The sequence below is a fragment of the uncultured Zhongshania sp. genome (genome assembly GCF_963975605.1).
GTDB lineage: Bacteria > Pseudomonadota > Gammaproteobacteria > Pseudomonadales > Spongiibacteraceae > Spongiibacter > Spongiibacter aquimaris.
On the sequence record NZ_CAXBHN010000025.1, the window covers coordinates 1 to 43896 of the forward strand.

34 protein-coding genes are annotated in these 43896 nt (G+C 49.2%); 18 read left to right on the forward strand and 16 right to left on the reverse strand.

Translation table 11 applies throughout. The annotated features are described in order from the left end of the window. Nucleotides 1-108: 108 nt before the first annotated feature. The 5 genes from AAC007_RS15270 to AAC007_RS15290 are packed head-to-tail and all read right to left on the reverse strand — an operon-like array spanning nucleotide 109 to nucleotide 7621. Nucleotides 109-771: a hypothetical protein gene (locus AAC007_RS15270; protein WP_339677929.1), complete on the reverse strand. Its 663-nt coding sequence runs from the start codon at nucleotides 769-771 to the stop codon at nucleotides 109-111. Nucleotides 772-799: 28 nt separating this feature from the next. Then, complete coding sequence (locus AAC007_RS15275; protein ID WP_339677931.1) at nucleotides 800-1519, reverse strand: SprT family zinc-dependent metalloprotease; 720 nt, start codon at nucleotides 1517-1519, stop codon at nucleotides 800-802. Next, nucleotides 1516-4617 (reverse strand): type I restriction endonuclease subunit R, encoded by a 3102-nt coding sequence (locus tag AAC007_RS15280; protein WP_339677933.1) that lies wholly within the window; start codon nucleotides 4615-4617, stop codon nucleotides 1516-1518. The genes AAC007_RS15275 and AAC007_RS15280 overlap by 4 nt, the downstream gene beginning before the upstream one ends. Nucleotides 4618-4635: 18 nt before the next feature. Next, complete coding sequence (locus AAC007_RS15285) at nucleotides 4636-5910, reverse strand: restriction endonuclease subunit S (RefSeq protein WP_339677935.1); 1275 nt, start codon at nucleotides 5908-5910, stop codon at nucleotides 4636-4638. After that, nucleotides 5903-7621, reverse strand: a complete 1719-nt coding sequence (locus AAC007_RS15290) for a type I restriction-modification system subunit M (RefSeq protein WP_339677936.1) — start codon at nucleotides 7619-7621, stop codon at nucleotides 5903-5905. The genes AAC007_RS15285 and AAC007_RS15290 overlap by 8 nt, the downstream gene beginning before the upstream one ends. Before the next feature lie 231 nt (nucleotides 7622-7852). On the opposite strand from AAC007_RS15290, the gene AAC007_RS15295 reads away from it, so the two are divergent. The 4 genes from AAC007_RS15295 to AAC007_RS15310 are packed head-to-tail and all read left to right on the forward strand — an operon-like array spanning nucleotide 7853 to nucleotide 10802. Next, entirely contained in the window at nucleotides 7853-8458 is a 606-nt protein-coding gene (locus tag AAC007_RS15295; RefSeq protein WP_339677938.1) for a hypothetical protein, read from the forward strand. Beyond that, the gene (locus AAC007_RS15300) at nucleotides 8455-9807 is read left to right on the forward strand and encodes an N-6 DNA methylase (protein ID WP_339677939.1); all 1353 of its coding nucleotides are present in this window, start codon (nucleotides 8455-8457) and stop codon (nucleotides 9805-9807) included. Before AAC007_RS15295 ends, AAC007_RS15300 begins: the two co-directional genes overlap by 4 nt. Before the next feature lie 15 nt (nucleotides 9808-9822). After that, on the forward strand, nucleotides 9823-10233 hold the full coding sequence (locus AAC007_RS15305; protein WP_339677940.1) for a gamma-glutamylcyclotransferase family protein: 411 nt from the start codon (nucleotides 9823-9825) through the stop codon (nucleotides 10231-10233). A 26-nt stretch (nucleotides 10234-10259) separates the two neighbouring features. Then, complete coding sequence (locus AAC007_RS15310; RefSeq protein ID WP_339677941.1) at nucleotides 10260-10802, forward strand: hypothetical protein; 543 nt, start codon at nucleotides 10260-10262, stop codon at nucleotides 10800-10802. A gap of 31 nt (nucleotides 10803-10833) precedes the next feature. On the opposite strand, the gene AAC007_RS15315 is transcribed toward AAC007_RS15310, so the two are convergent. From AAC007_RS15315 to AAC007_RS15335, 5 genes are all read right to left on the reverse strand, one after another. Then, nucleotides 10834-11307 (reverse strand): hypothetical protein, encoded by a 474-nt coding sequence (locus AAC007_RS15315; RefSeq protein ID WP_339677942.1) that lies wholly within the window; start codon nucleotides 11305-11307, stop codon nucleotides 10834-10836. Nucleotides 11308-12029: 722 nt separating this feature from the next. Next, nucleotides 12030-12275, reverse strand: a complete 246-nt coding sequence (locus AAC007_RS15320) for a hypothetical protein (RefSeq protein WP_339677943.1) — start codon at nucleotides 12273-12275, stop codon at nucleotides 12030-12032. Then, nucleotides 12272-12523: an AlpA family transcriptional regulator gene (locus AAC007_RS15325; RefSeq protein WP_339677944.1), complete on the reverse strand. Its 252-nt coding sequence runs from the start codon at nucleotides 12521-12523 to the stop codon at nucleotides 12272-12274. Before AAC007_RS15325 ends, AAC007_RS15320 begins: the two co-directional genes overlap by 4 nt. Nucleotides 12524-12676: 153 nt before the next feature. After that, nucleotides 12677-13462 carry a hypothetical protein gene (locus AAC007_RS15330; protein WP_339677945.1) on the reverse strand — a complete coding sequence of 262 codons (786 nt, stop codon included), beginning with the start codon at nucleotides 13460-13462 and terminating at the stop codon, nucleotides 12677-12679. A gap of 241 nt (nucleotides 13463-13703) precedes the next feature. After that, nucleotides 13704-14678 carry a zinc-dependent alcohol dehydrogenase family protein gene (locus tag AAC007_RS15335; RefSeq protein WP_339677946.1) on the reverse strand — a complete coding sequence of 325 codons (975 nt, stop codon included), beginning with the start codon at nucleotides 14676-14678 and terminating at the stop codon, nucleotides 13704-13706. A 168-nt stretch (nucleotides 14679-14846) separates the two neighbouring features. Between AAC007_RS15335 and AAC007_RS15340 the strand changes: the two genes are divergently transcribed. The 6 genes from AAC007_RS15340 (at nucleotide 14847) to AAC007_RS15365 (ending at nucleotide 21974) form a co-directional block, all read left to right on the forward strand. Beyond that, on the forward strand, nucleotides 14847-15305 hold the full coding sequence (locus tag AAC007_RS15340; RefSeq protein ID WP_339677947.1) for a MarR family transcriptional regulator: 459 nt from the start codon (nucleotides 14847-14849) through the stop codon (nucleotides 15303-15305). Nucleotides 15306-15507: 202 nt separating this feature from the next. Continuing rightward, nucleotides 15508-16173, forward strand: coding sequence for a superoxide dismutase family protein (locus AAC007_RS15345; protein ID WP_339677948.1), 666 nt, complete (start codon nucleotides 15508-15510; stop codon nucleotides 16171-16173). Nucleotides 16174-16391: 218 nt separating this feature from the next. Then, the gene (locus AAC007_RS15350) at nucleotides 16392-17447 is read left to right on the forward strand and encodes a transporter substrate-binding domain-containing protein (RefSeq protein WP_339677949.1); all 1056 of its coding nucleotides are present in this window, start codon (nucleotides 16392-16394) and stop codon (nucleotides 17445-17447) included. A 496-nt stretch (nucleotides 17448-17943) separates the two neighbouring features. After that, the gene (locus AAC007_RS15355) at nucleotides 17944-20163 is read left to right on the forward strand and encodes a peptidase M19 (RefSeq protein WP_339677950.1); all 2220 of its coding nucleotides are present in this window, start codon (nucleotides 17944-17946) and stop codon (nucleotides 20161-20163) included. Between the two features lie 3 nt (nucleotides 20164-20166). Beyond that, nucleotides 20167-20529: a hypothetical protein gene (locus AAC007_RS15360; RefSeq protein ID WP_339677951.1), complete on the forward strand. Its 363-nt coding sequence runs from the start codon at nucleotides 20167-20169 to the stop codon at nucleotides 20527-20529. After that, the gene (locus AAC007_RS15365; RefSeq protein ID WP_339677952.1) at nucleotides 20529-21974 is read left to right on the forward strand and encodes a hypothetical protein; all 1446 of its coding nucleotides are present in this window, start codon (nucleotides 20529-20531) and stop codon (nucleotides 21972-21974) included. Before AAC007_RS15360 ends, AAC007_RS15365 begins: the two co-directional genes overlap by 1 nt. A gap of 46 nt (nucleotides 21975-22020) precedes the next feature. On the opposite strand, the gene AAC007_RS15370 is transcribed toward AAC007_RS15365, so the two are convergent. The 6 genes from AAC007_RS15370 to AAC007_RS15395 form a co-directional block, all read right to left on the reverse strand. Further along, on the reverse strand, nucleotides 22021-22605 hold the full coding sequence (locus AAC007_RS15370; RefSeq protein ID WP_339677953.1) for a nitroreductase family protein: 585 nt from the start codon (nucleotides 22603-22605) through the stop codon (nucleotides 22021-22023). Between the two features lie 162 nt (nucleotides 22606-22767). Further along, nucleotides 22768-23238, reverse strand: a complete 471-nt coding sequence (locus AAC007_RS15375) for a hotdog fold domain-containing protein (protein WP_295875229.1) — start codon at nucleotides 23236-23238, stop codon at nucleotides 22768-22770. Between the two features lie 149 nt (nucleotides 23239-23387). Further along, entirely contained in the window at nucleotides 23388-25571 is a 2184-nt protein-coding gene (locus AAC007_RS15380; RefSeq protein ID WP_339677954.1) for a TonB-dependent receptor, read from the reverse strand. Nucleotides 25572-25765: 194 nt separating this feature from the next. Continuing rightward, nucleotides 25766-26092: a Grx4 family monothiol glutaredoxin gene (gene grxD, locus AAC007_RS15385; RefSeq protein WP_295875224.1), complete on the reverse strand. Its 327-nt coding sequence runs from the start codon at nucleotides 26090-26092 to the stop codon at nucleotides 25766-25768. A gap of 294 nt (nucleotides 26093-26386) precedes the next feature. Next, nucleotides 26387-27955 carry a hydantoinase B/oxoprolinase family protein gene (locus AAC007_RS15390; protein ID WP_339677955.1) on the reverse strand — a complete coding sequence of 523 codons (1569 nt, stop codon included), beginning with the start codon at nucleotides 27953-27955 and terminating at the stop codon, nucleotides 26387-26389. Between the two features lie 112 nt (nucleotides 27956-28067). Continuing rightward, entirely contained in the window at nucleotides 28068-30473 is a 2406-nt protein-coding gene (locus AAC007_RS15395; protein WP_339677956.1) for a TonB-dependent receptor, read from the reverse strand. A gap of 228 nt (nucleotides 30474-30701) precedes the next feature. On the opposite strand from AAC007_RS15395, the gene AAC007_RS15400 reads away from it, so the two are divergent. From AAC007_RS15400 to AAC007_RS15435, 8 genes are all read left to right on the forward strand, one after another. After that, nucleotides 30702-31862 (forward strand): iron-containing alcohol dehydrogenase, encoded by a 1161-nt coding sequence (locus AAC007_RS15400; RefSeq protein WP_339677957.1) that lies wholly within the window; start codon nucleotides 30702-30704, stop codon nucleotides 31860-31862. A gap of 260 nt (nucleotides 31863-32122) precedes the next feature. Next, nucleotides 32123-33313 carry an acetylornithine transaminase gene (locus AAC007_RS15405; RefSeq protein ID WP_339677958.1) on the forward strand — a complete coding sequence of 397 codons (1191 nt, stop codon included), beginning with the start codon at nucleotides 32123-32125 and terminating at the stop codon, nucleotides 33311-33313. A gap of 27 nt (nucleotides 33314-33340) precedes the next feature. Then, nucleotides 33341-34255: an ornithine carbamoyltransferase gene (gene argF / locus AAC007_RS15410; RefSeq protein ID WP_296434862.1), complete on the forward strand. Its 915-nt coding sequence runs from the start codon at nucleotides 33341-33343 to the stop codon at nucleotides 34253-34255. A gap of 269 nt (nucleotides 34256-34524) precedes the next feature. Continuing rightward, a complete protein-coding gene (locus tag AAC007_RS15415) occupies nucleotides 34525-35586 on the forward strand; it encodes an ABC transporter ATP-binding protein (protein ID WP_339677960.1) in 1062 nt (353 codons plus the stop codon). A gap of 408 nt (nucleotides 35587-35994) precedes the next feature. Continuing rightward, complete coding sequence (locus AAC007_RS15420) at nucleotides 35995-38889, forward strand: ribonucleoside-diphosphate reductase subunit alpha (RefSeq protein ID WP_339677961.1); 2895 nt, start codon at nucleotides 35995-35997, stop codon at nucleotides 38887-38889. A 95-nt stretch (nucleotides 38890-38984) separates the two neighbouring features. Next, the gene (locus tag AAC007_RS15425; RefSeq protein ID WP_339677963.1) at nucleotides 38985-40223 is read left to right on the forward strand and encodes a ribonucleotide-diphosphate reductase subunit beta; all 1239 of its coding nucleotides are present in this window, start codon (nucleotides 38985-38987) and stop codon (nucleotides 40221-40223) included. Nucleotides 40224-40566: 343 nt separating this feature from the next. Then, nucleotides 40567-43614 (forward strand): DEAD/DEAH box helicase family protein, encoded by a 3048-nt coding sequence (locus AAC007_RS15430; protein WP_339677965.1) that lies wholly within the window; start codon nucleotides 40567-40569, stop codon nucleotides 43612-43614. A gap of 1 nt (nucleotide 43615) precedes the next feature. Beyond that, nucleotides 43616-43855 (forward strand): hypothetical protein, encoded by a 240-nt coding sequence (locus tag AAC007_RS15435; protein WP_339677966.1) that lies wholly within the window; start codon nucleotides 43616-43618, stop codon nucleotides 43853-43855. The last annotated feature ends 41 nt before the right edge of the window (nucleotides 43856-43896 follow it).

Below are 43896 nucleotides of genomic sequence, written 5' to 3' on the forward strand. Positions count from 1 at the left end.
AGGGAATAAATTAAACAACCTGAAAGTCGTCATTTCCTAAATGCACCACGGGTATCCATAATAGTTTTTCACACCGCCCCCTAGCCTACTAGCAGGTAAAAATTTGCATTAAAAAACCGCCGAAAAGCAACGAAAACTAATGCGAAACACATCAACAGGAAGCAACATTCCACCCAAGCGCTCGACTTTGCTCCATAAATTCGACACGTTCCCATACTCTTCGCTATCTTCGTTCCATTTAACTGTCAAATGAAATCCAAAATACGCCCCAAAAAAACTCAGAGGGACAATAATAAACATAAGCTTAAACCCGAGTAACCACGTCAAAGCAAGAAAACAAAATGCCATGGAAGCGAAATAATACTTTGCAGCCATTTTATAAAATAATTTTTTGTCTCGGCTACTAACCGATGATATTATTTTCTCGCGCTCCTCCAGCCATATCTTTCCCTGCTCTTCCCCCCTTTGACTATCCTCCCTTTCGACACGCTCAAGCCAAGCTTCATTTTTATCTCTTATCCTTGCCCTCGACTCACACAACTCCTCTAAATATCGAGCACGAAGGCTAACATATAAAGCTTTCGCCTTCTTCGTATCACCTTCCGACTCCGCGTAAGCTCGCGCCCAGATATCACCATCCATCTCATTATTTTTCACTTCACTTAATGCGGCTTCGTGAAAATTACCTGTCACCCTTGGGGCAGCTCCATATGCAGCACCTGCAATGCTAGCTTGTAATTTTACAAATTCCTTTTGCTCTTCAGGACTCATTTCCTACACCTCAAAATAAAAATTACTTTTAAAAAAGCAGGCTGAAGCTATTCTCCTTTAGCCATACTTTCTGAATATTATAACTCCCGGCATAACGCCCAAGATATTTCCAAAAATCAGCAGAATGATCGTGATGCACTAAATGGCAAAGCTCATGGATAACCACGTAATCACAAACAGAATTCGGCGCCATGACTACTCGCCAATTAAACTGGATATCACCTTTCGCAGAACAGCTACCCCAGCGAGACTTAAAACTTCTAACGCTTACAGATTTCGGTTTAACACCTATCACCGGCGCTAGCCTTGCTGCCTTTTCTAGCAACTTCCGCTCCGCTTGAGCTTTGTACCAGCGAATTAATGCATTTCTCACCATTTGCGGTGATTTAGCCCCACTCGGCACACTTACATGCAGGTAACCACGCAGGAGCTTTACCGGCTGAAATGGGCCATCGTGAACCTTCAATCGGTAATTACGTCCCAAGTAAGGAAAGGACTCACCGGAAACAAATTGTTTTTCGCTAACCGGCTGCGCTTCTTGCTGAAGCGATAGCTTTTCGCGTATCCACGTTCGCTTATCTTTAAGCAGCTCATCGACCCTACTAAGGGCTAAGTTAGCTGGCACCACCACCGACACTGCGCCCTCTTCAACGCGTATATCAGCCGTTTTACGGCGTTCAGTGCGGATGATTTCAACAATAAAGCCTTTTGCTTCGCGATATTCTGGTGCTTTCACTGCTGCCATCATTTTCCTGACTTACCAAAGCGGCTTTGCGCCAAGTCCATGAAGCGTGATTGAACCACTTTCACAATAGCGGACTCACCATAGGAACAATCCAATATTGCACGCTTAATCTCTTTCTTCATCCGCTTCACTTCATCATTCTTTTGGAAGAAATCAACAATCTGGGTGGCTTCATCAAACATTTCCACCAATGACTGACTGGTGGCTTTTATTTCTTCATGTTCTTCATCGCCCACCACACCATCATTGCTGTGTGCGCTTACTTCAGCCATCAAGATGTTATAGAAGGCATATTCTGTTTCGGTAAGCCCTAGGTCATCCGCTGCCTGCTTATGCTCGGTTTCAATGTTAGAAACTAAATCCAGCAGTAATTCCAATTGCTGATCCCACTTACCCTTAGTTTTCTCGATGATGTCCCGTAGCCGTAGACTCAGGGATTTATAGTATTCAGGGTCTTCATCCAAGTTGACCGTAATATGGTGTTTGATCGCGCTTTCAATTTCAGAAGCTCGCGATTCAGGTGATTTAACCTTCTCTACCGATTCTTTAAAGTTTGCCGCCATGAGATCAACGGGGGGAATCTTAGGGTCTACACCCGTGCTGATGATGTGATCTTCAACCAGCTTGCGTACCTTTTCACCGGCATCTTTGATGTTAAGTCCAGGATCACGGTAACGATTGCGGGCGGCATTCTGTACTTTGCCCCATAGCTTCAAATCTGGCACAAAGGGCTTTGCTGCCACATCAGGCAAGATCACATCCATCTGTTTGGCGAAACGTTTGAATGCCAGCTCAAACTGCTGGCGGATGTCTTCGTCTTTCAGGAATAGAACGTAATCATCAATATCATCCCCCTTCACCGAGGCAAAGACGTGTGCAACGCGGGTATGAGTCGCTTTAAGCTTGGGTATTTCGTCCTTCAGTGAATGATAGGTGCCAGCCACATCATCACTGCTGAACATGTCTAAGGCTTCAGTCAGGTGAGTGGATAGACCATGATAATCGACGATGAAACCAGCCTGCTTACCTTTGTAAGTTCGGTTCACCCGTGCAATGGCTTGCATCAAGGTGTGATCTTTCAGGCTGCGATCTATGTACATGACTTGCGCTATTGGCGCATCAAACCCCGTCAGCAGCATGTCCTTCACGATAAGGAAGGCAGTCGGGTCTTCTTTCTCTTTATCAGTCCCTAGCGGCTTAGTGAAGTTCTTGATGACCTGTTTATGGTGCGCACCATTAGTATAAGGTGCGTACATCGGTTCATCGTTGTGTTTACCGGAAATAATGACTTCCGAGGGTGGCGCACCGAGATCATCCAGCGTTTTCTTGAATAGCGTTGCGGCATACCGACTACCCACAACAATCATGCCCTTGAAGCCATTCGGCTGGATGTGTTCGCGATAATGCTTCAGCAGGTCAATACAGACCCAACGAATACGGGCAGGAGCTTCACGTACTGCACGTTCAACACCATGCTTCTTTTTGATCTCACGCTTTTCATCATCGCTGTAGCTTTTGAAGTATTCTTCAAAAAGGGCATCTAGCGATTCACCCACTACATCACTTTGTACTTCCCGACCTTCGTAGATAATACGAACCGTCGCCCCATCCTCTACCGCCTCATTGATCTTGTACTGATCGATATAGCCACCAAAGGCTTGATCCATCTTTTGGTTTTTTAACAGCGGTGTGCCCGTAAAACCGACTTTAGGGGCATTGGGCAAAGCGGCATTGATCGTCGCAGCCAAATTACCAAACTGGGTACGGTGAGCTTCATCCGCCAGCACGATGATCTTGTCACTGGGGTTTAGGTCTTTAAAATCGCCATCAGCTTCTGCGTCCTGAAACTTTTGCACCATGGCGGTGACAATATCGGATGATTCACGACTTAACAGGGCTTTGAGTTCCGATACTGAACCGGCGTTATAAACCGTTTCATTCTGGGCATCACGGAAGGTATTCGATAACTGCGCATCAAGTTGCGTGCGGTCAGTGACGAACACCAACTTGTATTTCTGTAATTCAGGATCACGGCGCATTTTCACCGCCAGCATAACCATCGTCAGCGATTTACCAGACCCTTGGGTATGCCACACTACCCCTGATTTCTCTTTGCGGTCTTTGCCGACTTTAAGGCGCTCTATGACCTTATTCACCGCACGATATTGCTGGTAGCGGGCAACCTTTTTGATCAAGCGACTGTCAACCGCTTCATAAATGGTGAAATTCTGAATGAGGTCTAAGAAGTTGTATGGGCTGAACATCCCTGCAATCAGTCGCTGCTGAGGAGTGACTGTACTGATCTTATCTAATTCACCGGCATAGCAAACCGGCGAAGCCATTTCCCTAACTTCATTCTCACCAGAAAACAAAGGTGAATCACTGATATCCGCATCGGTGAAGGGATACGCGTCTTTCCAGTCACCATAGTGCTGGGCACTGGAGCTGATGGTGCCGACCTTAGCTTGATCCCGACAGGTACTGACCATTAATTGGTTATACCAGAATAGCTTTTGCGCACCCTCATCTGTTTCGGGGTAGCGTAGATTGGCATAGCGTCGGAGCTGCTTTATACCTTCACTAATTGCATCCGACACATAGGGGGATTTGCATTCAATAACAGCCAAGGGCAAGCCATTCACGAAACACAGAATGTCAGGAATGATGTTTTGGTTAACACCTTCTATCTTGAATTGGCTGGTACACAGAAAGTCATTATTGGCGGGGCTATCAAAATCAATAATCTTGACAGTCTGTCCTTTGCGACCTTTTCCAAGGTCTTGCTCTACCGACAGGTAATTAACCAACATCTGATAGAGGGAATGATTGTATTCCATCAATCCAACATGCTGTGGGTGAGTGATCTCACGCATAACCTTGCGCAAGTTCTCTTCACTAATCCATGGATTCAGATTACGCATGGCAACTTCAAGGCGGCTAACCAGCACCACCTCATTAATGCGCGCACGTTCAGTTGAAGAGCCATCAGCCAACAAAAAGCCGGGCGACAGCTCAGCACCGGACACATACGTCCAGCCCAACTTAACTAACTGATCGATGGCGGGTTGTTCTACTTTATCGAGTTCATCCTTAAACATCATGGTTGCAGCGCCCGATGATCAGGCTACTGCTGACTCCTTATCATCAATTTTAACGCGGACTTTACCGGTTAGCAGGTCTTGCATTAGGGCTTTTTTCAATTTTATCGCCACTTCAGATTTTTCCCTAAGAATTGTAAGTTTTGCATCAATAGAACCCAATGCCTCACCAATTTTAGTTTGCTCTGACTCATTAGGCAGAACCATATGCAGCATTAGGAAATGTGGAACTCTTAAACTAGGCTGCACCGCATTCATCAATATTGCTTCTATTTGACGGACTGTAAATTGGCTTGACAGAACATAATAGGCAAATCTAGTGTCAACACCCTTCCTCAACCGCAACGCGATTATATTCTGAGCGATACATCCTCGATCTTGGCAAACCAAACTACATGATCCGATAGTACCAACAGTAGGAATCAAAATATCACCGGATTTCGGATGTCCAGCCCTAAACCACTGGCGGTAAGTTTCTTCATCAATAAACTTGGATACCTTTTCGTAATCTGGATGAACGTCATCTTTTTTAATTGAATTTATTTCTAGCAGTTCATAACCACTGTGTGATATCGGCGGCGTCTTACCACGGTTATCGATAACCTTTTCCACTATTGCGCTAATAGGAACAACATTCCACCCCACAGGTATCCGCCCCACCGGCGAATCCTTGAATTCAGTGTGCGGAACGCCGCCCGGCCCAATCCCTTTGGTCAACAACTCTTGCATCATGCCGGTTTTAAGGTCTTTCAGCTTGTCGATCTGTGCGCATGTTTTTTCGATTACGTCATCGACGGTGGATAGGATGGCAGCTATTTTTTGTTGTTCGGGGAGTGGTGGTGCTAGCAGTTCCAAGTTTTTGACATTCAAAGAACTAATTGCTGGGTAATTTGAACCAGCGACCAACCCAGCTATTTGTCTGGTTACATCATCAGCCAGTATCGATTGATAAATAAACTTCCCGTTACTTGAGGGTTTTGCTGTGATTACCGCGAAGCCGGTTGATGCAATATAGTCATCTCCATCCTTATCGAAATATGCAAACGATTTCAGGTTAGGACGAACAGTCGACATCAATACGTCACCTTTACAGACCCGTTTCCGCGCACGACTGGGTGAATCAGAAAAAACCATGGGCTCTGCTGGAACACTTACCGCACCAGTCTTCACCGAAGCAATATCGATATACCAGAATTTGTAATCCGGTTGCGTGCTATTTTTTAAGGACTCCCGATCTACACTAGCAAGCTCAACCAATGGCTTAATTGCCCATCCATCAGGAACTAAACTACTCATACCCCAGCTCCACCAAAAACCCCTTCATAACCTCTTCAGCTTCCGCCACCTGAGCATCCAGTTCGTTCAGCGACACCCGATACTTATCCCACCAGCGTTCCAGCTGTGTGATCACCTTCGCATCAACATCACCCACCACATCCCTTATGGCTTCCTTAGATTCAATATCAGGCTTGAATTCGTAATACTCGGCATCGCGTTTTACAAAGACTGCGCTAACATCAAAGCCTTCCAATATCTCTTCACTAATGTATTCGCTTTCCACTTCACGTACCGGAATACCACCGTGTAAAATGGCGCGAACATCATAGATTTCTGGCGGTGGACTGGTATCGGCATAGCGACGGATGTTCAGGTTGTAATCGTTCTCGGCAATGTCTGCCAAAGGTACTACTTTTGAGTAACGCTTGATCTCTTCGTAGCCTTCAAAGGTCTGCACGATTTTTTCAATATCTTGTTCACGTAGTTTGTTCTGGTTTTTGCCTTCTTCAAATTCCAGTTCGCTGTTGATAAACAGTACTTTGCCTTTGCGCTCCGCAGCTTTGTTTTTATTGATGATCAACAGGCTGGCAGGGATTCCGGTGCCGTAGAACAAGCCTGACGGTAGCCCTATGACCGCTTCCAGCAGATCATCAGTCAATATACCCTTGCGTATTTCCTTCTCACTGGAACCTCTAAAAAGTACACCATGGGGCATGACCACGCCCATCATGCCTTCCGCGTTGAGACTGGCGATCATGTGCTGAACGAAAGCTAGATCACCAGAGTCCTTTGGTGGTGTACCGTAAGGGAAGCGACCATAGGAATCTGAATCCGCTTCTTCCTTGCCCCATTTTTTAAGACTAAAAGGTGGATTGGCAATAACGCGGTCAAAGGTCATCAGCTCACCGGCTTGGGTATGCTGAGGGTCACGCAAGGTATCGCCCTTGCGAATGTCAGCGCTGTAGACTCCGTGCAAGAACATATTCATCTTGCAGATAGCCCACGTATTCAAGTTCATTTCTTGACCATACAAAGACAGGTTAGACGCGTTCTCACCGTTCTTAGCAAGATGGTTACGTGTTTGAACCAACATTCCGCCAGACCCCGCTGTAGGGTCATATATCCGCATTCCCGCATGGGGTTTAAGCAAAGACACCAACAACTGAACCACTTCTGAAGGAGTATAGAATTCACCACCCTTCTTACCAGCTGAGTCGGCAAACATCTTGATAAGATATTCGTAGGCGGTGCCCAACAGGTCTGAACGCTCAAAATCGGTATTTCGTAAGCGGTGGGTACTAAAGTGACTGAGTAAATCACGGAGCTTTTTATCTGAAAGCTTGTTCTTAATATTGAAATCGATAGAGACCAATACGCCTTCGAGTGAAGCATTAAACTCTTCGATGGCTTCAGTGGCTTTGTTCAGTTCAGCACCAATGTCGTGCTTCAGGTCTTTAATGGCATCCCAACGAGCGACAGGTGGAATGTAAAAGGTTTTGTCGTATTCGTCTTCATCGTCAGCCAAGGCTTCAGCCTCAGCTTGGCTTTTACCTTTATCTAGATAATAAGCGATGACCGCCTCACGGCTCTCATCAAAGGCATCAGATAAGCGTTTAAGGAACATCATGCCAAAGATGTAATCTTTATACTCTGAGGCGTCCATATTGCCGCGAAGGATGTCAGCGGCTTCCCATAGGAAGGATTCTAGTTGCTGGAGAGTTAGTGCCATTCCGTTGATTTTCCTTGTATTTCCCCGCCACCCAGCATTGGGCGAGCTTCGAGTTTCTTCGATAGATAAAGCATTGTAAAGCTAATTTAAATCCACCCTCGCCGGTAGTTTTTGCACCTCACTCTAGCAAGCACTGCAATTTCGTATTCTGTCTACGATTGACATTTTAACACCCAGCCCCTAATATCTCAATCGTAAATTGATTACGATTTTTTAAATAGGCGGGATTAAATGGCTGACTCTCAACATTCTGAGCTAATTCTAGGCGATATCGCTGATATTTTTATGGGCGCTACAGTCAGCGTTTATTCGAAATCACCGATTCACGGAGAGCCGATTGTGCATTTAATTACCGGCTCTACACTCGATAATTGTGGAAATATCGACAAAAACAGCCTTGTGCCAGTGTGGAAACACAAACACAACACAAACCATTTTATAGCCCAATCTAAGGATATATTGGTGCTAGCACGAGGCAATATAAGAGCGACTGTCATTGATCAAGATTTATCCAAAGAAAAGATTCTGGCCTCGGCTAATTTCGCGATTATTCGACCTACATCCCCAGCCTGCAACAGCACCTATATTGCGGAGTTATTTAACTCGCCCAAATCGCGGGAGCGCTTAGGGCTGGTATTCGGTTCACGCGTACCGAGCTTACGGGCCGCTGACCTGCGACGCTTGAAAATACCCACTCTTAATCTAGACCAACATAATGCGATAAATGAGCTGTCTAGTGCACGGCACGAAGCGTATAACGCCACCCTCGCCCTTGCTGAACAGCAGTTCCGCGTTGCTAGCAATGTATTAGACCAAATTATATGGGGTGCGAAATGAGAAATAATTCAGCACTCGCTCTAATCTTGGAAATGCAGAAACTTTGCAAAGGCTATTTAAAGGCTGATGATTACCTAGAAGCATTAAGTTTGTTTCTGGCCGTTGGTACTGTCTCACCCAACACACTTAGAGAAACAGGCAAGCTCATCGATGACCCAAAGACCTGCCAAGAGTATTTTTTCAGTGAACTTGAGCGCCTAAGACTAACAACCCCCAACAAACCTTGGGAAACTGGCCGTATCGCTGGTGTTCCAGGGCCGGTGCTCGCGATGCTTGCTCGCGTCGTCAGTGGTAGCTCAGCCTCGATTCCCGAACTCGCCGAAGCGACACGCCGCTACTATGTGAAAAATTATCTGCGGCGCTCTGAGCCAGACCTCACACTACAAAAATACCTGCAAGCGCTGATTGGTAACCTTGAAGGTAAATCTCTTCTGGATAGCCACTGCGGTCTAGCGCTAAAGACTGAACTCTTTAGCCCCGCTTTGCTGGTCTTAAATGAGCCAGACCCAACCCTAAGCCGGATCAGCCACCGCTTACTGATAGCTCAAGATATTGATGTCATTTTTTGTAAACAAGACTATTTGCTGGCTGCATGTTTAACTGAGGGCAAATCGACAAACCGAGATCGCTCGACTCTCGAAACCCACGCCCTGCAATTAAAAGGGCTATTTGATATCGTGATTGCTGAGCCACCTACTCGACCATTGCTACAACAAGATCAGCTAGAAATACTGGCTGCTAAGTTTCCCTTTCTAACAAGCCTACCCTCGGAATTACCTAGTACGGCTAGTACCTCTTTGTGGATACAACAAACATTAAGGCAATTAAACGATAGCGGTACGGCTTACATCATTGTCAGTAATGGCTGGCTCAGCCGTGGCGGCTATGATGCCACCGTTAGAACCGCGCTTATCAATCATGCCTATGTCGATTCGATTATTGCACTTGAGGATGACGCTAACAGCAAGGAAAACCGGTCGATACTGGTACTTAAAAAGCAGGCAAAAGATTCCAATGAAATCGTATTTTTAAACGAAGCCAGCGCCCTTAATCGCGCATTAGAGAACGTCGTTATTAATGAGGAAACCGGCGATCTATTCGAGAATATTGAACCTAAACCTGCTGACCCTTACTGCGTAACGATTAGCGCAGAGAATATTTTATCGAACCAAGACCTCAATGACAGAAGCGCCAATTTACTAGCACAGCACTACTTGCCCTCAATAGAGCAAACAGCCACTTACAGCGACGATCAGCGAGACGAGACCGCCATACTGGCTCAGGCAGAGAAACGCGCTCAGAAAGCTCAATTAGCGCTGAAAACCCTCATTGAGAAATACCAGCCTTAACTGGGAGGACATTCTATGGCTATTCAATTTAATCAATTACGCGATAACGGCACACTCGTAGGGGTTTACGGAACCCTTAAGGACGGGCAGCCAAACCACCACTTGCTGGGCGACTCTATGCTAGTAGAAGAGGGTTGGCTAGCTGGGCTAGCGCTGCATGACCTAGGCCCATTCCCCGGCGCTGTAATTGAAGCCAACGAGCAACCCATATTCGTAGAAGTATATTCGGTGAGTGATGCCGTGCTGGCTAAATTAGACAAGCTGGAAAGCTATGATCCGAACAATATCAATGACTCACTTTTTATCCGCAAATATTTCTCAAATAGCGACGGTCTCGACTGCTGGATTTATCTGTTCAACGAAGACACAAACAACTACCCACTCATTAATACTGGAATTTGGGTTGGCGAAGGAATTAATTTCTAACACTTTCATATTCAAGGATGGAATATATGGCTACTTATTCAGCTCAAGTACTTATCGGCACCGGTCATCCAAATGATGGCGGTATTAGCCACGGCTATAGCAGCCTAAAACTCGCAGAGAGCGACAGCATCGCATGGATAGCAACCAAAGATGGCCATCGCCATGTATGGCTCCCTCGCAATGTAAATACCGTTCTGGAAGATGGCCTGCTTATGGCGGCGGCCCTATATATGGACAGCAGTGATGCTGGACAGACGCTTCTAAAACTCATTATGGAGAACAAAGATATATCTGAATTTAATAGGGTCAGTTTATCTGAACATCCAGATATTAATTTTACTGAAATATTCAATAAACTAAGCGACGAATTTAATAGCGATGTGAAAGCGCATCAAAAACGCTTAAAGATGATATTCACCATATTTAATGGCTCAGTACTTAATCGACAAATAGACCTAATAAGCTCACTAGGATGTGATGTAGAAATACTCACCACGTCATACATCAAGGAATATTCTCCATGGAGCGAAGAACAGATGTACGTAGACACGGCAATTAATCCGGCTTAATAAACCTATCGATACATTTTATTGCTGGCCATTATAAATGTTCACGGACGAACAGCTCCACATTCAGAGGCTGGCCGTTAGCTAGATAATGAGCATCTAGCGTATAGGCCATTCTCTCTAATGGTGCATTATCATAACCATAAGACTGAATCTCTCGGATATAACGGTTTATGAACCCCTGCGGAGTCAGTAAGCGCCATTGAAGGACATGCACTAACTCATGGAAATGTAACCGTAACTCTTGAGCCGCTTTCCGTTCAACATAATAGGTATCATTGTAGGTGATCCCAGAAACACTCATATCTATAAAGCTTCCGAACCCAGCCTGTCTCAACTCAGGGAAATCAGGCTTAGGAATATCATCAGTAACAACAAAGTAAGATGTACTCAGTATGTCTAGGGAATAGAACCCGTCAAATTGATCGCGAAAAATGGCGCAAGATTGACGTTCTTCCTTGTAGTCAGTATTCGTTTGGCTAATCCATAATTCTACTTTATCTATCACAACAAACTCTTACATGACATTTAACTTTGACACACCAATTATTTTTATTTATTACATAAATTTTAAATATTACAATCACTGTAATTATAAACAAAACGTACTAATAATAACTTTATTGTACATTGAAAATAAATTCAAAATGTAAAATTATTATCAATACCGTTGGTAATATATAAAGGGTTCCACATATGAAACCACTAACACCCCATACCGACCTCATTTTGGTATCGACCGCTGGTTAGAATCCTCAGAAAATCAAAAAAATCTAACGACTCGCCCCAATATCTGTAGTTAGCAATTCCATATATGGAACGGATTACTTGCAAACAGGCTTTCCCTCCAACGAAAACTTGCGTATAGGAATTTTAGTAGGTGGCACATCAAGCTTTCCTCCGCACTCATCTATCGACTGCCAATTTAGTGCATACAATGCACATCTCGGCCCCGAGCGACTAAAAGCTCCTTCTCTCGTTCGCGTAATTATATTAGCCGCCATCAATTCTGAAACAGCTCGGGATAATGTCGCTTTAGACTTAAATCCCCTGCGGCGCATTAGACTCCACGCAGCAGTAATATCCCCATTATTCTTACCTTTAAACTGGCGACTAAATTCGACAAGTAACTTCACCGCATTACCCGACAGATTTATGTAATCAGCGCTATCCAAAACTATACGCGGTATTCCAGCGAAGCTATAATTCTCCGTCCTCCGTTTTGTAGGTCTAGCCATTCGCCACCTCCAAAGTACAGGTACAACTACGGCTAAATATTGAATTGAATATATCGCACGCCAAAACTCGAAACTCCGGCATTTTTAGAAAATATTCGCTATCGATACCTATTAATTGAAGATAAGCGCCAAGTGCTTCCTCCCAGCAATTAACATCTAAGTAAAGAGATTTAGCGCTACCAGCTAAGCTAACCTTCACGCCCCACTCATTGCTCTCAAATAGAATAGAGGTTCTCATTGGCTCACCTCACCAAATGACACATGGCTTGCTAACTTTTGAGCTATCCAGACGTCAATATCAGACTCCAACCATCCACAAGAGCGCGCACTTAGCTTTATCTGGACTGGAAATCGTCCCTTTGCAATAAGCTCATATATACTACTCTTACTCAATCCAACTCGATCTATAACTTGCGGCATACGCAATATTTTGCGCGGGTGCGACAAACTATCTATACAGCCATTTAATAATTTTTCTTTGCTCATAGTTTTTCTCCTTCTTAGTAAACTATGAGCGAATCTTATTGGATGGGATTGGTCTATTTCGGAATATTCAACAACTACTTTTGAATATTCCAAGGACGTAATACGAGGCTTTCAACACGAACGACAGTATCGGCATTGAGTAGTATTACCCTATCATTTCGGCAGATATTCCCTAAAGTCCAGAAAGTCATACTCTAAGGATAATTTTGCTGCTTCAGTCAAATAGTTCACCAGTGCTCTTTGACCTATAGGAGACCGAAAGGAGAACTCCTTCTGGCGTTCCGCTGGAATTGTACGGAGTTTATCTAAATAAAAATTCTCAAGGGTTAAAAGTACAGCATCAGCATCCTTCGACCTAGAGCCACCTGAACCGTCTATTAACGCTTCTGAAAGGGCTGCTATTAATCTGAGGTACGAGTTCCTACTTTTTGGAGATACCTCAGCCGAAACTTCGTCGCCCTGCTCACCCCCTGCAAATAGATTCCTATCTGGCAAAGCGTTATTCTTAGATAACTGAGGAAGCACAATATTTGCGCCTAACACACCTCGCTCTATCTCTTCCTGGGTTACTCGTAAGTCGCTAAAATTAATGGCTACTTCTTGCTCCTCACCATTTATCAATATTCCAAACTCACTTCCGCTTTCAAAATCCAAAAACCGATCAACCTTAATATTTGATTCACCTTCAGATACTATACACAACGGATTAGAGGCCGAATTAATATAACAGTACTCAGGGATCGGTATTCTACGATCCGAATACTGATCGTCCTGATTGATCACCACCGCTGAACATATCGATTTTGGCGGGAAGTGACGAGATGACACAGCGAAGTTAAGCGCCTCTTCGTAAAATAACTCGACCACATGGCTAACCGTTGTACCCATTTCATCTGCATAGCGAGCAACTGTATAAGCTTTCGGGGTTGGTAGTGGCATATGATTTCCTTTGTTGTGATAGCATGAACTTGTCTGATGTAGCCCAATATTCGTCCGATCACAAAGAAGTAGCAAATTCTTTTGGGGGTATATATGGGGGTACTTTTACATACACATTATATTTTTATATTAATAAACAATATCTTAACCATTGAATTAAAGTGACGCCGGCCCACCAAACTAAAAAGGCGAACTGATCCCAGTTCGCCTTTTTTATTATCTGTAATTTAAAACCAAACTTTTACGCCACGACTAATATCTTCCCCTCTCTGCCACCCTCGGCCGCAGCGGCAACGGCTTGCTTGATTTCACTCACCGGATATTCGGCGTGTATTTTGGTTTGCAGCTTTCCCTCTGCGATGTATTTAATAATTTGCCCAAAAACTGCCTTTTGCTTTTCTGGCGTGGCGTTGCGAAACCAGCGCGCTAACCAGAAGCCTTTTAATGTAACGTCGCGGAAGACAAATGAGTTCGCGGACACCTGACAGGGTTCACCGCTCATTAATCCGTAGTTAACCAGTGTACCGCCCATCGCGAGTGACGCGGCAATTCGATCGGTCGATGAGCCACCCACCGCATCGATGCCCAGCTTAGGCTGATTGTCGCCGGTGAGTTCAGCGACTTGTTTCGCGAGTTTAGGGCCATCCACAAGCACAATATCTGCGCCCTGCGCTTTAACACCGTCAACAGCCGATTCGCGGCGAACGACGTTGATGGTTTTAAGACCTTTAATTTTTGCCAGCTGTATAAGGTAGCTGCCGACACCAGAGTTGGCGGCATTTTGAATTACCCAATCACCCGGTTTTAAATCGACAAATTCTTCGAGCATTAATAAAGCCGTTGGCGGGTTGATTGTCATCATGGCCAGCTGTTTAGCGTCAGCCTCATTCGGCACGGGGATAAGCTGGGCAGTTTTGCACACCATGTGGGTAGCCCAAGTACCACTGCCCGCCGGCAGCAAGACGGTTTGGCCGATAGCAGGCCCTTTGCCACCTAGCTTTACAATTTTACCCACTCCCTCATTACCACCAATGGCGGGTAACGGCGGCAATATGCCGTATTCACCGGTGAGGGTAAGGACATCTGAGGGGTTAATGGGCGAGGCAATCAACTCAACCAGCGCCTCATCGTCGGCCAGCGTCGGCGCTTCAAATTCAACGGCAGTAATCGATTGTTGGGGCACTGGGCCACGCTCATTGTATTGTGCTTTTAACATGACTAACTCCTAGAAATATTTGCTTCTATGCTCAACGGTGATTGGTCACGCCATAACGAATTCGCGCTTCACCGCCCAGAAAATTACTTTGCGCGCAAAATAATGACAGTTGTAAATTGACCCGTCAATGATTTGTGCGCAAAATAGTTCTGACTTTGGAGAGCAACCTTGACCGATATTCCCGCACTTAAGCTAAAAAACCAGATTTGCCATTCCTTGTATTCGGCGACCAATGCACTGATTCGCGCCTATCGGCCACTTTTAGATGAGCTTGACCTAACCTATCCCCAGTACTTGGTGATGCTGGCGCTGTGGGACGAGGACAAGGTGATCATAAAAGATTTGGTTCAGCGCACCCGTTTTGACGCCGGCACACTCACGCCGATCCTGAAACGACTAGAAACCAAGGGCCTGGTGAGCACTGCCAAAGCCACCGGTGATTCACGCCAAAAGCTTGTATTACTGACCGCAACGGGCAAACAACTGGCCGAGCAAGCCAAACAAACGCCGGACAATATCAGCTGCCAAATTAAAATGACGCCTCAAGATGCACAGCAACTCAAAGCCCTTGCAGAGCAGCTATATTCACTCATTCAGCACAATCTCGTCAGCGAACGTATCGAATAACCCTTCTGTTAAGCATGACCTAAGGCCACATCAACGAAGTATTATTCTAATTAGGCTACCCGGCCACAAAGCCTCCGTCCCTCGCCACGTTCCGCTAATAAACGACTATGCTATGACGAGTCAGGACAGGCGAGCCCTGTTGAATTCTTCCCGCGCGATGATGTCACTTTATACGTAGATACCAATTTTAGGAGGAATTCTAATGAGAACTGCAGGCAAGATACTGGTCTTAACATTATTGTGCGTCGCGGGCACCACTGCCTGCGAACGCCCCGAGCCCCGCGCGACAGAACGGGTCGCCGATCAGAAGGCGGTAGACAAAACTGTGGCAGTATTGAAGGAAGCCGATTCCGAAGAATCTAAGCCAGCAGAAATGGGGCAGGACGAATTTGCACGGATAGGTGTCGCCAATGCCGAAATTGCGGCGACGGGTGATTCCGAGATAAGCGGCAACGTTCGGTTCACACCTGATGAGGGTGAAAGCCGCATGAGAGTCGACGTTTTAATCCAGGGTCTAAATCCTGGTATGCACGGCTTTCATATCCACTCTGAGCCGGATTGTGGCAATGAGGGTAAGTCTGCCGGCGGGCACTTTAATCCTTACGAAGTAGCCCATGGCAGCCCAAACAGTGAACGCCAACACGTCGGCGATTTAGGCAATATCACTGCCGACCAAGACGGAAAGGTGGAAACCACGATCACGACCGAGCAGCTGGCTTTTACAGGCCCGAACAATATCCTTCACCGCGCGGTAGTAGTTCACGCCGACAAGGACGATTTGAGGACCCAGCCTTCTGGTGACGCAGGTGCTCGTGTTGCCTGCGGCGTGGTTCTCCCCGCGATGGATGTCATTGCCGAGCAACGCTAGTACGCCACATTCCCTTATTCAAAAGAATCTAGTGAGGGAAATGAGCGATCAATGCGGTAGTACCTAAAAATATAACAAGATCCACCGACAGCAAAGGTAGATACACCCGCTAATTAGCGCCAAAGCGATCTGCTATCCTTAACTGTACGTATAAAGCGGCCAAAGATTCATGTCGAAACCGTCGCCCAAACACATTCCCGAAACATGTTGGAGGATTAATGAAACTGCTTTGGCAAACCCTATTCGTCTTGGTTTTTCTCAGTTCAGCTAGCTACGCTGAACAAACTATGCGGGTCGGCATTAAATCTGTCCCCCCGTTTGCGATGCAATCTGAAAGCGGAGAATGGACCGGTATCTCAGTAGAGCTCTGGAAAGAAATTGCCAAACGACAAAATTGGGAAACAGAGTGGGTGCCGATTAATTCAGCAAAGGCGCAAATAGGCGCCTTATCGGAATCAAAAATTGACGTTGCTGTTGGCGCGCTGTCGATGACGCCCGAGCGCGAACAATTAATTGATTTTAGTTATTCATTTTTCTCAACCGGCTTAGGCATTGCCACCCCGCTTAAAGACAGTGGCTGGACCTCCTTACTCGTCCAACTTGTTTCGCCGGCATTTTTAAGTGCGGTTGGCATTCTCGCGGTATTACTGCTCAGTGTTGGCGCCCTGCTCTGGCTGGTTGAACACAAACGCAATCCAGAACAATTTGGCGGCAGTTTTTCGAACGGCATCGGCAACGGCTTTTGGTGGTCTGCGGTGACCATGACCACCGTCGGCTACGGCGACAAAGCACCTATCACCCGCGCAGGCCGGCTATTAGCCACAATATGGATGTTTGTCAGTGTCATCACTATTTCAAGTTTTACCGCTGCGATTGCCTCCTCGGTAACCCTGAATCAAATTCACACCGCTGTAGACGGCGTTGAGGATTTAGATCGTGTCCGCACCTTGGCGGTCAGTGGTTCAACCGGTGAACAGGTTCTCGCCTCACGCGGCGTGCGATCTCTTGCCATCGCCACCCCCGAAGATGGCCTCAACTCCCTAAAATCCGGCAAAGCAGATGCCCTAGTTTACGACGAGGCAGTGCTTCGCTATTTGCTGCGCAATGACGATGCCAAAATAGATGTACTGAATTTTTCAGGCAGCAAACAGGACTACGCCTTGGGTTTGCGATCTGGCTTTGAGTTTCGTGAAAACCTCAATCTCAGCTTGCTAGAAATAACTCGCAGCAGTGATTGGCTAAGCACCATGCAGACATTTATAGGGAATAATTGATGCACCATTTTTTACTACACTGCCCTTGACGACCATCCGTCACAAAATACCGTGTTACGCTGGTGCATGATGGCAGCAAGCTCGAGCACCAGATTTGCGCTGGCAATTACGATTCACCATTTGGGATGCCTTTAAATCACCATCCCTTATCCGCAACAGGACGTGCATGTGCACGGTTATCTTCCTAAGCGTGAGTAACAAGCACCGTCGGAGCTGAGGCATTCAAGGTCTCAGTTCTGGCGCCAAGACCGCCCACCTTCCAATTTTCCCCGCCGATCAGACATCCCCGCACTGACCCCATCACAGCCACCGAGACTACTAGTCCACACGGCTTAGTGGCGCCTGATTACCACTAATTCACTTGCAAGCCGCTCTGTGCTTTTGATATTTTACGGTATTAGGTAATCACTGATTACATATAAATTTTAAAAAAACCAATTCGCAGCTAAACTTAACTGTCATTTGTCATTTAGCGTCCAGACTCCCGGTAACTATTATGAAGACTCGCCTAATAATTTTAAGCATCCTCAGCAGCGCCTTAATCATTGGCTGCGGCGGCTCAAGCTCTTCCAGTTCTCGCGGGAACTCCGGCGGCAACCCAACCCCGCCCGCAGAAACACCGATTACCCGATTCGATATGGCAAATGGCTGCTACGCAATGCAGTCAATGCAAACACAGAAATTCACAGCCGCAGACACCGATAGTGGCTACAGCAGCAGCGCCAGCACGGCAGCGAGCGCCGATGCATTATTCATGCAACCGGCAACCCTAGGTAAATACCTGTTTTACACCGCCGATCAGAAGCTACTTACCGCAGGCTCTGGCGCCGTGAGCGGCGCGAGCGTGCCCACTGACGCCGCGATTTGGACCATCGATATTGTTCAAGGTAGCGACAGCTTCACCGTCGTATCAGAAGACACCGCGCAAACCCTGCAGGTGAATGACAGCGGCAAGCTGATAACCGCCGACAGCGTCAGCGGCCCAGCAAGTCAGTTTAAATTTGTGCCCACCACCAATTGCAGCAACTACCCAGAAATGCCAACGTCGGTGTCGGGTCAAACATTCAAGGGCAATGGTGTTGATAAACCTATCGTAGGCTTTGCCGATGTTCACACCCATATGGGCATGTCGAGCGAGATGTCCTATGCCGGCGACGTTGGCCCGTCCGCAGGTGGCGTTCTCTACGGTGAAGTTATTCACCGTTTTGGCGTGGACCACGCCCTGGAAGACTGTGAAGACTTCCACGGCCCAAATGGGATTCGCGATGGCAACAACGTTCTGAGTATGAATCCCACCGACACCCATAACACCGAAGGCTGGCCCAGCTTTGTCGATTGGCCACGTCGCGATTATTTAACGCACCAAGTGATGTATTACAAATGGGTGGAACGCGCCTACCTGTCTGGCCTGCGGCTTATGGTGAACCACGGTACCAATATCAAGGCGCTGTGTGATGTGGGCAAAACGATTTCCGGCAAACCCACCTCAGACTGTGAAGACATGAGCGTCGCGGTCAAGCAGGTCGAGTACCTCTACGACGTGCAAGATTATGTCGACGCCCAAAGCGGCGGCCCCGGCAAAGGCTGGTATCGCATTGTTAAAAGCCCACAGGAAGCGCGGGAAGTCATCAACGACGGCAAAATGGCCGTGGTACTCGGTGTCGAGGTTGCGCAAGTTTTCGACTGCGGTGTCACTATTTTGCCCGGCGGTATGGAACAGCGCAGGTGTGATCAAGCGCAAATAGACGGCGAGATTCAACGCTTATGGGATCTTGGCGTTCGCCATGTTTACCCCTTCCACGATATTGACAGCTCACTCGGCGGTGCCGGTATTTTTAGCGGTGATGTCATTAACTTCCTTAACTTTATCGACACCGGTGCCTTCTGGAAAACCACCGAGTGCCGAGACTACCCGGTAGATGAGCCCTCGGTTCGCACCCCCGGCACGGAAATGACCACAGCCATTCCCGGCACCGGCAGCGACCCACTGACTCAGGCGCTATTTGACGCCACCGGCGGACTGACACCGCTGTATCCGCCTGGCAAGCGCTGCAATGCCCGCACCGTGACCGACCTTGGCGAATACGCACTGCGCGCATTAATGGCACGAGGCATGGTGATCGACATCGACCACGCGGCCTATCACAGCAAAGACATCATGCTCGACATTGCCGACGAACAAACACCAGCTTATCCACTGTCATCGTCACATGACGCCCACGGCGGCCTCACCAGCGACCAAGTGGTTCGCATGTTAAAAAATGGCGGCACCGTTTATCCCTATAAAGGTAATGGCATCAAGCACATAGAGTTTCTGGAGAAATTGAAGTTCTGGCGCAACAAAGCTGGGATCAGCAGCGACGACCAAATTTTGGGCTTGGGTTACGGCGCTGACGCAAATGGCTTTGGCGGCCACCCCGGTCCGCGCGGCGGCGATTCCGAGCCAGTGCAATACCCCATCACACTATTTAGTGGCGACGACTGGGGCCCACAATTCGCAAACTTTTCGCCCGTTACAGTCGATATGCTCGTTATTCCAGAAAGCGGCAAATACTGGCATATTGATGAAACGGGGATGTCGCACTACGGACTGGTCGCCGACTTTGTCGAAGAGGTCCGCTTAGAAGGTGGCAAAGAAGCACTGGACGCTTTATATAATTCTGCGGAAGGCTATGTCCAAATGTGGGAGCGCGCCTACAACCGCAACGGAAACTAAACCATGCGCCAAAAATTTATTCTTCTATTTTGTGCAGCACTGCTCCTCTCCGGTCTATGGCTGGTGATGAAGCCAGACACACTGCCAAATGGCTCAGCTGAAACGAAGGAGTTTTACTTCGCTATTCTGAGTGGCAGCACGCCCGAGCCAATGGTAATGCAATTAAAAATCGGCGACACGGCGCAACTGGATTTTGTTAGCGACAAAGATGCCGCCGTGCATATACATGGCATTGATCAGCACATCGTATTAAACGCGGGCGTAAAAACTCGAGTTGAGTTTGTCGCGGACCAAGCTGGACGCTTCATGCTTGAAGTTCACGACAGTGAAATACAGCTTGGCACGATTGAGGTCTATCCGCGCTAATGCGCTGTAAATCGGCGCTTTTATTTTTCCTTACTGCCACGCTAGCCAACACAGGTTTTGCGCACTCCTTCGGCACACCCTATCAACTGCCTATGCCCTACTGGATGTATATCTACGGGGCAATGGCGGCACTTATTCTGTCATTTTTAATTTTAGGTTTTTTTTACAACGCAGATTACGCGAATCGCCCACCAAGATACCTCGACATTAAGCACCCTACGCTTACGTCCATAGCTCGTAAACTCAGACTGCTTAGCGTATTAAAAATCTGTGTTTTTTTAAGTTTTGGCCTCGCCGTAGTGAGTGGACTCATCGGCAACCAAGATCACTATCGCAATTTTAACATGACGTTCTTTTGGATCAGCTTTGCACTGGGCGCCAGTTATCTCAGTGCGGTGTTTGGCAATTGGTATGACTATCTCAATCCGTGGAGATCAATGTGCTCCCCGTTCCGCGCCTTTCAACAAGGGCGTTATCGCTACCCAGAAAAACTAGCCTACTGGCCTGCGGTGACCTTATACATGGTATTTATTTGCCTAGAGCTATTTGGCAGCACGCGGCCCTATTCACTGTCGCTGGTGTTAATAGCGTACACCGCGATCAACGTTTTGTGCGTGTATTTAGTGGGAAGTAAAGCGTGGTTTCGCTACGGCGAATTATTCTCAGTGATGTTTTCCCTCATCGCCAAAATGGCGCCTATTCATTTCCAAAGCGACAACGAAGGGAAACATAATCTTGTACTGCGCCTGCCTTTTAGCGGACTACTGCAGCAGCGCATAGAGCACCGCAGTCTGCTGGTTTTTATTCTATTTATGTTGTCCTCTACAGCCTACGACGGACTGCGCGAAACCAGCTTGTGGTTTAATATTTTTTGGAAAGACCCGCTCCATATTTTAGAAGCGCTACTCGGCCAGCACCCATTGCACGCCTACGTGCTGTTGCGGCCCTGGTATATTGGTTTTGAAACTGTGTGCTTATTAATCTCGCCCTTTATTTATTTAGGATTATTTTTATTTTTCTTATGGCTGGGAAAAAAAATAACGCGCAGCGAACTTAGCGTTAATGAATTATCGCTGCGCTTTGGCTACAGTCTTTTGCCCATCGCACTGGTTTATCACGTTACCCACTACTACACCTTGGTACTAAGCCAAGGGCTAAAAATACGTGGGCTAATTTCAGACCCCTTCGGCTGGGGCTGGGATCTATTCGGCACCGCGATCAGCGGTAGAATTCCGATACTGCCAGACATGGGATTTGTATGGAACAGCCAAGTCTGGCTGATTTTAATCGGTCACGTTGCCAGTGTTTATCTGGCCCACGCCGAAGCCTTGCGGAGCTTTCCAAATGCAAGGCAGGCAAGTATCAGCCAGCTCCCCATGTTGCTGCTCATGGTGATTTTCACAGGCGCAGGCCTTTGGATACTCGCTCAGCCTTTGCAAGGCTAGCCGATCAACACAAACTAAAATCGACTAGGCAAACAGAAAAATGTGATTAGCGATGCAGCCAAATATCGTCAGCAGACTTGCGCGGCGATGGGTATTCCTTCTCTCGCAAGCCTTTGTCAAGTTGCGACGCATCACCTATTTTGCCAATAGCAAATCCCATAAGAACCTCATATTGTTCGGGATCAAGGCCAAAGTGCGCTGCAATTTCCTTGTGCTTTATTCCCGCCATCCCGTGGGTATATAAACCCTCTTGCCGAGCCTGCAGTGTCATGGCCATCCAAGCCGCACCGCAGTCTAAGGCGTAACTGGCATTAGGTTTACCGTTGTGTTCAAAGTGCTTTTTACCAACAAGAAAGCCGATGACCGACGCGTCTTTCGCCCAGCTTTGATTGCCTTCCAACAGAAGGTTTACAAAATCCGCAAAGCCACTTGGATTGCTCGCCGCATTGGCAGTATAAAAACGCCAAGGTTGGGCGTTAAAGCAAGAGGGGGACCAGCGCGCAGCGTCTATTAAGCGCGCAACCGTCGCCTCATCTAGCTCCGCTTTGGAAAATGCGCGCGGCGACCAGCGCTCATAAAATAGCGCAGAGACACCTTCTTTTGGATCACGAGTAGTGGGCGGCTGAGACATAGCTAAACTCCTTAATGTCTAATAACAATACAAGCACGATTTACGTCAACACTATGCGAAGTCGAACACGCCAATCAAGCGCTTAGATATCATTAGTCAATTTAGATCAATGATGGCACCTTAAACCGAAGACGCCGTATCTATTGCCCCAACACCACCCTGCTAGGCAGATACGGATTTCTTCGGCGATATATGCATCGATATTTCTGCATCGAATACGATATTACCGACTTCATTTTTCACTTCAACTTTTACCGGCACGACCCCTTTTTCACCAGGCACAATCTTGCGCATGCTGGCATAGCCGCGCAACACACCTTTGGCGGAGCCAAGATAACGCACAGTCATACCGGCGGGAATCCAGCGCATACCCGCTGGCATAGATGCTTCGCTAACAACACCGCCGGCAATCTCCGCGAGATTGCACAGCGCAATCGCATGAACACTTTTAATGTGATTGTGAATAGCGCGACGCTCTTTTATTCGCACTACCGCATACCCGGTTTCCAGTTCTTCAAACACAGGTTTAATGGTTGCAAAATAAGGCGCTTTTATACAAACGCCTTTAGAAAAAAGCAGTCTGCCAGCGGGAAGCGCAGAGAGTTTGCGCCATAATTTCAATGTTGGATTCACGGGTATCACTCCACGGGTTTGGGAGTATCAGAGTAGGACGACCGCCGACCACAAGCATTGGCCGCTATGACTAAACGCCCCGGCAAGCCGGCAACTGGGAGGGAACAAAAAATGGCACCCACCACCGAAAGCGGGTGGGCGCCATCAGATTAGAAGTTTACGCGAAGACCTACAGATGCCGTGCGCGGCAGGTTAACTCTGGCCCCGGCTGGGCTGCGCGACACAATGGATTCATCATCCATTAAATTGTCGATACGAGTATACACTTCTACATTGTCGGCCAGAGGCATGCTGGCAGCAAGATCGATCGACACATAACTGTCAGTACTGCGATAGCGCTGCGGGACGGGGCGCTCACACTGATTGTCTCTGCACATTTCGTCAATGTACGTGGCTGACAGGTAAACTTTACGCCCGCGAGTATCTTCAATACCGATATTCATATTCAACAAATTTTCTGGCAGATACGGAAGATTATCGCCCTTGAGTACATCGCCCGAGTCCGAGTCTTTGGTGACCTCAGCATCGGTATAGGTGTAAGCCAAAGTGAAGGGAATTTGAAAGGCCGGCGCTTCCATTAATACCGTGCGCAAACTCACTTCCAAACCTTTGATCTCAGACTCGCCAAAGCTCTCGGTACCCGACTCAGCGCCGCCGCTACAAGGGTTGGCAATAGAACAATTGTTAACGGTGTTTTGATAATCACTAAAGAAAGCCACCACATCTGCGCTTAAGTTACCGCTGCGGTAGCGCCCACCAAATTCATAGTTAAGACTCTCTTCTGCACCCGTGCCATCCGTCGCGCCGCCGCCCGGAGGCGCAAAGCCCTGATGGACACCGCCAAGTAATTGCCAGCTATCATTCAGCGCGTAGGTAACACCCAGCCCCGCCATAAGCTCATCGACCGAGTTTTTACGAGTGCTAGCCACTGAGCTCCGATCTAGCGCGCCGTAGCGAGTTTGCTCGGTATCGATATCTTCATGACGCAAAGACACCGTGACATCCAGATCGCCTAAATTGATACGGTCCATTACCCACAACGACAAGGCCTCAGCTTCGTCTATGCGGTTATCACCGCTGCCGGGCTGGATGATAGAATCAAACTGCAGACTACCATTGACCTGATTGTAAACATTCACCGGCTGAAAACGGTCCGACTCATCTTCGTGCTGACGAATACCTACTACCCAGTTATGACTAGCACCAGCGGCCTCAATATTACCGGCCAGCTCAAATTGAACACCCTCACCGTAATAGTCGCGCGCATTATTCTTAACCTGCACACTGGTGGTATCCTCCGTGCCTTCCAATATGCCCAGCGCAGAGGCGTCACCGTCGTTGGCATTGTCGATAAGCGCACCAATACTGGTACCCCCCACGCGATCCAATTTGAACCAGTTACGTTTAAAATTATTGCGGTAAACCAAGCTGCTCAAGGTCAAATTTTCATTGAAATCAATGGTATGACGCAAGGACACCCCAGCCTGACGGGTACTCATCTGATCTAATTCGGTAATGCCATAGCGGCGGTAAGGGTTGCGATCAAACTGCGCATCAGTCACACCTAAGTAGGTAGCGTTTGACTGCTCTTCCGTGTAATTCAACTTTAGGTCGAGCTGCTGAGCATAGGTTGCTCCTTCAGCACTGCGCCAGCGCAACTTACCGACGTAATCTTGTTTGTCATAGCCGGTATCTTTTTTAGAGCGATCAATACTCTTAAAACCAAGTGTTTCTTCTTGATAGCTCTCCAACAAGAAGCCCCACTGGCCCTCGGTCGCACCATAGTGCACATGAGATTTCTGGGCGCTGTTTTCACCGACTTCGATATTAACAAAGCCCTCTCGCTGCTCAGGAATAGGGGTAGATATCAGGTTTAGCGCGCCACCTACGGTATAGGGACCGAAGAGCAACGTCTGAGGACCCTTCAACACTTCCACCCCAGCCATACGGCCACTGGTGGGGAAATAATACGCGGCTGGATCTGCGTAAGGCGCCGGCGCGGTTAACACACCATCTTCCATAAGCGTTATTTTTTCGGTACGGCCACTACCGGAGCCACGGATACCAATATTGGCGCGCAGCCCATACCCGTCCTCTTCTTGAAAATAGACACCCGGCACCTGACGTACGATACGGTGGATATCAACATGCTCAAACTTCTCAAGCTCTAACTTATCCAGCACATAAGCGGAGCCAGCAATATCATCTACTCGCTCACCAACGATAGTAATCTGCTCCACCTTTAGGTTCTCGCGAATGTCCTTGGTGGCTTTATCAGCCCAGCCCGCAGAAACCGCAGATAAGGCAGCGGCAGCAAATAGTAAACGTCGCATATACACCCCTAGATATTTGTATTACCGGCCAAATGCTTCCTCAGCAAAAGGCCTAATGCTTTTTTGTTGCGCGGATATTAGCAAGTACAAACACAAATCTAAATAGAAATTATTCTTACTTAGCAAATTAGACGTAAAAAAACCCGGCTCTACAGGCCGGGCTTCTAATCATTTTAAACTAAAAAGAGGGGGAATTACTGAGCAGCTTGTACCGCTGTTTCCTGCACCAAGGTTTTTAACTCACCGCTTTCGTGCATTTCACAAATGATGTCGCAACCACCAACCAACTCGCCCGCAACCCATAACTGCGGGAATGTTGGCCAATTAGCAAACTCTGGCATTTTTGCGCGAATATCTGGGTTAGACAAAATATCTACAAACGCAAAACGCTCGCCGCATTCCATCAATGCCTGCGATGCACGCGCCGAAAATCCGCACTGAGGCTGATTCGGAGAACCTTTCATATAAAGGATGATGGGGTTTGCTGAGATTTGCTGTTTGATTGCTTCAATAGTGTCCATGGACCACCTGCTTGTCGGATAACGGTGATAAGGCCTGATTCACGGGGCGCTTATCCGGAGATTGTTGGCGCCATTCTAGCAATATTGCGGGGAAAAGTAATGGTTCACGACGGGAGACGCGGAATGCTTCGGATGTCGGAAGTCGGAAGTCGGAAGTCGGAAGTCGGAAGTCGGAAGTCGGAAGTCGGAAGCAGCATGCTAAGCCGGCAGATGCTAAATCAAGTTTTCCGGAATTTTATTTAATCATGCTGCGGACTGCTTTTGACTTTATCGTCAGTCGTCAGTCGTCCGACTTCAGACCTCCGACGCTTTAAGCCCTCCCCAGCCACCCCCGCCCGGCGTTTCAATCGTCAGTACGTCACCTATATTGGCATGCATACTTACCTTGGCCGGCAGGGCTTGGCCATTAAACAAATTGCGTCCGGGCTGGGCATCACCGCCGCCCGCCAGGCCCCAGGGCGCAATAGACCGACGCTCGGTGAGCAAGGTAAATTGCGCTGGGGCGAGAAATTCAAACTCGCGAATCACGCCTTCACCACCGGCAAATTGCCCAGAGCCGCCGGATTGCTTGCGCAGCGCGTAGCGCTTTATTCGCAAGGGGTAGTGCATCTCAAGGCTTTCAACAGGGGTATTAAGGGTATTCGTCATATGACTTTGGACGGCACTTAAACCCTGCCCGTCGGCGTGTGCCCCCATGCCCCCGGCAATGGTCTCGTAGTAATTCCAAGTCGCCGCTTCGCCGCGAGCATTGCGCAACCCACCCATCGCAACATTATTCATGCTGCCTTGGCTCGCTGCTGGAATCAGTTCTGGAACCGCCTGTGCCAGCGCACCCAATACCGCATCGGTAATGCGCATTGAGGTTTCCACATTGCCGGCCGCCACCGCCGCTGGCCGCTGTGCATTGAGTAAACTGCCGACGGGTGCCGATAATTGAATCGGCCGAAACAGCCCCATGCACACGGGCACTTCATTGGGCATCAAACAGCGAAAGACGTAATAGACCGCCGCCGCTGCCACCGACAAAGGACAATTAATATTGCCCGCCACTTGCGCTGCGCTACCGCTAAAATCCACGACAACATCGTCACCACCCAAGCGAATACTGACCGCAATCGCCAAGCGCGAATGCCCAAATCCATCACCATCCATGTAATCGGTAAAGTGATAAGTGCCAGCCGGCAGCTCTGCCAAACGTCGCCGCGCTATGCCTTCGGCGTAATCTTGCAATTGCGCCACCGCATTCGGAAATGGCAGCGGCAGCGCGGCTATGACCTCGGCCAAGCGCACTAAACCGCTGCGGTTGGCACTAATTTGGGCGATGAAGTCACCGTGCTGGCCTTCGCCAAACCAGCTATTTAATAAGTCGCGATCCAACTCACCATTGCGCACCAAGGGGGTCGGCGGAATCACCACACCCTCTTCGTCGAGGTGTTGCGACAGCGGCATCGAACCCGGCGTAGAGGCACCGATATCAGCGTGATGAGCGCGGTTAACAATAAACGCCAGCAATTCACCCCGCTCGTCGAAAAAAGGCGCAATCACCGTCACATCCGGCAAGTGGGTACCACCAAGAAAGGGATCATTGACCACGACCATATCGCCAGCATGCCATTCGCAGGCGCTCACAATATCGGCCATCGCGTAAGCCATGCTGCCAAGATGAACCGGAATATGCGCCGCCTGCGCGCACAATTCGCCGCGCGCATCAAAAATAGCGCAGGAGAAATCCAAGCGGTCTTTTATATTCGGCGAGAATGCAGCGCGCTGCAGCACCGCGCCCATTTCTTCGCACACGGATTCCAAGCGGCTAACGAAAAGACCGAGCTTAACGGGGTCGAGCTTGAAAAGTTGCGCCGTCATGGAAATGCCATCAGATTAGAAAAATACTATTATCGCGAATATCTGCGCGCATACCAATTCGGCACAAATAAAAACGGCCCAACAGGGCCGTTAAATATCGAGGGCGTCTTCACTAGAAATTGTAGCGAGCGCTAACTCCAATCGTGCGCGGCTGATTAACATGATAGGCAACTCGCCCGCGACCATCGCGCTCAGTATCTAGCGATAAAATCGCTTTTTCATCCGCCGCATTATTAATAAATAAGGCGGTATCCCACTGCTCCGTTTTTGCCCCCAGGCGCAGATTTACAATCTGATAAGCCGGCAGCTCGCGATCGTACTCATAGCTTGCTTGCGAAAGCGGCCCACCCACTCCGGGGAAAAGCGTAACGCTACCTTGGCCACCATTTTCTTGATCAGCGATTTGTGTGTAACGAGCGCCAATATTTTGATAAGTCGCCGTGAAGTAACCTTCCCACGCATCAGCAATAGGGAAGTAATAGGTCGCCGTTATCGCCATCTGAAAACCCGGCGCTGTCGGCAACTCGTTGCCATCTCTAATTCCACCCACAATGCTCGTCACGCCACCGGTGGTTGAGGTCACCTCTGAATCAAGCTCGGCCTGCACATAGCTGCCAGAGAGACCAAACTCCAGATTGTCTAAGGGGCGGCTAAACAACTCTAGCTCAAACCCTTGGCTATGCGCCTTGGGAACGTTGTATACCAAGCGAGACGAACAGGAACCAGCAACAACAGTCGCCTGCAGGTCTTTAATATCGCTGTAAAACGCCGACATATTCAAAGTTGCCGCGCCGCCAAGGAGCGTTGTTTTAGCACCGACCTCGTAGTTGGTTAGCTTTTCATCCTCCCAGGTGTCGTTGCCGCCAAAGGTCGTTAAATCAGTGGGGCTGCAAAGCGGCACATTGAGCGGATCATTAATGCCACCAAGGCGAAAGCCCTGTGACACTTGAGCATTGAGCATTACTTCATCATTTAGATCGTAGCGCACCATCACCCGCGGCGAGACACCATCAGATGAGACCTTGCCTTTTTTAGCGATAACCGACGCAGCGTAAATGCCGTCAAACGTAAGCTCACGGGTTTCTTCATAATCAAACCAGCGCGCACCGACAATAACCGTTGTCTTGTCATTTACGTCGTAGGAGAGTTCGCCAAACACGGCTATCTGCTCAAGTTTGTAGGGAACCTCAGAAAAATACAGTTCATCGGTTCTTGCTCTAGCACCCGCAGTTGGCCCAGACAAATCGCCCGCTACCGGCCCCGATGCCTCAAAGCCCGCTACGAATAATGACTGTGCATAGTCGCGCCTAACGTCGCTGTAAAACAGGCCACCCACCCATTGAAGTGCAGAGTCACCGCTTGAGCTCAAGCGCAATTCCTGGGTCGTCACTTCTGCTGCGGTGGTGTCGTAAAGCGGCGCGTCCAGCGTATAAATCGACTCGGCCTCGCCGTATGAACCGCCCACAATACTCGCGTTCAAGGTGGTTGCATCACGCAAAACCAAGACATCACGATCAGTATAAGAAGTCACCGATGTGAGCGTTAAAGAGTCTGACAAGTCGTAACTTACCGTCAAATCAAAAAGCGTAAAGTCGTCTTCAAACTTTTCCTGAAGCTGGGTGAACTGTTCGTATTCGCCAAGTGTTATCGGTGTACGGCTACCGGGGTCGGTATAGGGGTTAGCGAGTATATTGTACTGATCCTCGCGATTAAAGCCGTCCATTTCAATGGACTGGTAAACGATCTTAGGCGTAATTGTTAATGCGTCACTAGGCTGGAAAGTCATCGCCAAACGCAGCCCCTCACGGCTGCCCTCATTCACATCCTTATCGACACTTCCGTCTGGCTGACGGGCATCGATATACCCCGCATATTGTTGATAATACGCCACCGCGCGCAAAGCCACCGTACTACTCAACGGGATATTCCAATGGCCTTTTATATTTCCGCCTTCACTGCCTTCTTTTACGGTTTCCCCACCAACCTGCAAGGAACCACTCTGTGATTCAAAGCTAGGTTGATTAGTAATGTAGCGAATGGTGCCCGACAGGGAGCCCGAACCAAATAAGGTACCTTGGGGGCCGCGCAATACCTCCACGCGATTAATATCGTAAAAATCTAAATCGGGGGTGAACAGCGACATAGAAATCACTGATTCATCCATGTACACGCCAACCTGCTCTTTCACACCCGGCTGATCGCGCACAATTTGGCCTGCAGAAATACCCCGAATCGCGACCTGACTTTGCCCGGGGCCAAGGTTTTGAATTGAAATACCGGCGACATTGGCGGCCATTGACTCAAGATCATTCGCGCCACTTTGCTGCAGCTTGCTCTCGGTCATTGCCGCAATTGAAAACGGCACATCTTGCAAGGTCTCGGACTGCTTACGCGCCGTGACCAGCACCTCCTCGATCACCCGGGTAGACTCTGCGACACTCAACGGCGCGGCAACCGCAATCCCCATTGCCGCCGAAACCCCGAGCACTGCCCTTATCGATATACGATTTTTATTCATTGCACTCTCCCGATTTTTTATTTTTTTCTTCTTATTAAGTTGGGCCCGACTGCGCTGCACGCAATTACCTCATTAACGCTCACCGCAAAACGACTCTTCCATTGGTATAGCAGACTCGATGGGAAATGCACTTTATTGAGGCAATAAAATCTTAGGAGCAAAACCTCATTTGTGTTTCGAGCCCACTCAATATTAAATGCCGTGATAATTAAGAAAGAGAGCCCGACCATGACTGCGAACATCAATCTGCCGAGAATACTGCGCATCGGTGCCGAAGCCAGCCAAATGCTGCCAGCAACCTTGAAAGAGCTTGGCTTATCTCGACCGCTGCTCGTCAGTGACGCATTTATTGTTAGCCTCGGTTGGCTTAATACCCTGCAAGAGCAACTGGATAAGGAAGGCATATTCCACCGCAGCTTCACCGGCGTAGTACCAGACCCCACCACCGACGCGATTTACCAAGGCTTAGCGGTATTACGCCAAGAAGATCACGACTGTGTAGTGGCACTCGGCGGCGGCAGCACTATTGATACCGCCAAAACGATCGCCGCCATGGCCAATCGCGACCAGCCAATCCGCCACTACAAAGTGCCGCAAAGCTTGGATGATGGCTTACCCATTATCGCCATCCCCACCACCGCCGGCACCGGCTCAGAAGCCACCCGCGCCGCCGTGATCACCGACACCGAAACCCATGAGAAAATGCTTTGCATGGGCTTGGGACTCATGCCGGTGGCCGCGCTGGTAGATTACGAACTGACCATGACCATGCCGCTGCGCTTAACCGCCGACACCGGTTTAGATAGCCTGTGCCACGCACTCGAAGCCTACGTCAGTCGCCGCGCTAACCCCTTTACCGACACCATTGCGCTGGCGTCGATGGCGGCCATTGCCACACACCTGCGCGCAGCCTGCCGCGAACCCGATAATCGCACCGCTCGCGAGGCGATGATGCTGGCGGCAACCCAAGGCGGCCTTGCGTTTTCGAATTCCTCCGTCACTCTAATTCACGGCATGAGCCGACCGATAGGCGCGCTGTTCCATGTTCCCCACGGCATGAGCAATGCCATGCTATTACCCGAGATCACCGCATGGTCTATACCCGGTGCGCCTGAACGCTATGCTCACAGCGCCCGCGCTATGCAACTCGCCACCGACGAAGATAGTGACGAGGAGGCAAATCAGAAACTTATTATTGGCCTGCGCCAGCTGTGCACAGACTTAGAGGTGCCAACACCGGCGAGCTTCGGCATTACACATGCTCAATGGCAGGATTCAATCAGCACCATGGTTCAGCAAGCATTGGATTCCGGCTCGCCAGCCAATAACCCTCGTATTCCCAATGCCGAGCAAATCGCCACTTTGTATCAAACGGTTTGGGGAAATTAATTTGGCCCAGAGCAATTGGTAAAGACTCTACCGAAGCAAGCGCAGAATTCCGTGGGCTGAGCCGTAAGTTAACGCTCGCCTACTGAATATTTCAGCTTCAGTGTTTTTCCCACCTCAAGGCCTAGAATTCCCGCCTAGTTCCTTATATTATTGAGGGTCTGACTGGGCAGCTCTGGCTGCCTTTTTGCGTTTTTAATCCTTTACACTGCTTTTTTGCGCCTAATTGCACCTTAGATGCATACGCGCACGGAGATCTGTTGATGACACAGCCCGCACTAATGAACACCTACGGACGCTTACCGGTAACATTTACCCGGGGCGAGGGTGTGCGACTGTTCGATACAGAAGGTAAACGCTACTTAGATTGTATTAGCGGTGTCGGCGTAAACTCCTTGGGCCACGCCCACCCTGCCGTAACCGAAGCCATTCAGACCCAGGCCGGCCAGCTTTTGCACACCTCCAATTTATACTCGGTGCAAAAACAGCAGCAATTGGCAGAAGCACTGTGCGCCGTCAGCGGCATGGACAATGTGTTTTTCTCAAACTCTGGCGCCGAAGCTAACGAAGCGGCGATCAAGCTCGCGCGTAAACACGGTCACAATCGCGATATCGAGATTCCCCACGTTGTGGTTATGGAACAAGCTTTTCACGGCCGGACCCTAGCGACCCTAACGGCGTCAGGTAACCGCAAAATTCAGGCGGGATTTGAACCGCTGGTGCGTGGCTTTATTCGCGCACCTTTTGGCGACATAGCCGCGCTGGAAACCATTGCCCAAAATAACGACAGCGTGGCCGCGGTATTAATCGAACCGATTCAAGGCGAAGGCGGCATTCACACTCTGCCACCGGAATACCTTTCGCAATTGCGGGCGCTGTGTGACAAATACGACTGGCTATTAATGCTGGACGAAGTGCAGACCGGCAATGGCCGTACTGGCAAATACTTTGCCTACCAGCACAGCGACATCATGCCCGACGTGGTCGTAACGGCAAAAGGCCTTGGCAACGGCGTACCTATCGGCGCCTGTCTTGCCCACGGTAAAGCGGCGTCTTTGTTTCAGCCCGGCAACCACGGCTCCACCTTCGGCGGCAATCCGCTCGTGTGTGCCGCAGGCTTGGCGGTAGTGAATACCCTGACCAGCAACAATATGATTGAGCAAATCGCCGAGAGCGGTCGCTACCTTATTGCCGGCCTAAAAAAACAACTTGAATCAGCCGCGCATGTAAAAGAAGTGCGGGGCCAAGGCCTTATGATCGGCATAGAATTGACTACGCCCTGCGCGCCACTGGTTGCACAAGCGCTGGCGAAAGGCCTACTGATCAACGTGACATCAGAGCGGGTGGTGCGTTTACTACCACCACTAATTATTAACCAACAGGAAATTGATGAATTGCTCTCGATCCTTTGCCCGCTGATTTTAGCGTGGGCGGATCAGGGCAGCGCGGCGTGATGCCGGTTCAGCAGTAAAGGTAGCCGAATGGCCTTAAGACATTTTTTGACCCTCACGGATTTGAGTCCCGCCGAACTGGAGCAACTGATTCAGCGCGCCATCGAACTCAAAGCAGAGCACAAAGCCCGCAAAACCAGCGTGCAATTTCCTAATTACGTCTTGGGCATGGTGTTTGAAAAAGCCTCTACCCGCACGCGCATTTCCTTTGAAGCGGGCATGGCGCACTTGGGCGGTCACGCCATCTTCCTGTCACCACGCGACACCCAGCTCGGCCGTGGCGAACCCATAGAAGACAGCGCCAAAGTCATCTCATCAATGTGCGACATCGTTATGATTCGCACTTTTGAACACGACATCATCGATCGCTTTGCGGCCAACTCTAGCGTGCCGGTTATCAATGCATTAACTGACGACTACCACCCCTGCCAGCTACTCGCCGACATTCAAACCTTTGTCGAAAATCGCGGCAGCATGAAGGGCAAGCAAGTGGCCTGGATTGGCGACGGCAACAATATGTGCCAGTCGTATATCAACGCCGCCGTGATGCTGGACTTTAAATTAATGGTCGCCTGCCCAGAGGGCTTTGAGCCCCGAGCCGACCTTGTCGCCGCCGCTGGCGACCACGTCGAAATCGTTCGCGACCCCGTCGATGCCGCGCGCAATTCAGACTTACTCGTCACCGACGTGTGGGCCTCGATGGGCCAAGAAGAAGAAAAAGCAGAGCGTCGCCGCAAACTATCTGGCTACCAAATCAATCGCACCCTGATGGATTTGGCCAACCCCGACGCACTGTATATGCACTGCCTACCTGCCAAACGCGGTGAAGAAATAAGCGCCGAATTAATGGATGACCCGACAACAGTCATTTGGGACGAAGCGGAAAATCGCCTGCACGCTCAAAAAGCCCTACTCGAATTCCTGCTTAATCACGCGGCTAATTAATCAGCCCTTAAGGCAAACCGCCTAGGCACTGGGCGGCTTGCTTAAATCACGCCGCTTTTAAATCGACCCCGTATTTTTAAAAAAAACCAGCTTGACCATTCCACCAAATCTAAATAAGCCTCAGCAACAACATCCCACCACGCAAAAAATAGAAATGATAAGCTTTATCATGTACGCTCATCGCAATTTTCAAACTGTCAGATTCATCCCGTGCCGACATTCGCGTCACCGCGCGCAGCACGACTGACGTCACCATCAAGGTTCTTACTTTGCTGCAAATCCACGAAATCCAATGCCAATACGAAAGCGACATCGTCGTCGACAAGGTCAGCTTCCACGTTAATGACGGCGACATTTGCAGCTTGCTGGGCCCCAGCGGCTGCGGTAAAACCACCATACTTCGCGCCATCGCCGGCTTTCAACCGCTAACCCACGGCCAGGTTATTCTGCGCGATCACTGCCTGAGCGAACCGGGCAAGTTAGTCGACCCCGAGCAACGCAATATCGGCATGGTGTTTCAAGACTACGCCTTATTCCCACACCTCAGTGTTGACGACAATATTCGTTTCGGCCTGCGCAAACAAAGCAAGGCGCAGCAAAATAGCACCGTAAAGCGCCTGCTAGAGCTGGTGCAATTAGAGGGCATAGCCCACCGCTATCCCCACGAATTATCTGGCGGACAGCAGCAGCGCGTCGCGCTCGCCCGGGCTCTAGCGCCAAGCCCTGACCTGCTCTTATTAGACGAGCCGTTTTCAAACCTCGACGCTGAGTTACGCAAGCGCTTAAGCCTTGAAGTGCGCGACATTCTCAAAGAACTCAAGATCAGCGCCATTTTAGTTACCCACGACCAGCAAGAAGCCTTCGCCTTTAGCGACCAAATTGGCCTGCTGCACGGCGGCCAACTGCAGCAGTGGGACACGCCATTTAATCTCTACCACGAACCCAATAACCGCACGGTCGCCGACTTTATTGGCGAGGGCTGTTTTCTACCCGGCATTATTGGCAGCGAAGCGAACACCGTCACCACCGAGTTCGGCACCCTAATGGGCAACCGCGCCTACCACTGGCCAGAGGGAACGCCCGTCGAGGTGCTGCTGCGCCCCGATGATATCGTGCTCAGTGATTTTGGCGGCATCACCGCCACCATCGAAAAAAAGGTATTTTCTGGCAGCGCCACGCTCTACACCCTGAGCTTGCCAACCGGTAGCCGAGTAGAAGCCTTGCTGCCAAGCCACCGCAATTACGCCATAAATGAAACCGTGCAAATCACCACCGAAGCCGACCATTTAATCGCCTTCAGTCGCGAAGAATTACGGCACGGCAGCGTGTAATTTTTTAAGATATAAAAAAACCTTTTTTATTCACAATCCGTCTACCGCACCGCAAGCTGTAACAGGCCGCCGCCAATCTGGCGGAAACCCACGTGTCGTGGGCCTCTGTAACTTCGCACAGGTTTTACACACCTCTTACCGACACTTTATCCACAGAAAACACACAGCATCTAGTGCTTGCGAACTGGAGCAAACCGCATTATCTTGTATCCCAGCTTCAGCCAAGCCCCATATATAGGGTTTCAGCCAAACAAAATAACAATGGATCACAGATCCAAACTGAAACCTCGTTTCAAGGTTATAGAAGCCTCATATAAAGCCCTCAACCCACAATTGGGTATCAAGAGGCAACGCAGGACGACTGCCGCACAAAACGTTCAAGGACATCAGCAAGGGCCCGGAGATATCATGCAAACCCAACAAGACAGCACTACCAGTGCCACAGGCATTCCCCCGCAACACAATAACGAAGCAGAACTCAAAGCCACCGCTCCCGGTCAGTTACGGGTAATCAAGCGCAATGGTTCTGTGGTGCCCTACACCGACGACAAAATCAGTGTGGCAATCACTAAAGCGTTTCTGGCGGTAGAAGGTGGCAATGCTGCAGCCTCTACCCGCATCCATGAAACGGTTGCCAAATTAACTGACCAAGTCAGCGCTACCTTCAAACGCCGTATGCCCTCCGGCGGCACTATGCATATTGAAGAGATTCAAGACCAGGTTGAACTGGCCCTGATGCGCAGCGGCGAACACAAAATCGCCCGCGGCTATGTTTTATATCGCGCCGCCCGCGCTGAAGAGCGCAGCCAATTGGCGCCTGTTGGTGAAAAAATTCACCCCAGCATCCGCGTTAAGCACGCCGATGGCAGCGAGTCGCCACTTGACCTAGGCCGTTTAGAGTTCATCGTTCAAGAAGCCTGCGAAGGCCTGAAAGATGTCTCTGCCGCAGCCGTCCAGGAAGAGGCGCTGAAAAGCCTTTATAACGGCGTACCAGAAGATGAGGTCAATACCTCTCTGGTCATCACCGCCCGCGCCATGGTGGAAAAAGAACACAACTACAGCTTGGTCACCGCCCGCCTGCTGCTAGATAAATTGCGCGCTGAATCCTTGAGCTTTTTGAACATTGCGCAAAGTGCTACCCAGCACGACATGACCATTTACTACCCACAAGCCCTGCCCGCTTATTTAGCTAAAGGCGCTGAACTAGAGCTACTGGACCCGCGTCTGGAAACTGAATACGACGTTGCCGCACTGGGCGCTGCCATTAAGCCTGAGCGCGATATGCAGTTCCATTATCTGGGCCTGCAAACCCTGTACGACCGCTACTTTATTCACAGCAACGAAGTGCGCATTGAATTGCCGCAAATCTTCTTTATGCGTGTTGCCATGGGTTTGGCAATGAACGAAGAAGATCGCAATGCCCGCGCCATTGAGTTCTACGACCTGCTCAGCTCATTCGACTATATGAGCTCTACGCCGACGCTATTCAACGCCGGTACGCTGCGTCCTCAGCTATCTTCTTGCTACCTAACCACTGTGCCAGACGATCTGCACGGCATTTACGGCGCCATTCAAGACAACGCCATGCTGTCTAAATTTGCTGGCGGCTTGGGTAATGACTGGACACCGGTTCGCGGCTTGGGCGCTTACATCAAAGGCACCAACGGCAAATCACAAGGTGTTGTACCCTTCTTAAAAGTGGTTAACGACACCGCCGTGGCAGTAAACCAGGGCGGCAAGCGCAAAGGCGCGGTGTGTGCTTATTTAGAAAGCTGGCACATCGACGTTGAAGAATTTCTTGAGCTGCGCAAAAACACCGGTGATGACCGTCGTCGTACCCACGACATGAACACCGCCAACTGGATTCCTGACTTGTTCATGAAGCGGGTTTTCCAAGACGGCGAGTGGACCCTGTTCTCGCCAAACAACGTACCCGACCTGCACGACCTGTACGGCAAAGCCTTTGAAACGCGCTTTGAAGAATACGAGGCGATGACTCGCACTGGCGAACTCAAACTGTTCAAGCGCGTAAAAGCGGCTGACCTGTGGCGCAAAATTCTGTCCATGCTGTTCGAAACTGGCCACCCATGGATCACCTTTAAAGACCCATGCAACCTGCGCAGCCCACAGCAACACGTTGGCGTAGTGCACTCATCAAACCTGTGTACAGAAATCACCCTGAACACCAGCAAAGATGAAATCGCTGTTTGTAACCTCGGCTCGGTTAACCTGGCTCAGCACATTGGCGACAATGGCTTAGATTTGGTGAAACTAGAGAAGACCGTTAAAACCGCAGTGCGCATGCTCGACAACGTCATCGACATTAACTACTACAGCGTGCCACAAGCGAAAAACTCAAACTTCAAACACCGTCCAGTTGGTTTAGGTTTGATGGGTTTCCAAGACGCCCTGTACAAGCAGCACATCCCCTACTCGTCTGACGAGGCAGTGGAATTTGCCGACCGTTCAATGGAAGCCATCAGCTACTACGCGATTAAATCCTCAAGTGATTTGGCAGTAGAGCGCGGCGCTTACCAAAGCTACGAAGGCTCACTGTGGAGCCGTGGCATTCTGCCTATCGACTCGGTTGGCATTTTGGTCGAAGAGCGCGGCGCGGACTACATTGAAGTCGATCGCAGCGAAAGCCTGGACTGGAACAACCTGCGCGCCGTTGTTAAAGCGCAAGGCATGCGTAACTCCAACGTGATGGCGATTGCCCCTACGGCCACTATCGCTAACATCACGGGTGTGTCGCAGTCTATCGAACCGACTTACCAAAACCTGTATGTGAAATCTAACCTGTCTGGCGAGTTCACCGTGGTGAACCCCTACTTGGTAAAAGACCTGAAAGAACGCGGCCTTTGGGACGCGGTTATGGTTAACGATCTCAAATACTACGAAGGTTCAGTTAGCAAAATCGACCGTATTCCAGACGACCTAAAAGCGCTGTACGCCACCGCGTTTGAAGTTGAGCCGCGCTGGTTGGTAGACGCCGCAAGCCGCCGTCAAAAATGGTTGGACCAAGCCCAATCGCTAAACCTATACATAGCTGGTGCATCGGGTAAAAAGCTCGACATCACCTACCGCATGGCGTGGTACCGTGGCCTAAAAACCACTTACTACCTCCGCGCATTGGCCGCGAGCTCCACCGAGAAATCAACGGTTTCTCAAGGCTCAATGAACAAGGTATCGTCACAATCAGCACCTAAAGCAGCCGCCACCGCGTCTGCCGCTGCACCGCAAGCTGCGCCGGTTCCACTGGCCTGCTCGCTGGACGATCCAGACTGCGAAGCCTGTCAATAAGTGCGCAGGGGCCGCTGGCCCCTTGGTCGGACGCCGGATGTCTGGCGTCTGACGAAAAATACAGAGCAACACACATAAAGAATTGAGGTTATAAAATGTTAAGTTGGGACGAATTCGACAAAGACGAAGCACCCGCAAAAGCACCAGCGCCCAAAAGCCAAGCGCCAAAAGCTGCCGAGCCTGTTGTTAGCGCGGCACTCAACACCATGAACGAAGAAGACGGCGTCAGCATTGCCGATCAATCTGTGCTTGAAAAAGCCAATGCCGCTATCGAACACCTGGACGTTGCCGCCGGTTTAGAAGAACTGGAAATGGGCGCCGCGCGTCTGCGTGTAGAAGACAAGCGCATCATCAACTGCCAACTCGACCTAAACCAACTCGTACCATTTAAATACGACTGGGCATGGCAGAAATACCTCGACGGCTGCGCCAACCACTGGATGCCGCAAGAAGTGAACATGACCGCCGACATCGCCATGTGGAAAAATCCAGAAGGCCTGACCGACGACGAGCGCCGCATTATAATGCGCTCACTGGGTTACTTCTCAACGGCTGACTCGCTGGTTGCCAACAACCTCGTATTAGCGGTGTATCGTCACATCACCAACCCAGAGTGCCGCCAGTACCTATTGCGCCAAGCCTTTGAAGAAGCCATCCACACCCACGCCTACCAATACTGCGTAGAGTCACTGGGCATGGACGAAGCCGAAGTCTTCAATATGTACCGCGAGCTACCCTCCATCGCCAAAAAGGCCGCGTGGAGCTTGCAGCACACCCATTCATTGGGCGACCCAACATTCCACACCGGCACCCTAGAGGCCGACCAGGAACTGCTTCGCAACCTGATTGGCTTCTACGCAGTAACAGAAGGCATCTTCTTCTACTGTGGCTTCACCCAAATTCTGTCTATGGGCCGCCGCAACAAAATGACCGGCATCGCCGAACAGTTCCAGTACATACTCCGCGATGAGTCTATGCACCTGAACTTCGGCATCGACATGATCAACCAGATCAAACTGGAAAACCCACACCTCTGGAGCGAAAAATTCCAAGGCGAAGTCACCCAAATGATCGTCGAAGGCATGCAGCTAGAAATCGAATACGCCCGCGACTCAATGCCACGCGGCGTACTCGGCATGAACTCAGCCATGATGGAAGAATACCTCCAATTCATCGCCAACCGCCGCCTAAGCCAACTCGGCTTAAAAGAACAATTCCCCGGCGCGCAAAACCCATTCCCATGGATGAGCGAAATCATGGATTTGCGTAAAGAGAAAAACTTCTTTGAAACGCGGGTTATTGAGTATCAGACTGGTGGGGCGTTGACTTGGTAGGGTAAATGTCAGCCCCCCAGTTCGCGCTAGAGAGAATATTTTAGCAGTAGAGAAAATATTCATAAATTGACTAAAGGCTGCAAACTGCAGCCTTTTTTATATATATATTTCAATAAGATAATGGCGAAAGCATTCGCCTTTACCTGTAAATCACTCACACTGACAGAAGATAGGCAAAATAATCCTGCCATATAAAGGATTCAAATAGCTTGCAGGCGGATAGGACACCCCATATTCTCTATAAGATTATCAATAATAATCAATTATTTACGTGACACACCATGCCCTATACTTAGGAAGAGGGTCACGGACAGCCTCTAAGATCAAGGACAGATAAACAGAAATGACCGAGCAGTTCTTCAAGAAACCAATTCTTAATTCGCCCTACGAATACCCGTCTGCCCACTGGGAGATGGAAGAGGGGCTACCTACTCACAATATCGTCAATTCACGAAGACGAGCAGAATTCATTACGCCCATTCCAAAGCCTAAAAAACGCAAAGATGCCAAGTCGAAGGACTTGTTCGATGAGAGTATGGGGCTGGGCGATGGTACTCAAAAGTACGATCCAATATCCATTATCAATGAGCTGCGAACCTATGTAGACGCTTGGCGTGTGCTGCCTAGCGAAAGGGATTGGATGGTCACGCCTGATACTGCCCGTTTACTCAAGCACTGGCGGCATTATGAATTCAATGGAATCCGCCCTTTCTTTTGTCAAGTAGAAGCCGTAGAGGTAGCTATTTGGCTGACGGAAGTTGCCCCCAAAATGGGTAAGACAGGAAAGAAGTTTCTCGATTACTTGGCCAGCACCAATGAAGATGCAAATCCAGGCTTGTTACGACTAGCGCTCAAGCTGGCAACTGGTGCAGGTAAAACCACCGTTATGTCGATGCTGATTGCATGGCAAACAGTTAACGCAGTTCGCCAGCCTAGCAGTAAAAAATTCACTCGTGGCTTCTTGATTGTTGCTCCAGGTTTGACGATTAAAGACCGTTTGCGAGTTCTCCAACCCAACGACCCCGATAGCTACTATCAAAGCCGCGAAATTGTCCCAAGCGATATGCTTGCTGATTTAGAGCGAGCCAAGATCGTGATAACCAACTATCACTCATTCAAATTGCGTGAGCGCGTTGAAATTTCCGCTGGTGGTCGAGCACTACTTAAAGGAAAAAGAGGCGAAGACCTCAATACCCTGGAAACTGAAGGTCAAATGCTCCAAAGAGTAGTTCCTGAATTGATGGGTATGAAGAACGTGATGGTGCTAAATGACGAGGCCCATCACTGTTACCGAGAAAAGCCGGGGGAAGATGAAGAAGGCGATTTAAAGGGCGACGAAAAGAAGGACGCAGATAGCAATCGTGAAGCCGCTCGCCTATGGATTTCAGGGTTGGAAATCCTTGCAAAGAAACTTGGCATTAACCGAGTTATTGATCTTTCAGCGACACCGTTCTTCTTGAGTGGCTCCGGCTATGCCGAAGGAACGCTATTCCCCTGGACAATGTGCGATTTCTCGCTCATGGATGCCATTGAATGTGGCATTGTCAAACTACCGCGTGTGCCTGTAGCCGACAATATACCAGGCGCGGAAGTGCCAGTATTCCGTGAGCTATGGAAACATATCGGGCCAGAAATGCCCAAAAAGGGACGAGGTAAAGGCCAAGCGCTCGATCCTTTAAGCATTCCAAGTAAGCTAAAAACCGCACTCGAAGCGCTGTATGGGCATTACGAAAAAACTTTCGAGCTGTGGGAAAAAGAAGGCATAAAAGTACCGCCGTGTTTTATCGTTGTTTGTAACAACACCTCAACGTCGAAGCTCGTTTTTGACTATATCTCAGGCTTTCATCGTGAAAACGAAGACGGTTCGACCGAACTTGAAAATGGCCGATTAAAACTCTTCAGAAACTTCGACGACCACGGAAATCCGCTAGCCAGACCAAACACGCTGCTTATTGATAGTGAGCAATTGGAATCCGGTGAAGCCTTGGATACAAATTTTCGCGCAATGGCTTCAGATGAGATTGACCGCTATCGCCGCGAAATCATTGAGCGAACCAAAGATGTTCGCGCAGCAGATAACATCACAGACCAAGACCTACTTCGCGAGGTAATGAATACCGTAGGAAAATACGGCGCACTGGGTGGCAATATCCGTTGTGTAGTATCGGTCTCGATGCTGACTGAAGGATGGGATGCCAACACAGTTACCCACGTTTTAGGCGTAAGAGCATTCGGCACCCAGCTACTCTGCGAACAGGTTATTGGGCGAGCACTCAGACGCCAATCCTACGATCTTAATGAAGAGAACCGCTTCAATGTCGAATATGCAGATGTTCTAGGTATCCCCTTTGACTTCACCGCCAAGCCTGTTGTCGCACCGCCGCAGCCACCACGAGAAACCATTCACGTTAAAGCTGTTCGCCCTCAGCGCGACCACCTCGAAATCCGGTTTCCTCGGGTAACGGGCTATCGCGTTGAATTGCCGGAAGAGCGTTTAACAGCAGAATTCAATGAAGATTCCATTCTTGAGCTAACCCCCGAACTGGTCGGCCCATCCGTTACCCAAAATGCTGGCATTATTGGTGAAACAATTGATCTAAACCTAATTCACACTGGCGATTTAAGGCATTCCACCTTGCTGTTCAACCTTACGCAGCGCCTACTTTACACCAAATGGCGAGACCCAGGTGAAGAGCCAAAACTGCACTTGTTTGGCCAGCTCAAGCGCATTACAAAGCAGTGGCTAGATAGCTGTCTGGTATGTAAAGGCCAGACTTACCCTGCGCAGCTCATGTATCAGGAGCTGGCGGATATGGCCTGTTCCAGAATAACCGCTGCCATTACCCAAGCAGAGCAGAACAAAGACAGGCCAATAAAAGCGCTGCTCGATCCCTATAATCCAACAGGCTCGACAATGCATGTCAGCTTTAATACCTCGAAAACCGAGAGATGGGAAACCAACCCACTGAAATCGCATATTAACTGGGTGATCCTCGATAGTGATTGGGAGGCTGAGTTTTGCCGTGTTGCCGAGTCACATGAGCGTGTGACCGCCTACGTTAAAAATCATAGCCTTGGTTTAGAGGTTCCGTATCGCTACGGTTCCGAAACCAGAAAATATAGACCGGACTTTATTGTTCAGATAGACGATGGCAATGAAGACCCTTTAAATCTAGTTGTTGAGATAAAGGGCTACCGAAGAGAAGACGCAAAAGAAAAGAAACTCACGATGGATACCTACTGGATACCAGGTGTAAACAATTTAAAAAGTTATGGCAGGTGGGCCTTTGTTGAGTTTGGGGATGTGTTCGAAATGGAGCACGATTTTAAGAAGAAAGTCGAAGAGCAATTTAATAAGATGATAGAAACAGCGTTGGGGAAAGGACAATAACATGGCGAGAACAACCAAACCCAAAGCCAAGAAGCAGGTCGAAACCCTTACCCACGAAGAAGCGACGCGTAAAAATATTCCGACAGCAGAATATGAAGCGGTGCTTCATGAGAAAGATAAAAGCTCCGTTCGTGTTGCTTACGAGCGCCGTAACCGTGACCTCGACCCTCAATTAGTCTGGCGTGGAAAGGATGAGCAGGATTGGTCTGACCTTGTTGTCCACGCACCTGTAGTGGCTTAATGAATCCGGACACCCAATAAGGCGTTAGAATAGCGCCAGCA

Bases quoted from the DNA above. Each gene is read 5' to 3' on its own strand.
- AAC007_RS15345 (WP_339677948.1), top strand. From the start codon at position 15,508: ATGAGAACTGCAGGCAAGATACTGGTCTTAACATTATTGTGCGTCGCG.
- AAC007_RS15360 (WP_339677951.1), top strand. From the start codon at position 20,167: ATGCGCCAAAAATTTATTCTTCTATTTTGTGCAGCACTGCTCCTCTCC.
- AAC007_RS15305 (WP_339677940.1), top strand. From the start codon at position 9,823: ATGGCTATTCAATTTAATCAATTACGCGATAACGGCACACTCGTAGGG.
- argF (WP_296434862.1), top strand. From the start codon at position 33,341: ATGGCCTTAAGACATTTTTTGACCCTCACGGATTTGAGTCCCGCCGAA.
- AAC007_RS15350 (WP_339677949.1), top strand. From the start codon at position 16,392: ATGAAACTGCTTTGGCAAACCCTATTCGTCTTGGTTTTTCTCAGTTCA.
- AAC007_RS15290 (WP_339677936.1), bottom strand. From the start codon at position 7,621: ATGGCACTAACTCTCCAGCAACTAGAATCCTTCCTATGGGAAGCCGCT.
- AAC007_RS15325 (WP_339677944.1), bottom strand. From the start codon at position 12,523: ATGAGCAAAGAAAAATTATTAAATGGCTGTATAGATAGTTTGTCGCAC.
- AAC007_RS15270 (WP_339677929.1), bottom strand. From the start codon at position 771: ATGAGTCCTGAAGAGCAAAAGGAATTTGTAAAATTACAAGCTAGCATT.
- AAC007_RS15285 (WP_339677935.1), bottom strand. From the start codon at position 5,910: ATGAGTAGTTTAGTTCCTGATGGATGGGCAATTAAGCCATTGGTTGAG.
- AAC007_RS15425 (WP_339677963.1), top strand. From the start codon at position 38,985: ATGTTAAGTTGGGACGAATTCGACAAAGACGAAGCACCCGCAAAAGCA.
- AAC007_RS15435 (WP_339677966.1), top strand. From the start codon at position 43,616: ATGGCGAGAACAACCAAACCCAAAGCCAAGAAGCAGGTCGAAACCCTT.
- AAC007_RS15395 (WP_339677956.1), bottom strand. From the start codon at position 30,473: ATGAATAAAAATCGTATATCGATAAGGGCAGTGCTCGGGGTTTCGGCG.
- grxD (WP_295875224.1), bottom strand. From the start codon at position 26,092: ATGGACACTATTGAAGCAATCAAACAGCAAATCTCAGCAAACCCCATC.
- AAC007_RS15400 (WP_339677957.1), top strand. From the start codon at position 30,702: ATGACTGCGAACATCAATCTGCCGAGAATACTGCGCATCGGTGCCGAA.
- AAC007_RS15405 (WP_339677958.1), top strand. From the start codon at position 32,123: ATGACACAGCCCGCACTAATGAACACCTACGGACGCTTACCGGTAACA.
- AAC007_RS15335 (WP_339677946.1), bottom strand. From the start codon at position 14,678: ATGTTAAAAGCACAATACAATGAGCGTGGCCCAGTGCCCCAACAATCG.
- AAC007_RS15295 (WP_339677938.1), top strand. From the start codon at position 7,853: ATGGCTGACTCTCAACATTCTGAGCTAATTCTAGGCGATATCGCTGAT.
- AAC007_RS15310 (WP_339677941.1), top strand. From the start codon at position 10,260: ATGGCTACTTATTCAGCTCAAGTACTTATCGGCACCGGTCATCCAAAT.
- AAC007_RS15275 (WP_339677931.1), bottom strand. From the start codon at position 1,519: ATGATGGCAGCAGTGAAAGCACCAGAATATCGCGAAGCAAAAGGCTTT.
- AAC007_RS15430 (WP_339677965.1), top strand. From the start codon at position 40,567: ATGACCGAGCAGTTCTTCAAGAAACCAATTCTTAATTCGCCCTACGAA.
- AAC007_RS15390 (WP_339677955.1), bottom strand. From the start codon at position 27,955: ATGACGGCGCAACTTTTCAAGCTCGACCCCGTTAAGCTCGGTCTTTTC.
- AAC007_RS15355 (WP_339677950.1), top strand. From the start codon at position 17,944: ATGAAGACTCGCCTAATAATTTTAAGCATCCTCAGCAGCGCCTTAATC.
- AAC007_RS15370 (WP_339677953.1), bottom strand. From the start codon at position 22,605: ATGTCTCAGCCGCCCACTACTCGTGATCCAAAAGAAGGTGTCTCTGCG.
- AAC007_RS15320 (WP_339677943.1), bottom strand. From the start codon at position 12,275: ATGAGAACCTCTATTCTATTTGAGAGCAATGAGTGGGGCGTGAAGGTT.
- AAC007_RS15300 (WP_339677939.1), top strand. From the start codon at position 8,455: ATGAGAAATAATTCAGCACTCGCTCTAATCTTGGAAATGCAGAAACTT.
- AAC007_RS15365 (WP_339677952.1), top strand. From the start codon at position 20,529: ATGCGCTGTAAATCGGCGCTTTTATTTTTCCTTACTGCCACGCTAGCC.
- AAC007_RS15330 (WP_339677945.1), bottom strand. From the start codon at position 13,462: ATGCCACTACCAACCCCGAAAGCTTATACAGTTGCTCGCTATGCAGAT.
- AAC007_RS15280 (WP_339677933.1), bottom strand. From the start codon at position 4,617: ATGATGTTTAAGGATGAACTCGATAAAGTAGAACAACCCGCCATCGAT.
- AAC007_RS15420 (WP_339677961.1), top strand. From the start codon at position 35,995: ATGCAAACCCAACAAGACAGCACTACCAGTGCCACAGGCATTCCCCCG.
- AAC007_RS15380 (WP_339677954.1), bottom strand. From the start codon at position 25,571: ATGCGACGTTTACTATTTGCTGCCGCTGCCTTATCTGCGGTTTCTGCG.